At 58.0% G+C, this 56,006-nt stretch carries 56 protein-coding genes and 1 tRNA gene (2 of these 57 cut by a window edge); 29 read left to right on the forward strand and 28 right to left on the reverse strand.

From position 1 onward, the window contains the following. Window positions 1-457, forward strand: partial view of a 3,4-dihydroxy-2-butanone-4-phosphate synthase gene (gene ribB, locus ABLU73_RS01160; RefSeq protein ID WP_017899745.1) — the 3' portion only. It extends 197 nt beyond the left edge of the window; only the last 457 of its 654 coding nucleotides appear in the window; the start codon falls outside the window, past its left edge; the stop codon is at window positions 455-457. A 63-nt stretch (window positions 458-520) separates the two neighbouring features. Here ribB and zupT read toward each other — a convergent pair whose 3' ends face one another. Then, entirely contained in the window at window positions 521-1,291 is a 771-nt protein-coding gene (gene zupT, locus ABLU73_RS01165; RefSeq protein ID WP_017899746.1) for a zinc transporter ZupT, read from the reverse strand. A gap of 185 nt (window positions 1,292-1,476) precedes the next feature. On the opposite strand from zupT, the gene ygiD reads away from it, so the two are divergent. Then, window positions 1,477-2,268 (forward strand): 4,5-DOPA dioxygenase extradiol, encoded by a 792-nt coding sequence (gene ygiD / locus ABLU73_RS01170; RefSeq protein WP_004205244.1) that lies wholly within the window; start codon window positions 1,477-1,479, stop codon window positions 2,266-2,268. A gap of 44 nt (window positions 2,269-2,312) precedes the next feature. Here ygiD and ABLU73_RS01175 read toward each other — a convergent pair whose 3' ends face one another. The 3 genes from ABLU73_RS01175 to tolC all read right to left on the reverse strand — a co-directional run bounded on the left by ABLU73_RS01175 (window position 2,313) and on the right by tolC (window position 5,778). After that, window positions 2,313-3,473 carry a glutathionylspermidine synthase family protein gene (locus ABLU73_RS01175; RefSeq protein ID WP_004205243.1) on the reverse strand — a complete coding sequence of 387 codons (1,161 nt, stop codon included), beginning with the start codon at window positions 3,471-3,473 and terminating at the stop codon, window positions 2,313-2,315. A gap of 5 nt (window positions 3,474-3,478) precedes the next feature. Next, window positions 3,479-4,150: a DUF1190 family protein gene (locus ABLU73_RS01180; RefSeq protein ID WP_002916849.1), complete on the reverse strand. Its 672-nt coding sequence runs from the start codon at window positions 4,148-4,150 to the stop codon at window positions 3,479-3,481. A gap of 167 nt (window positions 4,151-4,317) precedes the next feature. Beyond that, window positions 4,318-5,778, reverse strand: coding sequence for an outer membrane channel protein TolC (gene tolC, locus ABLU73_RS01185; RefSeq protein ID WP_004205242.1), 1,461 nt, complete (start codon window positions 5,776-5,778; stop codon window positions 4,318-4,320). 196 nt (window positions 5,779-5,974) lie between these two features. Here tolC and nudF point away from each other — a divergent pair, with 196 nt between their 5' ends. The 5 genes from nudF to parE are packed head-to-tail and all read left to right on the forward strand — an operon-like array spanning window position 5,975 to window position 10,379. Then, window positions 5,975-6,607, forward strand: a complete 633-nt coding sequence (gene nudF / locus ABLU73_RS01190) for an ADP-ribose diphosphatase (RefSeq protein ID WP_004205241.1) — start codon at window positions 5,975-5,977, stop codon at window positions 6,605-6,607. Continuing rightward, entirely contained in the window at window positions 6,604-7,026 is a 423-nt protein-coding gene (locus tag ABLU73_RS01195) for a DUF1249 family protein (RefSeq protein WP_004205239.1), read from the forward strand. The genes nudF and ABLU73_RS01195 overlap by 4 nt, the downstream gene beginning before the upstream one ends. A 24-nt stretch (window positions 7,027-7,050) precedes the next feature. After that, complete coding sequence (gene cpdA, locus ABLU73_RS01200; protein ID WP_004205237.1) at window positions 7,051-7,878, forward strand: 3',5'-cyclic-AMP phosphodiesterase; 828 nt, start codon at window positions 7,051-7,053, stop codon at window positions 7,876-7,878. Then, complete coding sequence (yqiA, locus tag ABLU73_RS01205; RefSeq protein WP_004205236.1) at window positions 7,878-8,453, forward strand: esterase YqiA; 576 nt, start codon at window positions 7,878-7,880, stop codon at window positions 8,451-8,453. The genes cpdA and yqiA overlap by 1 nt, the downstream gene beginning before the upstream one ends. A gap of 30 nt (window positions 8,454-8,483) precedes the next feature. Next, the gene (gene parE, locus ABLU73_RS01210) at window positions 8,484-10,379 is read left to right on the forward strand and encodes a DNA topoisomerase IV subunit B (protein WP_004205235.1); all 1,896 of its coding nucleotides are present in this window, start codon (window positions 8,484-8,486) and stop codon (window positions 10,377-10,379) included. A gap of 73 nt (window positions 10,380-10,452) precedes the next feature. Here the strand turns inward: parE and ABLU73_RS01215 are convergent, their stop codons facing one another. From ABLU73_RS01215 to qseB, 4 genes are all read right to left on the reverse strand, one after another. Further along, window positions 10,453-10,767 carry a putative quinol monooxygenase gene (locus ABLU73_RS01215; RefSeq protein ID WP_004205233.1) on the reverse strand — a complete coding sequence of 105 codons (315 nt, stop codon included), beginning with the start codon at window positions 10,765-10,767 and terminating at the stop codon, window positions 10,453-10,455. An 81-nt stretch (window positions 10,768-10,848) separates the two neighbouring features. Further along, window positions 10,849-11,430, reverse strand: coding sequence for an NAD(P)H-dependent oxidoreductase (locus tag ABLU73_RS01220; protein ID WP_017899750.1), 582 nt, complete (start codon window positions 11,428-11,430; stop codon window positions 10,849-10,851). Window positions 11,431-11,536: 106 nt separating this feature from the next. After that, complete coding sequence (qseC, locus tag ABLU73_RS01225; RefSeq protein ID WP_264923582.1) at window positions 11,537-12,886, reverse strand: quorum sensing histidine kinase QseC; 1,350 nt, start codon at window positions 12,884-12,886, stop codon at window positions 11,537-11,539. Next, on the reverse strand, window positions 12,883-13,542 hold the full coding sequence (qseB, locus tag ABLU73_RS01230; RefSeq protein WP_004205227.1) for a quorum sensing response regulator transcription factor QseB: 660 nt from the start codon (window positions 13,540-13,542) through the stop codon (window positions 12,883-12,885). Before qseB ends, qseC begins: the two co-directional genes overlap by 4 nt. 149 nt (window positions 13,543-13,691) lie before the next feature. On the opposite strand from qseB, the gene ABLU73_RS01235 reads away from it, so the two are divergent. The 6 genes from ABLU73_RS01235 (at window position 13,692) to ABLU73_RS01260 (ending at window position 22,157) form a co-directional block, all read left to right on the forward strand. After that, a complete protein-coding gene (locus ABLU73_RS01235) occupies window positions 13,692-14,099 on the forward strand; it encodes a YgiW/YdeI family stress tolerance OB fold protein (protein ID WP_004205226.1) in 408 nt (135 codons plus the stop codon). A 77-nt stretch (window positions 14,100-14,176) separates the two neighbouring features. Next, the gene (locus ABLU73_RS01240; RefSeq protein ID WP_239605056.1) at window positions 14,177-15,046 is read left to right on the forward strand and encodes an AraC family transcriptional regulator; all 870 of its coding nucleotides are present in this window, start codon (window positions 14,177-14,179) and stop codon (window positions 15,044-15,046) included. Between the two features lie 120 nt (window positions 15,047-15,166). Next, window positions 15,167-17,425, forward strand: a complete 2,259-nt coding sequence (parC, locus tag ABLU73_RS01245) for a DNA topoisomerase IV subunit A (protein ID WP_004205224.1) — start codon at window positions 15,167-15,169, stop codon at window positions 17,423-17,425. Window positions 17,426-17,616: 191 nt separating this feature from the next. Then, window positions 17,617-18,354 (forward strand): 1-acylglycerol-3-phosphate O-acyltransferase, encoded by a 738-nt coding sequence (gene plsC / locus ABLU73_RS01250; RefSeq protein ID WP_004205223.1) that lies wholly within the window; start codon window positions 17,617-17,619, stop codon window positions 18,352-18,354. A gap of 83 nt (window positions 18,355-18,437) precedes the next feature. Then, a complete protein-coding gene (ftsP, locus tag ABLU73_RS01255) occupies window positions 18,438-19,850 on the forward strand; it encodes a cell division protein FtsP (protein WP_004205222.1) in 1,413 nt (470 codons plus the stop codon). Window positions 19,851-19,883: 33 nt separating this feature from the next. Beyond that, window positions 19,884-22,157, forward strand: coding sequence for a YgiQ family radical SAM protein (locus ABLU73_RS01260; RefSeq protein ID WP_072140373.1), 2,274 nt, complete (start codon window positions 19,884-19,886; stop codon window positions 22,155-22,157). Window positions 22,158-22,243: 86 nt separating this feature from the next. Here ABLU73_RS01260 and dkgA read toward each other — a convergent pair whose 3' ends face one another. Both dkgA and yqhD read right to left on the reverse strand, forming a co-directional pair. Beyond that, window positions 22,244-23,071 (reverse strand): 2,5-didehydrogluconate reductase DkgA, encoded by an 828-nt coding sequence (dkgA, locus tag ABLU73_RS01265; RefSeq protein ID WP_048325746.1) that lies wholly within the window; start codon window positions 23,069-23,071, stop codon window positions 22,244-22,246. A gap of 144 nt (window positions 23,072-23,215) precedes the next feature. Continuing rightward, a complete protein-coding gene (gene yqhD / locus ABLU73_RS01270) occupies window positions 23,216-24,379 on the reverse strand; it encodes an alcohol dehydrogenase (RefSeq protein ID WP_044524721.1) in 1,164 nt (387 codons plus the stop codon). 196 nt (window positions 24,380-24,575) lie between these two features. Here yqhD and ABLU73_RS01275 point away from each other — a divergent pair, with 196 nt between their 5' ends. After that, window positions 24,576-25,475, forward strand: a complete 900-nt coding sequence (locus ABLU73_RS01275) for an AraC family transcriptional regulator (RefSeq protein WP_023319156.1) — start codon at window positions 24,576-24,578, stop codon at window positions 25,473-25,475. Between the two features lie 51 nt (window positions 25,476-25,526). Here the strand turns inward: ABLU73_RS01275 and yghB are convergent, their stop codons facing one another. Both yghB and metC read right to left on the reverse strand, forming a co-directional pair. Next, on the reverse strand, window positions 25,527-26,186 hold the full coding sequence (gene yghB / locus ABLU73_RS01280; RefSeq protein WP_004205217.1) for a DedA family general envelope maintenance protein YghB: 660 nt from the start codon (window positions 26,184-26,186) through the stop codon (window positions 25,527-25,529). Between the two features lie 131 nt (window positions 26,187-26,317). Continuing rightward, a complete protein-coding gene (metC, locus tag ABLU73_RS01285; RefSeq protein WP_264923584.1) occupies window positions 26,318-27,505 on the reverse strand; it encodes a cystathionine beta-lyase in 1,188 nt (395 codons plus the stop codon). 250 nt (window positions 27,506-27,755) lie between these two features. Between metC and exbB the strand changes: the two genes are divergently transcribed. From exbB to ABLU73_RS01320, 7 genes are all read left to right on the forward strand, one after another. After that, complete coding sequence (gene exbB / locus ABLU73_RS01290; protein ID WP_004174395.1) at window positions 27,756-28,487, forward strand: tol-pal system-associated acyl-CoA thioesterase; 732 nt, start codon at window positions 27,756-27,758, stop codon at window positions 28,485-28,487. A 6-nt stretch (window positions 28,488-28,493) separates the two neighbouring features. Next, window positions 28,494-28,919, forward strand: coding sequence for a TonB system transport protein ExbD (gene exbD / locus ABLU73_RS01295; RefSeq protein ID WP_002916785.1), 426 nt, complete (start codon window positions 28,494-28,496; stop codon window positions 28,917-28,919). 204 nt (window positions 28,920-29,123) lie between these two features. Continuing rightward, on the forward strand, window positions 29,124-30,542 hold the full coding sequence (locus ABLU73_RS01300; protein WP_049092246.1) for an MFS transporter: 1,419 nt from the start codon (window positions 29,124-29,126) through the stop codon (window positions 30,540-30,542). Window positions 30,543-30,555: 13 nt separating this feature from the next. Next, on the forward strand, window positions 30,556-32,079 hold the full coding sequence (locus ABLU73_RS01305; protein ID WP_064189585.1) for a glycoside hydrolase 43 family protein: 1,524 nt from the start codon (window positions 30,556-30,558) through the stop codon (window positions 32,077-32,079). 106 nt (window positions 32,080-32,185) lie between these two features. After that, window positions 32,186-32,680 (forward strand): TIGR00645 family protein, encoded by a 495-nt coding sequence (locus ABLU73_RS01310; protein ID WP_004105804.1) that lies wholly within the window; start codon window positions 32,186-32,188, stop codon window positions 32,678-32,680. A 121-nt stretch (window positions 32,681-32,801) separates the two neighbouring features. After that, window positions 32,802-33,689, forward strand: coding sequence for a YghX family hydrolase (gene yghX / locus ABLU73_RS01315; RefSeq protein WP_264923586.1), 888 nt, complete (start codon window positions 32,802-32,804; stop codon window positions 33,687-33,689). A gap of 78 nt (window positions 33,690-33,767) precedes the next feature. Beyond that, window positions 33,768-34,055 (forward strand): DUF2623 family protein, encoded by a 288-nt coding sequence (locus ABLU73_RS01320; RefSeq protein ID WP_004205207.1) that lies wholly within the window; start codon window positions 33,768-33,770, stop codon window positions 34,053-34,055. A gap of 35 nt (window positions 34,056-34,090) precedes the next feature. Here ABLU73_RS01320 and yghU read toward each other — a convergent pair whose 3' ends face one another. Beyond that, window positions 34,091-34,957 carry a glutathione-dependent disulfide-bond oxidoreductase gene (gene yghU, locus ABLU73_RS01325; RefSeq protein WP_002916742.1) on the reverse strand — a complete coding sequence of 289 codons (867 nt, stop codon included), beginning with the start codon at window positions 34,955-34,957 and terminating at the stop codon, window positions 34,091-34,093. A gap of 47 nt (window positions 34,958-35,004) precedes the next feature. Next, the gene (locus ABLU73_RS01330) at window positions 35,005-35,565 is read right to left on the reverse strand and encodes a thioredoxin domain-containing protein (RefSeq protein ID WP_004150918.1); all 561 of its coding nucleotides are present in this window, start codon (window positions 35,563-35,565) and stop codon (window positions 35,005-35,007) included. Window positions 35,566-35,599: 34 nt separating this feature from the next. On the opposite strand from ABLU73_RS01330, the gene ABLU73_RS01335 reads away from it, so the two are divergent. The 3 genes from ABLU73_RS01335 to ABLU73_RS01345 all read left to right on the forward strand — a co-directional run bounded on the left by ABLU73_RS01335 (window position 35,600) and on the right by ABLU73_RS01345 (window position 38,981). Beyond that, on the forward strand, window positions 35,600-35,707 hold the full coding sequence (locus ABLU73_RS01335; protein ID WP_032426103.1) for a hypothetical protein: 108 nt from the start codon (window positions 35,600-35,602) through the stop codon (window positions 35,705-35,707). Between the two features lie 76 nt (window positions 35,708-35,783). Further along, window positions 35,784-37,649 carry a bifunctional glutathionylspermidine amidase/synthase gene (gene gss, locus ABLU73_RS01340; RefSeq protein ID WP_004205206.1) on the forward strand — a complete coding sequence of 622 codons (1,866 nt, stop codon included), beginning with the start codon at window positions 35,784-35,786 and terminating at the stop codon, window positions 37,647-37,649. 150 nt (window positions 37,650-37,799) lie between these two features. After that, window positions 37,800-38,981: a PLP-dependent aminotransferase family protein gene (locus ABLU73_RS01345; RefSeq protein WP_264923587.1), complete on the forward strand. Its 1,182-nt coding sequence runs from the start codon at window positions 37,800-37,802 to the stop codon at window positions 38,979-38,981. Window positions 38,982-39,176: 195 nt separating this feature from the next. Here ABLU73_RS01345 and ABLU73_RS01350 read toward each other — a convergent pair whose 3' ends face one another. The 3 genes from ABLU73_RS01350 to ABLU73_RS01360 form a co-directional block, all read right to left on the reverse strand. Continuing rightward, window positions 39,177-39,365, reverse strand: coding sequence for a hypothetical protein (locus tag ABLU73_RS01350; RefSeq protein WP_004205204.1), 189 nt, complete (start codon window positions 39,363-39,365; stop codon window positions 39,177-39,179). A 205-nt stretch (window positions 39,366-39,570) separates the two neighbouring features. Beyond that, window positions 39,571-39,909, reverse strand: a complete 339-nt coding sequence (locus tag ABLU73_RS01355) for a hypothetical protein (RefSeq protein WP_025999196.1) — start codon at window positions 39,907-39,909, stop codon at window positions 39,571-39,573. A gap of 86 nt (window positions 39,910-39,995) precedes the next feature. Further along, complete coding sequence (locus ABLU73_RS01360; protein ID WP_004205201.1) at window positions 39,996-40,598, reverse strand: short chain dehydrogenase; 603 nt, start codon at window positions 40,596-40,598, stop codon at window positions 39,996-39,998. Between the two features lie 97 nt (window positions 40,599-40,695). On the opposite strand from ABLU73_RS01360, the gene ABLU73_RS01365 reads away from it, so the two are divergent. After that, the gene (locus ABLU73_RS01365; protein WP_264923588.1) at window positions 40,696-41,607 is read left to right on the forward strand and encodes a LysR family transcriptional regulator; all 912 of its coding nucleotides are present in this window, start codon (window positions 40,696-40,698) and stop codon (window positions 41,605-41,607) included. On the opposite strand, the gene ABLU73_RS01370 is transcribed toward ABLU73_RS01365, so the two are convergent. From ABLU73_RS01370 to ABLU73_RS01385, 4 genes are all read right to left on the reverse strand, one after another. After that, on the reverse strand, window positions 41,608-42,756 hold the full coding sequence (locus ABLU73_RS01370; RefSeq protein ID WP_049092372.1) for a PLP-dependent aspartate aminotransferase family protein: 1,149 nt from the start codon (window positions 42,754-42,756) through the stop codon (window positions 41,608-41,610). A 10-nt stretch (window positions 42,757-42,766) separates the two neighbouring features. Further along, a complete protein-coding gene (locus tag ABLU73_RS01375; protein WP_017899761.1) occupies window positions 42,767-44,143 on the reverse strand; it encodes a cystathionine beta-synthase in 1,377 nt (458 codons plus the stop codon). Window positions 44,144-44,539: 396 nt separating this feature from the next. After that, window positions 44,540-44,615: transfer RNA gene (locus ABLU73_RS01380), tRNA-Phe, on the reverse strand. Window positions 44,616-44,720: 105 nt separating this feature from the next. Beyond that, window positions 44,721-45,434 (reverse strand): DUF554 domain-containing protein, encoded by a 714-nt coding sequence (locus ABLU73_RS01385; protein WP_004205197.1) that lies wholly within the window; start codon window positions 45,432-45,434, stop codon window positions 44,721-44,723. Window positions 45,435-45,853: 419 nt separating this feature from the next. Here ABLU73_RS01385 and ABLU73_RS01390 point away from each other — a divergent pair, with 419 nt between their 5' ends. Continuing rightward, window positions 45,854-47,992: an ornithine decarboxylase gene (locus ABLU73_RS01390; RefSeq protein WP_004900586.1), complete on the forward strand. Its 2,139-nt coding sequence runs from the start codon at window positions 45,854-45,856 to the stop codon at window positions 47,990-47,992. Window positions 47,993-48,034: 42 nt separating this feature from the next. On the opposite strand, the gene ABLU73_RS01395 is transcribed toward ABLU73_RS01390, so the two are convergent. The 4 genes from ABLU73_RS01395 to mutY form a co-directional block, all read right to left on the reverse strand. After that, complete coding sequence (locus ABLU73_RS01395) at window positions 48,035-49,288, reverse strand: nucleoside permease (RefSeq protein ID WP_023319141.1); 1,254 nt, start codon at window positions 49,286-49,288, stop codon at window positions 48,035-48,037. Window positions 49,289-49,478: 190 nt separating this feature from the next. Next, entirely contained in the window at window positions 49,479-50,561 is a 1,083-nt protein-coding gene (gene mltC, locus ABLU73_RS01400) for a membrane-bound lytic murein transglycosylase MltC (RefSeq protein ID WP_002916629.1), read from the reverse strand. Between the two features lie 48 nt (window positions 50,562-50,609). Next, window positions 50,610-50,885, reverse strand: coding sequence for an oxidative damage protection protein (locus tag ABLU73_RS01405; RefSeq protein WP_004105744.1), 276 nt, complete (start codon window positions 50,883-50,885; stop codon window positions 50,610-50,612). 27 nt (window positions 50,886-50,912) lie between these two features. Beyond that, window positions 50,913-51,971: an A/G-specific adenine glycosylase gene (gene mutY / locus ABLU73_RS01410; protein WP_017899765.1), complete on the reverse strand. Its 1,059-nt coding sequence runs from the start codon at window positions 51,969-51,971 to the stop codon at window positions 50,913-50,915. A gap of 136 nt (window positions 51,972-52,107) precedes the next feature. Between mutY and trmB the strand changes: the two genes are divergently transcribed. From trmB to ABLU73_RS01425, 3 genes are read left to right on the forward strand one after another with little or no spacing between them, the layout of a single operon-like run. After that, window positions 52,108-52,827, forward strand: coding sequence for a tRNA (guanosine(46)-N7)-methyltransferase TrmB (trmB, locus tag ABLU73_RS01415; RefSeq protein ID WP_004205192.1), 720 nt, complete (start codon window positions 52,108-52,110; stop codon window positions 52,825-52,827). Then, window positions 52,827-53,153 carry a YggL family protein gene (locus ABLU73_RS01420; RefSeq protein WP_002916620.1) on the forward strand — a complete coding sequence of 109 codons (327 nt, stop codon included), beginning with the start codon at window positions 52,827-52,829 and terminating at the stop codon, window positions 53,151-53,153. The genes trmB and ABLU73_RS01420 overlap by 1 nt, the downstream gene beginning before the upstream one ends. A gap of 50 nt (window positions 53,154-53,203) precedes the next feature. Beyond that, complete coding sequence (locus ABLU73_RS01425) at window positions 53,204-53,923, forward strand: DUF2884 domain-containing protein (RefSeq protein ID WP_004205190.1); 720 nt, start codon at window positions 53,204-53,206, stop codon at window positions 53,921-53,923. A 47-nt stretch (window positions 53,924-53,970) separates the two neighbouring features. Here ABLU73_RS01425 and ABLU73_RS01430 read toward each other — a convergent pair whose 3' ends face one another. The 3 genes in view from ABLU73_RS01430 to ABLU73_RS01440 are tightly spaced (at most 46 nt apart) and all read right to left on the reverse strand, a layout consistent with a single transcriptional unit that may run on beyond the window. After that, window positions 53,971-55,272 (reverse strand): TRAP transporter large permease subunit, encoded by a 1,302-nt coding sequence (locus ABLU73_RS01430; RefSeq protein ID WP_048295591.1) that lies wholly within the window; start codon window positions 55,270-55,272, stop codon window positions 53,971-53,973. Further along, window positions 55,265-55,774, reverse strand: a complete 510-nt coding sequence (locus tag ABLU73_RS01435) for a TRAP transporter small permease (protein ID WP_004205188.1) — start codon at window positions 55,772-55,774, stop codon at window positions 55,265-55,267. The genes ABLU73_RS01430 and ABLU73_RS01435 overlap by 8 nt, the downstream gene beginning before the upstream one ends. 46 nt (window positions 55,775-55,820) lie before the next feature. Continuing rightward, a protein-coding gene (locus tag ABLU73_RS01440; RefSeq protein ID WP_004205187.1) for a TRAP transporter substrate-binding protein crosses the window boundary here: on the reverse strand, window positions 55,821-56,006 show its 3' end. 801 nt of this gene lie beyond the right edge of the window; 186 of the gene's 987 nt are visible here — the last part of the coding sequence; the start codon falls outside the window, past its right edge; the stop codon is at window positions 55,821-55,823.

The following is a 56,006-nucleotide window of genomic DNA, read 5'->3' on the forward strand; positions in this document are numbered from 1 at the left end:
GTGCCTGTGCCTGACCGAAGATCGCCGCAAACAGCTGGATCTGCCGATGATGGTGGAGAACAACACCAGCGCCTACGGCACCGGATTTACCGTCACCATCGAAGCGGCGGAAGGCGTGACCACCGGCGTTTCCGCTGCTGACCGCGTGACCACCGTCCGCGCGGCGATTGCCGACGGCGCGAAACCTTCCGATCTCAACCGTCCTGGCCACGTTTTCCCGCTGCGGGCGCAGCCGGGCGGCGTACTGACCCGCGGCGGCCACACTGAAGCCACTATTGACCTCGTGACCCTCGCTGGCTTCAAACCGGCAGGCGTGCTGTGCGAGCTGACCAATGACGATGGCACCATGGCGCGCGCGCCGGAGTGCATCGCGTTCGCTCAGCAGCACAATATGGCGGTGGTCACGATTGAAGATCTGGTGGCCTATCGTCGCGAACATGAGCGTAAAGCCAGCTAATCAGCGGCTCACAACGCCAGTGAAAACAGCCCGCTTATTAGTGGGCTGTTTTGTTTCTGTGCCTTAACCGATGCCCATCGTCTGGAGCACCACCAGACTCAGCCCCATCACCGACATCCCGCACAGGACGCCATAGCTCGGGTTGCTTTGCGGATCGATCTCTTTCGCCAGCGGCATCAGTTCATCGACCGACAGCGCCACCATAATCCCGGCGACGGCGGCCATGATCGCGCCCATGACCATCGGCGAGACCAGGCTACCCAGAATCAGCCACGCCAGCACGCCGCCCAAAATCTCCGCCATGCCGGAAAGACCGGCCCAGAGCACCGCCTTACTGCGCGATCCGGTGGCGGCATATACCGGCCCGGCAACGGCCAGTCCTTCAGGAATATTGTGCAGGGCGACGGCAAGCGCCACTCCCATGCCAAGCTCGAGGTTGTTGCTGGCCGTGACATAGGTGGCGATCCCTTCCGGAAAGTTATGCAGGCTGATACCCAACGTCAGCAGAATGGCGGTGCGGCGTAAATTGCGCGGGCGCGGCGCGGCGGGGGTCATCAAATCCTGCGGGTGGGCATGCGGCAGCAGGCGATCGAGACCAAAGTAGCCCAGCAGGCCGAAAACAAACATTCCGTAGCCGAGCAGCGGCGACATGTCCTCGGCGGCCAGCGCGGCAGGCAGCATTTCCATCAACGAAATCAACAGCATGATCCCGGCGGCAAAGCCGAGGGAGAAGCCCAGCAGGCGGTTAGAGGGTTTCTGGCCAATCACGCCGAAAATGGCGCCTATAAAGGTTGCGCTACCGGCTAACAGCGTCAATATTAAGGGTGATGACATCGCTTCTCTCCCTGCGAAAAAAGTGCATAGGAGTATATTGCCTGAGGATGCGCGTACGGGACAGCTCCCTTTACCGCGAATTACATTCAAATTTTCTGACGATCATCATCATGGTTATCTGAGTTTATCCTGGCGCAAAAGCGCGTAATGTGAGCACATCACATTGACACCCTAAGGATATCATCATGTCCCGTACCCGAATGCCCGCGTTGTTTCTCGGCCATGGCAGCCCAATGAACGTGCTGGAAGACAACCGCTATACCCGCGCCTGGGCTCACCTGGGCGAAACCCTGCCGCGTCCGAAAGCGATCGTGGTGGTCTCTGCGCACTGGTTCACGCGCGGTACGGGCGTGACGGCGATGGAGGCCCCGAAGACCATTCACGACTTCGGCGGTTTCCCGCAGGCGCTGTATGACACCCATTACCCGGCGCCGGGCTCCCCGGCGCTGGCGCAACGGCTGGTGGAGCTGCTCTCGCCGGTGCCGGTCACTCTCGATAAAGAAGCCTGGGGATTTGACCATGGCTCGTGGGGCGTGCTGATCAAGATGTATCCGCAGGCGGATATCCCGATGGTTCAGCTGAGCATCGACAGCACCAAACCGCCGGCCTGGCATCTCGAAATGGGGCGAAAGCTGGCCTCGCTGCGTGATGAAGGGATTATGCTGGTGGCCAGCGGCAACGTGGTGCACAACCTGCGTACCGCCCGCTGGCATGGCGAGAACACGCCGTATCCGTGGGCGGAGTCCTTCAACAACTACGTGAAGGCGAATCTGCAGTGGCAGGGCCCGGACGATCAGCACCCGCTGGTTAACTACCTGGCACACGAAGGGGGCTCGCTCTCCAACCCCACGGCGGAGCATTTCCTGCCGCTGTTATACGTGCTGGGGGCATGGGATGGCGTTGAGGCGATTTCGACCCCGGTCGATGGCATCGAGATGGGTTCGCTGAGTATGCTGTCGGTGGTGGTTGGCGCCTGATAAAAATTGAGCTCCGGCGGCGGTATCGTCGCCGGAGCGCGACATTATTCGACGAAAATGTGCGGATAGAAACGCGACAGATCCTGGGTAATCAGCGCCCGGTCTTCACGAATGCCGATCCCGGCGGGCTGATCGTTGATGAGCCAGCTGCCAATCAGCGTGTAGCTGTCACCAAACTTCGGCAGCGGGTAAAATTCCTGCACGATAGTGCCTTCTTCCCCATACGGACCTTCCACCGACTCCACCACCTTGCCCTGTTCAACGATCGACACGTTGGCGCCTTCGCGGGAGAAGATCGGCTTAATGACGTACTTCTCCATCTCCGGATGGGCATCTTCGCTGAAGTAAGCCGCCAGCAGATTCGGGTGATTGGGGAACATTTCCCACAGCATCGGCAGCAGCGCTTTGTTGGAGATGATGCTCTTCCACGCCGGCTCCAGCCAGCGAACGCCGGCGTCTTCCAGCTTGGTGGAGAACATCTCCCGCAGCATAAACTCCCACGGATAGAGCTTGAACAGGTTGCCAATCACCTGATCCTGGAGATCGGTAAACTGGCCTTTTTCACCCAGCCCAATATCTTCGATGTAGAGGAATTCCGTCGCCAGCCCCGCCTCGGCGGCGCAATCCTGCAGATATTGCACGGTGCCGCGATCTTCAACGGTATCGCGGCAGCAGGCCATATGCAGCAGCTGGAAGCCAAACTGCTCGCGCAGCTCACCGAAGCGATCGATCAGCTTCTCCTGCAGGCTATTGAACTGGTCGCTGCCCGCCGGCAGCTTGCCGGCGTTGAGCTGGTCTTCCAGCCAGATCCACTGGAAGAAGGCCGCTTCATACAGCGAGGTCGGCGTGTCGGCATTGTTCTCCAGCAGCTTCGGCTCGCCGACGCCATCCCAGGCCAGGTCGAGACGTGAGTAGAGTGACGGCTGGTTGGTTTTCCACGACTGGCGCACAAAGCCCCAGGTGTGTTTAGGGATGCGGAATTTGGCCATCAGCTCATCGCTGGCGATCACTTTTTCCACCACCTTAAGACACATCTGATGCAGCTCGGCGGTGACCTCCTCCAGCTTTTCCACCTGGGCGAGGCTCAGCTTGTAATAAGCCTCTTCGCTCCAGTAGGGCTCGCCGTACATGGTGTGGAAGTTGAAGCCGTATTCGGTCGCTTTCTCGCGCCAGTCCGGGCGCTCGGTAATGCTGACTCTTTCCATGTTGCTTAGCCGCCCATTGAGCGAGAAGAAGAGGTTGAGCCTGCGGCGCTACGCTGCATAGTCGACTGCTTCGCCACCGACTCGCCGAAGCCCCCGCGGGTGACGGTCGTGGTGGTTGCCGGTTTCGGCGCCATCGCGGTTTTCGGCACGTTCATGGTGCGGCCCGGCTGGGCGGCGCCATAGCTCTTACCGCTGGCGTCAGTGTACTGACCGTAGGCCGGGCTGGCAGGGTTTTTGGAGCTGAACAGCGGCTGCTGTTGCGCCATGCCGCCGCCCATCAGGCGGCCCATCATGTAGCCGGCCATCAGCGGCATCCAGAAGCTGCCGCTGCTTTGCGCCTGGGCCTGGTTTTCCGGGGCGACGCCCGCCTGGGCAGGCGTTTGCTGGCACTGACCTTCGCCAAACTCGGCGACGCAGTCTTCGCGGGTGGCATATTTCGGCGCGGTGCGCTCTGCCTCTTTCACCGCGTTGGTGTAGGCCGTGGTGCATTCGGCTGCTTTGCCCGGGTTGGCGGCGGAGCAGTCATCGGCGTTCTGGTACAGCGAGACCGTTTCGTCGCTTTTTTCACAACCGGCAAGCATAAAGACCGCGGTGACGGCCAGGGCGACCGGCGTCAGGTGGCGTGCGCTCCAGCTTTTGCGGAACGACGAATGATTAATATTTTTTGTCCGTTTCATATTTGTCTTCCAGGACCCAGTGGTATGGCGTGTGTTAACGCTCAGGATAGAGGATGAGTGGTGGAAAATGAAGCGAAGAGGGGCGCTAAGCGGGGGATCTTTACGTTGCCTTACGTTTAACGCATCGCCTGTCCGACGGACAGGCGATGCGCGTCACAGTATGAAAATTACTGACGGAACGGATTGCTGCCGCTGCTATGGGTCGTCGTCCGTGCGGACGCCGGCTTCATAGCCGCAGTCGTGTTGCCGTAACCATCGGCAGTAGCATCCTGCTGCGGATTTTCCGGCGCGACGCTGTCGGCAGAGGTCGAGATCGGTTTGCCCAAGGTATTGTTCAGGGCGATCAGATCCTGCTCGTTCAGCGTACCTAACGCCGACTTGATGTTCAGCTCGTTGATCAGGTAGTTGTAGCGCGCATTAGAGAGCTGCTGTTTGGCGTTGTACAGCGTGGTGGTGGCGTCGAGGACGTCAACGATAGTACGGGTACCCACCGAGTAGCCAGCTTCCATCGCATCCAGGGAGCTTTGCGCAGAGACCACCGCCTGTTTGTAGGCGTTGATGCTGCTGATAGAGGCATTCACGTTGTTAAACGAAGAACGCACGGTCTGGACCACGCTGCGGTGAGCGCTTTCCAGCTGCTCGCTGGCGCCGACGAAATTGTACTGCGCCTGTTTGACCTGCGAGTTAACCATCCCGCCCTGGTACAGCGGCAGGGAGAAGCTCAGGCCGATTTTGTTCTGACCGATATCAGCATCTTGCGAGATGCTTTTTGAGCCGCTGTAGCGGTTGTTGGAAACGCCAGACGAGGCGTTTAAATCCAGGGTCGGCAAATGGCCGTCCTGCGCCTGGCGAATCTGCTCGCGGGCCAGGTCCTGATTCAGACGCGCCTGCAGCAGCGACAGGTTGCGGTTCTCCGCTTCCTTCAGCAGGGCGTTCACCGCCTGCGGTTTGCTGGTTTTGAAGCCGTCTACGTTCAGGGAGGCCAGCTCCGGGTAGTAGTTGCCGGTAACCTGGCGCAGCTCTTCCACGGCGTTGTCGAGATCGTTACGTGCGGTCACTTCGTTCGCCAGCACGGCGTCGTATTGTGAGCGGGCGTTCTGCACGTCGGTGATCGCCACCAGACCGACGTTAAAGCGCTGGGTGGTTTGATCCAACTGACGGTAAATAGCCTGTTTCTGCGCTTCGGTATAAGAGAGCGTGTCGATGGCGGCCAGCACTTTGAAATAGGCCGTCGCGGTATTCAGAATCAGCGTTTGCTGATCGGTCTGATACGTGACATCCTGAATGCCTGCCGCTTTTTCCTGCAGCGTCAGGGCGCGCCATTTCGACATATCAAACAGAACCTGCGTTAACTGCAGCGAGCCGCTGGTGACGTTAGAATTCTGGTCTTTATAATCACGGAAGCCGCTGGTATAGGTATAATCCGCTCCCAGCCCGAGCTGAGGCAGTAATGGACTGCGCGCTTCGTTGATCTTTTCGAATGCGGCGTCACGATCGGCTGCCGATTTACGCAGATCGGGGTTGCTGATGCGCGCCTGCTGGTAAACCTGAAGCAGGTTTTCCGCCTGGCTCATGGCGCTGAACCCGGTCAGGCTCAGGCCGATAAGAATGGGGAGCAATTTCTTCATTTGCATTCCTTGTTGTGAAGCATTTAGCGCTGGTCTAATTCTAAGAAAAATTCCGCTGATTGTATCGATTCTGCCGCCGTAAAAAGTTGGCGTTACGTGCCATCCGGCGGTAATTTGCACCAATCTAACATACGGACCGTAAAACGGTAGCCAAACGGTCTGGAAATCCCTCATTTCGGATTAGCAGGACATAACAATGAGCAAACCCATCCACCAGGGAATTACCTTCTCCAAAAATGATGTAGAAATTATTGCACGCGAAACGCTGTATCGTGGTTTTTTTTCACTCGATTTATACCGTTTTCGCCACCGCCTGTTTAACGGCGGCATGAGCGGCGAAGTCACCCGTGAAATTTTTGAGCGCGGGCATGCCGCCGTCTTGCTACCCTTTGACCCGGTGCGGGACGAAGTGGTGCTGGTCGAACAAATCCGTATCGCCGCCTATGATACCAGCGAGAGCCCGTGGCTGCTGGAAATGGTCGCCGGCATGATCGAGGCGGGTGAGACGGTGGAAGATGTCGCCCGTCGGGAAGCGCTGGAAGAGGCCGGGCTTGAAGTTGGGCGGACGAAACCAATATTAAGCTATCTGGCCAGTCCTGGCGGCACCAGTGAACGGTTATCGATCCTGGTGGGCGAAGTTGATGCATCGACGGCAAAAGGCATTCACGGCCTGGCCGAGGAAAATGAGGATATTCGGGTGCATGTGGTAAGCCGGGAGCAGGCTTACCAGTGGGTAGAAGAGGGGAAAATCGACAACGCAGCCTCTGTCATCGCCTTGCAATGGCTGCAATTGCATTATCACAATTTACGAAACGAGTGGACAAAATGAAGCGTTATACACCTGACTTCCCTGAGATGATGCGCCTGTGCGAGACCAATTTCGCCCAGTTGCGCCGCCTGTTGCCGCGAACGGATGCAGCGGGTGAGAAGGTGAGCTATCAGGTGGGAAGCGCGCAATATCGGTTAACGATAACGGAATCAACCCGCTACACTACTCTGGTGGCGATAGAGCAGACTCTGCCAGCGGTGAGCTACTGGAGTCTGCCATCCATGACCGTTCGCCTCTACCATGACGCCATGGTGGCCGAAGTGTGTTCGAGTCAGCAGATCTTTCGCTTCAAAGCGCGATATGATTATCCTAATAAAAAGTTGCATCAACGCGACGAAAAGCATCAAATTAACCAGTTTCTGGCCGACTGGCTGCGTTACTGTTTAGCACATGGAGCGATGGCGATTCCGGTTTGTTAGCGTCGTTAAACCTAAGGACACCATTTGGAAAGCCTGTTAAACCTACCTCTGGCTGGTGAGGCCAGAGTCAGGATCTTACAAATTACTGATACTCACCTGTTTGCTGAAAAACATGAAACGTTGTTAGGCATCAATACCTGGGAAAGCTATCAGGCCGTACTGTCGGCCATTCATGCCTCACAGCGTCCATGCGATTTGATTGTCGCAACAGGCGATCTGGCGCAGGATCACTCCTCCGCGGCCTACCAGCATTTTGCTGAGGGCATCGCGAGTTTTGCTGCACCCTGCGTCTGGCTACCGGGCAACCATGATTTCCAGCCGGCGATGTACAGCACCCTGCAGGAGTCGGGCATTTCCCCCGCCAAGCGCGTGTTTCTCGGCGACCACTGGCAGATCCTGCTGCTGGACAGCCAGGTGTTCGGCGTTCCCCATGGCGAGCTGAGCGACTTCCAGCTGGAATGGCTCGAACATAAGCTGGCGGAGGCGCCGGAGCGTTATACCTTACTTCTGCTGCATCATCATCCGCTGCCGGCCGGCTGCAGCTGGCTGGATCAACACAGTCTGCGCAACGCCGGCGCGCTGGACAGCGCGCTGAGCGCCTGGCCGCGGGTGAAGCATCTGCTGTGCGGCCATATTCATCAGGAACTGGATCTCGACTGGAATGGCCGACGTATGATGGCGACGCCGTCGACCTGCGTTCAGTTCAAGCCGCACTGCGCCAATTTCACCCTCGATACGGTGTCGCCGGGCTGGCGCTGGCTGGAGCTTCACCCTGACGGAACGCTGACCACCGAAGTGTGCCGCCTGGAAGGCGCGGCGTTTCATCCGGATATTGCTTCAGAAGGCTACTGATGGCGACGCTTCTTTATCTGCACGGCTTTAACAGTTCCCCGCGCTCGGCGAAGGCGACGGCGTTAAAGACCTGGCTGGCGCAGCACTATCCTGAGATCGCCATGGTGGTGCCTGAGCTGCCGCCTTACCCGGCGGAAACGGCGGAGCTGCTGGAGTCCATCGTGCTGGAGCACGGCGGCGAGCCGCTGGGGGTCGTAGGGTCGTCGCTGGGCGGCTACTACGCCACCTGGCTGTCGCAATGCTTTATGCTGCCAGCGGTCGTGGTTAACCCGGCGGTGCGGCCGTTTGAGCTGCTGAACAATTTTCTCGGCCACAATGAGAATCCGTACACCGGGCAACAATATGTGCTAGAGTCTCGCCATATTTACGATCTCAAAGTCATGCAAATCGACCCGCTCGAAGCGCCGGATTTACTCTGGCTGCTGCAGCAGACCGGGGATGAAGTGCTTGATTACCGCCAGGCCGTTCATTACTACGCCTCCTGCCGGCAGACGGTGGAGGAGGGCGGTAATCACGCATTTGTCGGCTTTGACGATCATTTCACTCAGATTATCGAATTTCTCGGCCTGCGCTAAACGGCCCTGAACGACCTACGAATACACACCATGACGCAATCTTCATATAACGCTGATGCCATTGAGGTACTCACCGGGCTAGAGCCGGTGCGCCGCCGTCCGGGCATGTATACCGACACCACCCGTCCTAACCATCTTGGTCAGGAAGTGATTGATAACAGTGTGGACGAAGCGCTGGCAGGCCACGCCAAACGCGTGGAAGTGATCCTTCACGCCGACCAGTCCCTCGAGGTGATTGACGACGGGCGCGGGATGCCGGTCGACATTCACCCGGAAGAGGGGGTGCCGGCGGTTGAGCTGATCCTCTGCCGACTGCACGCGGGCGGTAAGTTTTCCAACAAAAACTACCAGTTTTCCGGCGGCCTGCACGGGGTGGGGATTTCGGTGGTCAACGCCCTGTCTAAACGCGTGGAGGTCAACGTGCGTCGCGACGGTCAGGTCTACAGCATCGCCTTTGAGAATGGTGAGAAAGTAGAAGACCTGCACGTCACCGGCACCTGCGGTAAACGCAACACCGGGACCAGCGTCCATTTCTGGCCTGACGAAAGCTTCTTCGATAGCCCGCGCTTCTCCGTTTCGCGTTTGACCCACTTGTTAAAAGCGAAAGCGGTGCTGTGCCCGGGCGTGGAAATTGTTTTCCGCGATCAGGTCAACAACAGCGAGCAGAGCTGGTGCTATGCCGATGGCCTTAACGACTACCTTAGCGAAGCGGTGAACGGCCTGCCGCTGCTGCCGGAAAAACCCTTCGTCGGCACCTTCTCCGGTGAGACGGAGGCGGTGGACTGGGCGCTGCTGTGGCTGCCGGAAGGCGGCGAGCTGCTGACCGAGAGTTATGTCAACCTGATCCCGACCATGCAGGGCGGGACGCACGTCAACGGCCTGCGCCAGGGGCTGCTGGACGCGATGCGTGAGTTCTGCGAGTACCGTAATATTCTGCCGCGCGGGGTGAAACTGTCGGCGGAAGATATCTGGGATCGCTGCGCCTACGTGCTGTCGGTGAAGATGCAGGATCCGCAGTTCGCCGGGCAAACCAAAGAGCGCCTGTCGTCGCGTCAGTGCGCGGCGTTCGTCTCCGGCGTGGTGAAAGACGCCTTCAGCCTGTGGCTGAACCAGAACGTGCAGGCTGCGGAGCTGCTGGCGGAGATGGCCATCTCCAGCGCCCAGCGTCGTCTGCGCGCCGCCAAGAAAGTGGTGCGCAAAAAGCTGACCAGCGGTCCGGCGCTGCCGGGTAAGCTGGCCGACTGCACCGCCCAGGATCTGAACCGTACCGAACTGTTCCTCGTCGAAGGGGACTCGGCGGGCGGGTCAGCCAAGCAGGCGCGCGATCGTGAATATCAGGCGATCATGCCGCTGAAAGGCAAGATCCTTAATACCTGGGAAGTCTCTTCCGATGAAGTGTTAGCTTCGCAAGAAGTGCACGACATTTCGGTGGCGATTGGTATTGACCCGGATAGCGATGATTTAAGCCAGCTGCGCTACGGCAAAATTTGTATCCTGGCGGATGCGGACTCCGATGGCCTGCACATTGCCACGCTGCTGTGCGCGCTGTTCGTGAGACATTTCCGGACTCTGGTGAAAGAGGGGCACGTCTACGTGGCGCTGCCGCCGCTGTACCGTATCGACCTCGGCAAAGAGGTTTACTACGCGCTAACGGAAGAAGAAAAGACCGGCGTGCTGGAGCAGCTGAAGCGCAAGAAAGGCAAGCCAAACGTCCAGCGCTTTAAAGGTCTCGGCGAGATGAACCCGATGCAGCTGCGGGAAACTACCCTCGACCCAAATACCCGCCGCCTGGTGCAGCTGGTGATCAGCGATGAGGATGAGCAGCAGACCACGGCGATGATGGATATGCTGTTGGCCAAGAAGCGTTCTGAAGACCGTCGCAACTGGCTGCAGGAGAAGGGCGATATGGCGGACCTGGAAGTGTAAGACCGCGCGCTGCGCCAGACGTAAAAGGGAGCCTCAGGCTCCCTTTTCTTATTTCGTTTCTGCGTCAGCGGGCTTAGACGCCGGCCTGCAGGATACGGATGGTGGTCTCCAGCACATCGCCTTTGACCGCTTCCGACCAGGCTTTCATGTGCGGGGTCTGCAGGTGCGCTTCAAGATGCGCGACGCTTTCCCACTGCTCCACCATGACGATAGAGTCAGGAGCGGTTGTCTGGAAGCTGACGCCAGCGGCATGATCCACCATGGGCGCATAGCCGTGGCAGCCGGCTTCCTGCAAAACGGTCGGAATAATTTTCGCGAACTGATCGAGAACCGCCTGGCGGTGGTGCTGGCCCGGGCGGGTACGGATTTCTGCAATCACTGTTAACATGGTTAACTCAACTCCTTCTGTGTGGATCTTGTCATACTCCAGGTTCGAATAACTCGAAATATGTAGAGCATAGACCCCTAGTTAACCAAAAATTTCCGCCAGATGCTTGCGATATTCTGCGATATACCGCGGGACATCAGGCATTTTAATCACGTCGTTGGCGATAAAGGTTGGCAGCGCCTCCATACCCAGGAACTGGTTGGCTTTATGGAACGGCAGGTAAACGCCGTCAACGCCGACGCCGTGGAAGAACTGTTCTTCGTCGGTGAAGGCTTCCATCGGCGCGTTCCAGGTCAGGGAGAGCATATATTTTTTCCCTTGCACCAGGCCGCCGGAGCCATATTTTTTGCTGGCGTCGGAGCGGGTACGGCCGTCGCTGGCGTACAGTGAGCCGTGGCCTTCGGTAAAGACGTCATCCATATATTTTTTCACCGTCCACGGGGCGCCCATCCACCAGCCCGGCATCTGCCAGATCACCACATCGGCCCAGAGGAAATTCTGCACTTCGGCTTTTACGTCGTACTCGCTTTCGGCGCGAACGCTTTTAACATCGTGTCCGGCGTCGCGCAGATAACTCTCCGCGACCTCGGTCAGGGTGTCGTTCAGTTGGCCATTCGAGTGGGCGAATTTTTTTGCGCCATTGATAATCAGGATGTTGCTCATCATTTGTCCTCAATCTTGAAAATTTGCCGACGATCTTACCCCGCGAAGCGGGGCAGTAAAATGAGCAAAATGTGCAAAGTCTTTTGCTAAATGAGCAATAATATCGCTACCAGCCAACGCGGGCTTCGAAGCCGCCGTCGCGGGCATTGGCAAACTCGACGCGCATGCCGTGCAGCGAGGCGATGCGCCGGACGATCGACAAGCCCAGGCCGCTGCCCGTAGGATCCTGACCCGGCGGGCGGTAGAAACGCTCGCCGATGCGCGCCAGCGCCTGCGGGCTGATGCCGGGGCCGTTATCGCGTACCCGAAACTCGCGGGCGTTGAGGGTGATATCGACCTGACCGCCGCGCGGGCTGTAGCGCACCGCGTTATCCAGCAGATTGCGCACCAGCAGGCTAAGGAGCAGCGGCTGGCCGGTGCGGGAGATGCCAGAGACATTAAGATGCAGGCGCAGCTCAATCCCGGCCTGCTGCGCCGGGTGGTACATCTCCATTACCGCCGACTGCAGCAGATCGTCGATGGCGACCGGCTGCGCGTCGTCCAGCTGGGCGAGCGAGTCCAGCCGCGACAGCGTCAGCAGCTGATCCACCAGACGGGTGGCGCGATCGATCCCCTGATGGAGCTGAGCCAGGGCTTTCTCCCGCCCTTGTGGATCGTCCAGAGAGAGCTGGGCGACTTCAGTCTGCACCTTCAGCGCCGCCAGCGGGCTGCGCAGCTCGTGGGCGGCATCAGAGGTAAACCGACGCTCGCGCAGCATGACGTCGTGGGTGCGCTGGAACAGCTGATTCAGCGACTCGACCAGCGGGCGGACTTCAGGGGGGATCTTCTCCACGCTGAGCGATTCCGCCGAGTCCGGCGCGCGCAGGCGCAGCATGCGCGCCAGATGTTTCAACGGCGCCAGTTCGCGGCTTAACAGCACGATGAGCAGCACGAACATCAGCGGCAGGGCGACCATCCACGGAGTGAGCTGCGAGGTGACAATGTCCATCGCCATTTCGCGGCGATAATCCCACTCCTGGCCGACGGCGATGCGGTGGCGGCCATCGGCGGTGGTTAACCACAGGAAGCGCCACTCGTCATCATCGCCGCGCAGGTAGCCATCGCTAAAGCCCTCACGCTGCGAGTGCCACTGTATATCCTCTCCGTTCTCGCCGTCGTTAAGCACCATTTTGCCGTCGCGGGTGAAGATGGCGAACGCTAGCGCATCGTCGTCGATATGCCCGTGGCGCACCTTTTTCTTTTCCCCGAGCGATGCCGGCGGGGCGCGCAGTTCATCGAAATGCATGGCGCTCAGGCGGCGGGCGAACAGCAGCTGCTGGGTATCAAACAGCTTATCCAGCTTTTTACTGGTCTGCTGCCAGGCGATCACGCTGGCCACCCCCCAGGCGGCGGCGGTCAGCACGGCAAACAGCAGCGTCAGGCGCAGGCGCAGGCTCAGGCGGGCAAGTCGTTTCATGCGTCACCCAGGGTATAGCCGATGCCGTGGACGGTGCGGATAAATTCACTGCCGAGTTTGCGCCGCAGATGGTGGACGTGAACTTCCACGGCGTTGCTGGAGACCTCGTCGTCCCAGTTGTAGAGCTTTTCTTCAATAAGCTTACGCGGCAGCACGCGCCCGGCGTTACGCAGCAGCAGTTCCAGCAGGGCGAACTCCTTCGGCTTCAGCGTCAGGCTTTCGCCGTCGAGGCTGGCGGTTAAGCGGTTCGGGTCAAGGCGTACCTTGCCGTGGCGCAGCTCGCTGCTGCTCTGGCCGTGGGCACGGCGGATCAATGCTTCGAGGCGGGCCGCTACCTCAATCAGGGCGAAAGGTTTGCACAGATAATCATCGGCGCCCAGGCGCAGCCCCTCCACCCGCTGGCTGAGCGCATCGCGGGCGGTGAGGATCAGCACCGGTTCATGGCGGCCTTTGTCGCGCCACTCGCGCAGAATCTCGAGGCCATCAACGCCAGGAAGAGTGAGATCAAGAATTGCCGCGTCGTAGGGGGCGCTGTATAGGGCGTTTTTGCCCTCCAGCCCGGCGGTAAACCAGTCGATGCTGAAGCCCATTTTGCTTAGCCCGGCCTTAATGCCATCGCCGATTAACTTGTCATCTTCCACCAATAATATGCGCATTTTCCCTCCTGCCAACCCGGCTGCTCTGCGCAGTAAACCGCGTTGCGACCGGGGTTGTACAGCATTAAAATTTCTTTTTTCCCCTTAAGAAGTCGTTAAGTTTTGTCGGGCGTAATAGGAGCCATATCAACACGAAGGGAGAACACATCATGAAGAAAATTGCTGCGATGACCGCGATCGTTGCCCTGGTTTCCATGCCGGCGCTGGCTGCTGGACAGGGCGGGTATACCGGTCCTTCTGCGACCACGCCGGCAAGTTCAACCACCCAGGGCGGCGGCTTCACCGGCCCGAGCGGCGCGGTCACCACCGTCACCAATGTCAAATCGCTGCGGGACGATACCTGGGTGACCCTGCGCGGCAAAATTACCGAGCGCGTTTCCGACGATCTGTATAAGTTCCAGGATGCTACCGGAGTGATCAATGTCGATATCGACCACAAACGCTGGAACGGCGTCACCGTCGGCCCACAGGACACGGTAGAAATTCAGGGGGAAGTCGATAAGGACTGGAACTCGGTGGAAATCGACGTTAAACAGATCCGTAAAATCGCGCCATAAGTCTCCGTCAGATAAGCGCAAGATCGGTCAGGCATCGCTATCCTCGCTCTGTCAGAGTATGTCGCGAGGAGGAGACGATGAACGATATTAAGGCCAGCCCGGCGTATGTCGGGCGCTTCCAGCGCGTCTGTAGGTACATTGCGCACCATCTTGATGAGCCGCTGTCGCTGGAGATGCTGAGCGCGATAGCGCACAGTTCGCCTTACCATTTTCACCGGCAATTTAGCGCTTATACCGGCATTCCCTTGTACCGGTATATTCAGTGGTTGCGTCTGCGACGCGCCTGTTGGCGCCTGGCGTTCAACCCCCGCGATAAAGTCATCGATATTGCCCTTGATGCCGGATTTCAGAATGCGGAGTCGTTCAGTCGTGCCTTCCGTACCGCGTTTGACCAAAGCCCGACCCAGTTCCGTCAGCAACCGGACTGGGCCGAGTGGCATCGGCGCGTACCGAAACATACGCTACAGGAGCAAACGTCGATGGACGTCAACATTATTTCGTTCCCCACCACCCGGATAGCCGTACTGCAACATCGCGGCAGCCCGGACCTTGTCAACGCCACCGCCGCGCGTTTTATCGCCTGGCGTAAAACGAGCGGATTATCGCCCATCGCCACCTGCGATACCTGGGGGATCGCCTGGGACGATCCGCAGACCACCCCGCAGGGGGCATTTCGTTTTGACATCTGCGGTACGGTCGCACGGCCGGTCGGTGAAAACGCCTTTGGCGTGATTAACGGCGAAATCCCCGGCGGACGCTGCGCCGTCGTGCGCCATCACGGCTCGCTGGACACGCTGGCGAACAGCGTTTGGTTTCTCTATCGCGACTGGTTACCCGCTTCAGGCGAGACGTTACGGGATTTTCCGGTGTACTTCCGTTACCTCAATTTTGTCCATGAGGTGGCTGAGCATGAGCTGCAAACCGATATTTATCTGCCGCTGGCCTGATTAAGGTGACGGAATCCTCAACCGATCTCACGGCCTGTGACTCAGGGCGTGAGATCGGGTATTATCGCGGGTAGTTTTGCCGTCCGAACGGTCGGTACCCAGATTGAGGATCCACGATTAATGAGCGATATGGCAGAGCGCCTTGCGCTGCATGAATTTACGGAAAATGCTTACCTGAACTACTCCATGTACGTGATCATGGACAGGGCATTACCGTTTATTGGCGATGGCTTAAAACCGGTCCAGCGTCGCATCGTCTATGCGATGTCCGAACTGGGGCTGAACGCCAGCGCCAAATTCAAAAAGTCCGCCCGCACCGTCGGCGACGTGCTGGGTAAATATCACCCGCACGGCGACAGCGCCTGCTATGAAGCGATGGTGCTGATGGCGCAACCCTTCTCCTATCGCTATCCGCTGGTGGATGGCCAGGGGAACTGGGGGGCGCCGGACGATCCGAAATCCTTCGCCGCCATGCGTTACACCGAATCCCGCCTGTCGAAGTATGCCGAGCTGCTGCTCAGCGAGCTGGGGCAGGGGACGGTCGACTGGGTGCCAAACTTTGACGGCACGCTGCAGGAGCCGAAAATGCTGCCGGCGCGCCTGCCAAACATCCTGCTCAACGGCACCACCGGCATCGCGGTGGGCATGGCGACCGATATTCCGCCGCACAACCTGCGTGAAGTAGCGAAAGCGGCGATTACGCTGATTGAGCAGCCGAAAACGACCCTCGACGAACTGCTGGATATCGTCCAGGGGCCGGATTTCCCGACCGAGGCGGAGATCATCACTTCGCGGGCGGAAATTCGCAAAATCTACCAGAACGGACGCGGCTCTGTGCGCATGCGCGCGGTGTGGAGCAAAGAGGACGGCGCGGTAGTGATCAGCGCGCTGCCGCACCAGGTCTCCGGCGCCAAAGTTCTGGAGCAAATTGCGGCGCAGATGCGCAATAAAAAGCTGCCGATGGTGGATGACCTGCGCGACGAATCGGACCACGAAAATCCGACCCGTCTGGTGATCGTCCCGCGCTCCAACCGGGTGGATATGGAGCAGGTGATGAACCATCTGTTCGCCACCACCGATCTGGAGAAGAGCTACCGCATCAACCTCAATATGATCGGTCTCGACGGCCGCCCGGCGGTAAAAAACCTGCTGGAGATCCTCAGCGAATGGCTGGTGTTCCGTCGTGATACCGTACGTCGCCGTCTGAACCACCGGTTAGAGAAGGTCCTTAAGCGCCTGCATATCCTCGAAGGTTTGCTGGTAGCGTTCCTTAATATCGATGAAGTCATTGAGATCATCCGCACGGAAGATGAGCCGAAGCCAGCTCTGATGTCGCGCTTTGCCATCAGCGAAACCCAGGCGGAAGCGATTCTGGAACTGAAGCTGCGCCATCTCGCCAAACTGGAAGAGATGAAGATCCGCGGCGAGCAGAACGAGCTGGAAAAAGAGCGCGATCAGCTGCAGGCGATTCTGGCCTCTGAACGTAAGATGAACAATCTGCTGAAGAAAGAGCTGCAGGCCGATGCCGATGCTTTCGGCGACGATCGCCGCTCGCCGCTTCACGAGCGTGAAGAAGCGAAAGCGATGAGCGAGCATGACATGCTGCCGTCTGAGCCGGTGACTATCGTTCTGTCGCAGATGGGCTGGGTGCGCAGCGCCAAAGGGCACGACATTGACGCCCAGGGCTTAAGCTATAAGGCGGGCGACAGCTGGAAAGCCTCGGCGAAGGGCAAGAGCAACCAGCCGGTGGTGTTTATCGATACCACCGGGCGCAGCTATGCCATTGATCCGATTACTCTGCCCTCGGCGCGTGGCCAGGGTGAGCCGCTGACCGGTAAGCTCACGCTGCCGCCGGGCGCGACCGTGGAACATATGCTGATGGAAGGCGACGATCAGAAACTGCTGATGGCCTCCGACGCCGGCTACGGTTTTGTCTGCACCTTTAACGATCTGGTGGCGCGCAACCGCGCCGGTAAAGCGTTGATCACCCTGCCTGACAACGCGCATGTGATGCCGCCGCTGGTCATTGAGGACGAGTCCGATATGCTGCTGGCCATCACCGCCGCCGGGCGGATGCTGATGTTCCCGGTCAGCGATCTGCCGCAGCTGTCGAAAGGCAAGGGCAACAAAATCATCAACATTCCCGCGGCGGAAGCCGCCGCCGGCCAGGACGGCCTCGCACATCTGTTTGTCCTGCCGCCGCAGAGTACGCTGACCATTCACGTCGGCAAACGGAAGATCAAACTGCGTCCGGAAGAGCTGCAAAAAGTCACCGGCGAGCGCGGCCGCCGCGGTTCGCTGATGCGCGGGCTGCAGAAAATAGACCGTGTTGAAATTGACTCGCCGCGCCGCGCCGCGGCAGGCGATAGCGAAGAGTAAGCGCTTCTCCTCCCGTCTTTGACGGGAGGAGGCGAAAAAATGCCGCAAAATCGTTGTTTATTCAGGCGTTGCGATTAACAATGTCCATCATCAGGGACCCAGGAAGAACGGTCCCGGCCTGCGCAGAACTCGTGAGCCTGCCTTCTGCCAGCAGCGAATAATTCTAAGCGGTTTGGGTTTTAGAGGTAGCTATGCTATTCATTTTTCGAGTAATTTTCGTGGTCATTTATTGCATCGTGGTGTGCATACTTGGCTGTCTGTACTGCTTGTTCAGCCCGCGTAATCCAAAACACGTTGCCACTTTCGGCCATCTGTTTGGCCGCTTATCCCCGGTGTTTGGCCTGAAGGTGGAGCTGCGCAAACCTGCCGACGCGGAAAGCTATGGCAACGCGATCTACATCGCTAACCACCAGAACAACTATGATATGGTGACGGCGTCTAACATCGTGCAGGCCCCGACGGTTACCGTGGGGAAAAAGAGCCTGCTGTGGATCCCGTTCTTTGGCCAGCTGTACTGGCTGACCGGTAATCTGCTGATTGACCGTAATAATCGAACCAAAGCGCACGGCACCATTGCCGAGGTCGTTAACGCCTTTAAAAAGCGTAAAATTTCGTTCTGGATGTTCCCGGAAGGGACCCGCAGCCGCGGCCGCGGTCTGCTGCCGTTTAAAACCGGCGCCTTCCATGCGGCTATTGCCGCCGGAGTGCCGATTATTCCGGTGTGTGTCTCGAATACATCGAATAAAATAAAGCTCAATCGCTGGAACAACGGTCTGGTGATTGTGGAAATGCTGCCGCCGGTGGATACCAGCCAGTTCGGTAAAGACAACGTGCGCGCGCTGGCGACGCATTGCCGCGAGCTGATGGCCGCCAAAATCGCTGAGCTGGACAACGAAGTGGCCGAGCGCGAAGCGGCCGGCAAGCAATAAGACAGGAAACGCCGCCACCGCGCGCGTATTGCTGGCGGGAAACGAATTCCCTTTTTCATTTGTCAGTATGTCATGGAGTTAATATGTCACTCAGTCGGCGTCAGTTTATTAAGGCTTCCGGCGTAGCGCTGTGCGCTGGCGCCGCGCCGCTGAAGGCCCATGCCGCCGGCCAGCAGCCTGCGCTGCCGGTTCCGCCGCTGCTGGAATCCCGTCGCGGTCAGCCGCTGTTTCTGACGCTGCAGCGTTCGCACTGGTCGTTTACGCCAGGCACCCGCGCCCCCGTCTGGGGGATCAATGGCCGCTATATGGGGCCGACGATCCGCGTCTGGAGCGGAGACGACGTCAAGCTTATCTACAGCAACCGTCTGACAGAGAACGTCGCGATGACCATCCGCGGCCTGCAGGTGCCGGGCCCGCTGATCGGCGGCGCGGCGCGCATGATGTCGCCGAACGCCGACTGGGCGCCGGTGCTGCCGATCCGCCAGAGTGCGGCGACGCTGTGGTACCAGGCCAATACGCCGAACCGGATGGCGAAGCAGGTCTATAACGGTCTGGCCGGCATGTGGCTGGTGGAGGATGAGGTGAGCAAGAACCTGCCGATCCCTAACCACTATGGCGTCGATGACTTCCCGGTGATAATTCAGGATAAACGGCTGGATAACTTCGGCACGCCGGAATATAGCGAACCGGGCAGCGGCGGCTTCGTCGGCGACACGCTGCTGGTCAATGGCGTGCAGAGCCCCTATGTCGAAGTGTCGCGCGGCTGGGTGCGACTGCGCCTGCTGAACGCCTCCAACTCCCGGCGCTATCAGCTACAGATGAGCGATGGCCGACTGCTGCATGTCATTTCCGGCGACCAGGGGTTCCTGCCGGCGCCGGTTTCGCTCAAGCAGCTGTCGCTGGCGCCGGGGGAACGGCGTGAAATCCTGGTCGATATGACCAACGGCGATGAAGTGTCCATTACCTGCGGCGAAGCGGCGAGCATTGTCGACCGTATCCGCGGCTTTTTTGAACCGTCCAGCATTCTGGTCTCCACGCTGGTGCTGACCCTGCGCCCGACCGGGCTGCTGCCGCTGGTCACCGACAGTCTGCCGGTGCGTCTGCTGCCGACCGAGCTGCTCTCCGGTACGCCGATCCGCAGCCGGGATATCACCCTCGGCGACGATCCAGGGATTAACGGCCAGCTATGGGATCCGCAGCGTATTGATATTACGGCGCAGCAGGGGACCTGGGAGCGCTGGACAGTGCGCGCCGACCGCCCGCAGTCGTTCCATATTGAAGGGGTGATGTTCCAGATCCGTAACGTCAACGGTTCGACCCCTTTCCCGGAAGACCGCGGCTGGAAGGACACCGTGTGGGTCGACGGGCAGGTCGAACTGCTGGTCTACTACGCCCAGCCGTCGTGGCCGCACTTCCCGTTCCAGTATCTGAGCCAGACGCTGGAGCTGGCCGACCGCGGTTCGATTGGCCAGATGCTGGTGAATCCTGCGCCATAATCTCTTCGACCCTGGCCGGCATACGGTCAGGGTTTGAGAAAATCCTCCTTCATTTCCACTATCATTCCGGCTTATAATCCACGCCCTTTTGGTTATTTTTTTATCATTTTCCCCGGAAGCAATATGAGCGCAATATCCCTGATCCAACCGGATCGTGACCTTTTTTCCTGGCCGCAATACTGGGCTGCCTGTTTCGGCCCTGCGCCATTTTTACCGATGTCGCGTGAAGAGATGGATCAACTTGGCTGGGATAGCTGCGACATTATTCTGGTGACCGGCGACGCCTACGTCGACCACCCGAGCTTCGGGATGGCCATCTGCGGCCGTATGCTGGAAGCGCAGGGGTTCCGCGTGGGGATCATCTCCCAGCCGGACTGGAACACCAAAGACGACTTCATGCGTCTGGGCAAACCGAACCTGTTCTTCGGCGTGACCGCCGGCAACATGGACTCGATGATCAACCGCTACACCGCCGACCGTAAGCTGCGTCATGATGACGCTTACACCGCCGGCAACGTGGCGGGCAAGCGTCCGGACCGCGCCACCCTGGTCTACACCCAGCGCTGTAAAGAGGCGTGGAAAGATGTGCCCGTGATCCTCGGCGGCATCGAAGCCAGCCTGCGCCGTACCGCCCACTATGATTACTGGTCCGATACCGTGCGCCGCTCGGTGCTGGTGGACTCCAAGGCCGATATGCTGATGTTCGGCAACGGCGAGCGTCCGCTGGTGGAAGTGGCTCATCGCCTGGCGATGGGCGAAACCATCGATCAGATCCGCGATGTGCGCAATACCGCCATCATGGTGAAAGAGGCCCTCCCGGGCTGGAGCGGCGTTGACTCCACCCGTCTGGATACCCCGGGCAAAATCGACCCCATCCCGCACCCGTATGGTGAAGATCTGCCGTGTGCAGACAACAAACCGGTGGCCCCGAAAAAAGCCGAGGCTAAAGCCGTTGTCGTGCAGCCGCCGCGGCCAAAACCCTGGGAAAAGACCTATGTGCTGCTGCCCTCCTTCGAGAAGGTGAAAGGCGATAAGGTCCTGTACGCTCACGCCTCGCGCATTCTGCACCATGAAACCAACCCCGGCTGCGCCCGGGCGCTGATGCAAAAGCACGGCGAGCGCTACATCTGGATCAACCCGCCGGCAATCCCGCTCTCCACCGAAGAGATGGACAGCGTTTTCGCGCTGCCCTACAAGCGCGTGCCGCATCCTTCCTATGGCGATGCGCGCATCCCGGCGTATGAGATGATCCGCTTCTCTATCAACATCATGCGCGGCTGCTTCGGCGGCTGTTCGTTCTGCTCGATCACCGAGCACGAAGGACGCATTATCCAGAGCCGTTCTGAGGATTCGATCATCAATGAGATCGAAGCCATTCGCGACACGGTGCCGGGCTTTACCGGCGTGATCTCCGATCTCGGCGGACCCACCGCCAACATGTATATGCTGCGCTGCAAATCGCCACGCGCCGAGCAGACCTGTCGCCGTCTCTCCTGCGTCTACCCGGATATCTGCCCGCACATGGATACCAACCATGAGCCGACGATCAACCTTTACCGTCGCGCCCGCGAGCTGAAGGGCATCAAGAAGATCCTTATCGCCTCCGGGGTACGCTATGACATCGCGGTCGAAGATCCGCGCTATATTAAAGAGCTGGCGACCCACCACGTCGGCGGCTATCTGAAGATCGCGCCGGAGCATACCGAAGAGGGCCCGCTGTCGAAGATGATGAAGCCGGGAATGGGCAGCTACGACCGCTTTAAAGAGCTGTTCGACACCTATTCGAAGCAGGCGGGTAAAGAGCAGTATCTGATCCCGTACTTTATCTCCGCCCACCCGGGGACCCGTGATGAAGACATGGTGAACCTGGCGCTGTGGCTGAAGAAGCACCGCTTCCGTCTCGACCAGGTGCAGAACTTCTATCCGTCGCCGCTGGCGAACTCGACCACCATGTATTACACCGGCAAAAACCCGCTGGGCAAGATCGGCTATAAGAGTGAAGAGGTGGTGGTGCCGAAGGGCGATAAACAGCGCCGTCTGCACAAAGCGCTGCTGCGCTACCACGATCCGGCCAACTGGCCGCTGATCCGTCAGGCGCTGGAGGCGATGGGCAAGAAACACCTGATTGGCTCTCGTCGCGACTGCCTGGTGCCGGCGCCGACCCTGGATGAGATGCGCGAAGCGCGTCGCCAGAACCGTCATACCCGCCCGGCGCTGACCAAGCACACGCCGATTGCGCATCAGCGTTCTAACGGTGGCGCAACGGCGAAAAAGCCCGTCAAACGGGGTAAAGTCGCCGGGCGTTAAGCCTGACTTTGCGCCCGGCTGCGTTTCGCTGGCCGGGTGGTTTCTCAAGCCGGGCACGCATCAGCGCAGCCCGGCTTTTTTACCTGTTATCCGCCGAACTGATCCGGGTCAGGACCCAGACGCTTGCCCTGATCCAGCTTCGCAATCTCACCCAGCTCCTCTTTATCCAGGCGGAAATCCCAGACGTTAAAGTTTTCAGCGATGCGCGACGGCGTGACGGATTTCGGGATCACCACCAGACCGCTGTCGAGATGCCAGCGGATGACAATCTGCGCCGGCGTTTTACCATATTTATCAGCCAGCTGATGGATGACTTTCTGATCGAAGACGCCCTTACCGCCCTGGGCCAGCGGGCTCCAGGATTCGGTCTGGATCTTGTGGGTGGCGTTCCAGGCGTGCAGCTGCCGCTGCTGAAGCAGCGGATGCAGCTCTATCTGGTTGATCACCGGCGCGACGCCGGTTTCATCAATCAGCTTCTGCAGATGCGGCACCTGGAAATTACACACGCCGATGCTCTTCGCCAGCCCCTGCTGCTGCAGCTCAATCAGCGCCTGCCAGGCCTCGACGTAATGGCCGATAGCCGGCACCGGCCAGTGGATTAAATAGAGATCCACATAGTCCAGTTTCAGCTTGCTGAGACTCTCTTTCAGCGCCTCGTGCGGCCGTTTTTGATCGTCGTTCCATAGCTTGGTGGTGATGAACAGCTCATTGCGATTGACGCCAGCGCTTTGCAGCGCGTTACCGACGCCAGCCTCATTTTGGTACGCGGCGGCGGTGTCAAAAGAGCGATAACCGACTTCCAGCGCCTTATGAATGGCGGAGACGACTTCCTCGTTGCCAGCTTTCCACACGCCGAGACCCAGCTGCGGCATCAGGTTGCCGTCGTGTAGTTTTATAACGGTTGGATGTGTCATGCCTTCCTCCTGTTAATGAACTCGGCGAAGCAGGATCCGCCGAGGGGTAGCATTAAGTCTGGACGAAATAGCTAAAAACGGTAGTAAAAACACCCCTCCCCGACGTTTGTTTAACGTAAGGAGAGGTGAATCAGGCGGGGTAACTTAGCGGGCAGCCTCGTAGATACGGCGGCTGACGTCAAGGGTGATATCCTGATGCTCGCCCAGTTTGGTCATGCCGTGCTCTTCCAGTTTCGCCAGCAGCGCCGGGATGGAGCTCCCGTCGAGACCGTAATCGGAAAGGCGGGTCGGCACCCCCATCTGCTCGAAGAACTGGCGCGTCGCAGCGATGGCGGCATCGATGCGCTGGTCGTCGGAGCCCTCGGTGATATGCCACACGCGCTCAGCATATTGCAGCAGCTTCTCGCGCTTGGTATCGCGCTTCTCATTCCACAGCGCCGGCAGAACGATAGCCAGCGTCTGGGCGTGATCGAGACCATGCATCGCCGTCAGTTCGTGACCAAGCATATGCGTTGCCCAGTCCTGCGGCACGCCAGCGCCGATCAGGCCGTTCAGCGCCTGGGTCGCGGCCCACATAATGTTGGCGCGCACGTTATAATTTTCCGGCTCCTGCAGCGCTTTCGGGCCATCCTCGATCAGGGTCAGGAGAATGCCTTCGGCGAAGCGGTCCTGAATTTTGCCGTCAACCGGGTAGGTGACGTACTGTTCGACGGTATGGACGAAAGCGTCAACCACGCCGTTGGCGACCTGGCGCGGCGGCAGGGTATAGGTGTAGACCGGGTCGAGGATCGCGAACTGCGGCTGAACGTGCGAAGACATAAACGCGCGTTTGTCGCCGGTAGTTTTCCGCGAAATCACCGCCCCTTTGTTTGATTCAGAACCGGTCGCCGGCAGAGTGAGAACCGAGCCCATTGGAATGGCGCTGGCGATCTTACTGCCATAGGTTTCCAGAATTTCCCACGGATCAATGTTGGCGTCATAGTGGGCTGCTGCCGCGATAAATTTGGTGCCATCCAGCACCGAACCGCCGCCGACCGCCAGCAGGAAAGTGACCTTCTCTTCGCGGGCGAGCTTCACCGCATTCATTAGGGTTTCGTAAGACGGGTTCGGCTCGATGCCGCCAAATTCAAGGACGTCCAGGCCATTCAGGGCGGTCAGTACCTGATCCAGGACGCCCGTTTTTTTCACGCTGCCGCCGCCGTAGGTGATCAGTACGCGAGCTTCCGCCGGGATCTGTTCACGCAGCTTTTCAATCGCGCCTTTGCCAAACAGAATGCGGGTTGGGGTATGCAGGTCAAAATTATTCATTGCTTGGGTCCTCCAAAGAGTAAAACTGCCGACAGGGACGATACCGCTGCCCGATGACGGTTATTGTGGTCCTCACGCCGTTGCCCCTCAATGCACATTTCTGCCTATGTCTTGCCTATTTCTCCATATGGCTGGAGAATCCGTGGCGACCTGCGCACAATATATAGGTGAAGAAACATCGGGAGAGACGGTGGCAATGCAACACGCAGAGATATGTCGGACACTGACAGAGAAGGTTAACCAGCTGAAAGATAAGCACGAAATGTTAAGTTCGCTGCTACCTGACGTTCGCCTGCTGTACGGGACGCAGCCGGGACCGCGGATGCCGGTGATGTACCAGCCGGGGATCGTTTTTCTCTTTTCTGGCCATAAAATTGGTTATATCAATGAGCGGACGTTTCGCTACGATACAAACGAATATCTACTGCTGACCGTACCGCTGCCCTTCGAGTGCGAAACCTTTGCCACCCCGGAGGTGCCCCTGGCCGGGATGCGCCTGAACGTCGATATCCTGCAGCTGCAGGAGCTGCTGATGGACATTGGCGAGGATCCGCTGTTTCAGCCCGCCGTTGCCTCCAGCGGGATAAACTCCGCAGTGCTTTCGGAGGACATCTTGTGCGCTGCTGAACGGCTGCTCGACGTGATGGAACGGCCGTTGGACGCGCGGATCCTTGGCAAGCAGATCGTCCGTGAAATCCTCTACTATGTGCTGACGGGACCCTGCGGCGGCGCGCTGCTGGCGCTGGTCAGCCGGCAGACCCACTTCAGCCTGATTAGCCGCGTGCTCAAGCATATCGAGAGTCAGTACACCGAAAACCTCAGCGTCGATCGGCTGGCGGCCGAAGCGAATATGAGCGTGTCGGCGTTTCACCATAATTTTAAAGCGGTGACCAGCACTTCGCCGCTGCAGTATCTGAAAACCTACCGTTTGCACAAGGCGCGCATGCTGATGATCCATGACGGCATGAAGGCCAGCGCGGCGGCGATACAGGTGGGCTATGAAAGTCCTTCCCAGTTCAGCCGCGAGTTTAAGCGCTACTTCGGGATGACGCCCGGGGAAGACGCCGCGCGTATTCGTATGATGCAGGGGATGTAAGACCGGGGGAGGGAGCAGGCCGGGCGGGCGCAGCCCCCCCGGCAGTCAACGTCAGGCGCTGCAGTATTTCTTTTTGATCACCACGAACAGCGTGCCGAGCAGGCCAGCCAGCAGTAGGGCAATTGGCAGGATCATCAGGCAGGTCATCACCTGATCTTCATGACGTTTCACGAACGGGATCATGCTCAGCGCATAGCCGAGGCCCGTGACCACGCCGACCCACAGCAGGGCGCTCAGCCAGTTGAAGAACTGGAAGCGGCGGTTCGGCAGACCGGAAATCCCCGCCATGGTTGGCAGCAGGGTACGGACAAAGGCCAGAAAGCGGCCCGCGAGCAGCGCCAGCAGACCGTGGCGGTCAAACATGCAGGTGGCGCGCTGATGGTACTTATGCGGCAGGTGCGCCAGCCAGCCTTTCACCGTTTGCGTATTGCCCAGCCAGCGCCCCTGTACATAGCTCAGCCAGCAGCCGAGGCTGGCGGCGGCGGTCAGAATGGCGATAGTGGGCACAAAGTCCATGACGCCTTTAGCAATCAGCGCGCCGGCGAGCAGCAGCAGGCTGTCTCCAGGTAAAAAGGAGGCAGGCAGCAGCCCGTTTTCCAGAAACAGGGTCGCGAACATAACCAGATATACAACGCCCACAACATGAGGGTTCGCCAGTGCGGCAAAATCATGTTGCCACAGCGCGGCGACAATCTCTTGAATGACAACCATGGACTTTCCTAAGTGGTACCGTATTGTTGACTAGTGTACTCCTGAAGAGACCCGAGCACCTTGATCCCGGGCGCAACAAAAGCGGCCGCTCCGATAAAAAGCGTCCGCTATTGTTGCCACTGACTGTCACTTTACACGATACGCGCGAAGCCCGCTGCTAAATCCGCCTGCAGATCGTCAACATTTTCGAGACCAATGTGCAAACGGATCAGCGTGCCGCAGAAGTCGACTTCCGCATCCGGTCGGATGTGAGCGATTTGCTCCGGCTGATTGGCCAGTATCAGCGATTCAAAGCCGCCCCACGAGTAGGCCATGCTGAACAGGCTGAAGTTGTCGAGATACTCTGCCAGCTCAGCGTCGTTGAGACGCTTGTTGAGCACAAACGAGAACAGCCCGCTGCTGCCGGTAAAATCGCGTTTCCAGAACTCATGGCCTTTACTGCCGGGCAGGGCGGGGTGGTTGACCCGCGCCACCTGCGGATGCTGCGCCAGCCACTCGGCGATGCGCAGGCTGCTTTCATGATGCTGACGCAGGCGGACGCCCAGCGTGCGCAGGCCGCGGCTGGTCATATAGGCGGTATCGGCGTCCAGCATTTGCCCCATCAGATAGGCATTCTCACGCAGCTGCGGCCAGCAGCGCGCGTTCGCCACCGCGGTGCCGACCATGGCGTCGGAGTGGCCAATCAGGTATTTGGTGCCTGCCTGGATGGAAATATCAATGCCAAAATCCAGCGCTTTGAACAGGATCCCCGCCGCCCAGGTGTTATCGATCATGATAATCGCTTCCGGCGCGACCTGACGCACGGCGGCGACAATCGCTGGCACATCATGCACTTCCATGGTGATGGAGCCGGGCGATTCCAGGAACACCACGCGGGTCTCCGGCCGAATAAGTTGGGCAATATCAGCGCCGATTAAGGGATCGAACCAGCTGGTGGTGACGCCGAGTTTGGCGAGAATTTTGGTACAAAAGTCCTGGCTTGGCTCATAGGCGGTATTGGTCATCAGCACATGGTCGCCCTGCTCGACAAACGCCAGGATAGTGTTGGCTACCGCGGCGGCGCCGCAGGGGAAGAGGGCGCAGCCGGCGCCGCCTTCCAGCTCGCACATCGCTTCCTGCAGCGAGAAGTGGGTCAGGGTGCCGCGACGCCCGTAAAACAGCTCGCCGTTGGCCCGATTGCGAGTGGCGTGCTTTTTGGCCTCTACGGTGTCGAAAACCAGCGATGACGCGCGCTGGATCACGCTGTTCACTGAGCCCTGGGTGTACTTTTTGCTCCGCCCGGCGTTGACCAGCGCGGTATCAAGATGTTTATCAGCCATGTTGATGAACCTGTTTTTATACGTCTGGACGTCTAAACTAGCATGATTCTTCTTTTCTGTACCAGCGCGCTGCCGATACAGGCGAAAATTTTACCAGGCCCGCGGTTAGCCACTTTTTTACTGCGTAAGCGCAAGGAAAATAAACGTGATTTGCTGCACAGTGTAAATACTAATGAGAACCACTATCAATTCGATGTCGTTTTGATATTATTGAGGGCAGATTTTGTGATTATCGTCGTGGAGATAGAGCGTGGGTAATAATTTGATGCAGGCGGATCTCTCCGTTTGGGGTATGTATCATCATGCTGATATTGTCGTTAAGGTGGTGATGATTGGCCTGATTCTGGCGTCAGTCGTCACCTGGGCCATCTTCTTCGGCAAAGGGGCGGAAATCCTCGCCAGTAAGCGTCGCCTCAAACGCGAACAGCAGCAGCTGGCGGAAGCCCGCTCTCTCGATCAGGCCAGCGATATCGCCAGCGCCTTTGAGGCGAAAAGCCTCACCACCCAGCTTATCAATGAAGCGCAGAACGAACTCGAACTCTCCGCCGGCGCCGAAGACAATGAAGGCATCAAGGAAAGAACCGGTTTCCGCCTTGAGCGCCGCGTCGCGGCCGTCGGTCGCCATATGGGGCGCGGCAACGGCTACCTGGCCACCATCGGCGCCATTTCGCCGTTCGTTGGCCTGTTCGGGACCGTCTGGGGCATCATGAACAGCTTTATCGGCATCGCCCAGACCCAGACCACCAACCTTGCGGTGGTGGCGCCGGGCATCGCGGAAGCGCTGCTGGCGACAGCTATCGGTCTGTTCGCCGCCATCCCGGCGGTGGTCATCTATAACATCTTCGCCCGCATGATCGGCAGCTATAAGGCCTCGCTCGGCGACGTCGCCGCTCAGGTACTCCTGCTGCAAAGCCGCGACCTGGACCTCAGCGCCAGCGGCGTGAAGCCGGTGCGCAGCGCGCAGAAATTACGGGTAGGTTGATCGGCTATGGCGATGCGTCTTAATGAAAATCTGGACGATAACGGCGAAATGCATGAGATCAACGTGACGCCGTTTATCGACGTCATGCTGGTTCTGCTGATTATCTTTATGGTGGCCGCGCCGCTGGCGACGGTCGACGTGAAGGTGAATCTGCCGGCCTCCTCCAGCCAGCCGCAACCGCGACCGGAAAAACCTATCTACCTGTCGGTGAAGGCGGATAAGAGCATGTTCCTCGGCAACGACCCGGTGACCGAAGCGAATATGATTAACGCCCTGGATAGCCTGACCGCCGGCAAAAAAGATACCACCGTCTTCTTCCGCGCGGATAAAACCGTCGATTACGAGACGATGATGAAAGTGATGGATACCCTGCATCAGGCGGGATATCTCAAGATCGGGCTGGTGGGCGAAGAGACCGTCAAAGCGAAGTAACCTACCCCTTTTCACTTATCTCCTCAGGCTGGCCTTGCGCCAGCTTTTTAATAGGTGATGCAATAACTTGTAAGACCAATCTTATAGATGTGTGACAACTTTCTCAGTTAACAGAAAACATAAACCCGTTGCGAAAAATGACAATAGGATAGTTTTTATCCTGCCTCTACAGTGAATACCACTTCATCTGAGAGGGGTTATATTGTGAATCACGATAATAAACTGTCATTTGCGGAGAAGCTGGGATATGGCATGGGAGATGCAGCCTGCGGTATCGTTTACTCTTCGGTAACCATGTTTTTGACATGGTTTTATACGGATATTTACGGGCTCTCAGCTGCCGCAGTCGGAGTGATGTTCCTGGTGACGCGGGTTCTGGATGCGATTACCGATCCGCTAACCGGCATTGTTGCAGACCGTGTAAAGACCCGCTGGGGCCATTTTCGCCCGTGGCTTATCTGGTTTGCCGTACCTTATGCCGTGCTGGCGGTAATGACCTTCACGACCCCGGAATTTGGCGCATCGGGTAAACTGGTTTATGCCTACCTGACCTACACCTTACTCATGCTGTGTTACACCTTTATCAATATTCCTTACTGCGCATTGGGCGGAGTCATTACGCGTGATGAGAAGGATCGCCTTTCAGCCCAGTCATATCGTTTTACGATCTCTTCTCTGGCCGGTCTGATGGTTTCTGTCGCAACCCTGTTCCTGGTGGATTTTTTCGGTAAAGAAAATAAGCAGTTTGGTTTTCAGGCCACAATGGGAATCATGGGCGCGATCGCTATTGTAATGCTGGCTTTTTGCTTTTTCTCTACCAAAGAACGCGTGGCTCCAGCTGTTGAACAGCAGGGGAGCATACGCGAAGATCTCCGTCAGCTGCTGGCGAATGACCAGTGGCGTATTGTGGCGATAATTACTTTTTTCTCCAGTATGGCCGGGGTTATGCGCAGCGCCGCCACGCTCTATTATGCAACCTACCTGATGTTAGGCGGCGTGGAGTCAGCGGCAGGAACGGCCATGAAATCAGCATTTGTTTCCACCAGCGTCGTTGGCACGATTATCGGCAGCATCGCCGCCGGATGGCTGGCCAAGCGCTATCGTGCGGTATCGCTGTTTAAAAATATCAACCTCCTGCTGGTCCTGGTTGGCGTCGTAATGTTCTTTGTGCCGCCGACCTGGCTGCCGGTGGTGTTCCCTTTATACTTCCTGGTCGGCTTCTTCCATCAGATGTACCAGCCGTTTAAATGGAACATGATGGCCAACGCTGCCGATTATGGCGAATGGAAGTTTGGCCGTCGCATCACGGGATTATCCTATTCCGGTAATCTGTTTGCTTTGAAAATGGGCATGGCGGTTGCTGGTGCCGCCGTAGGTTTTTCGCTTGGGCTATTTGGCTATCAGGCGGGCGTAACGGCGCAGACTCCGCTGGCGACAATGGGAATTGTGGGGCTGTTAACGCTCGGTCCATCACTATCTTACCTGCTCCTGTGGTGGCTGGCGCGTTTCTATAAGCTGGATGACAAAATGATGCAGACAATTCAGCGCGAGCTGTCCATGCGTCAGCAGCAGGGGCATTCAGAGAGGCATTTGCCGCTAAACGCCGTTCCGGAAAAGGCCTGAGGAGATGCGAAACATGACCCCTTCTGAATACCAGAATCCTATCTTATGCGCCGATTATTCCGACCCGGATATCGTGCGCGTAGGCGATGATTTCTTTATGGTCTCTTCCAGTTTTAACCATATGCCCGCTTTACCGATCCTGCATTCAACGGACCTGGTTAATTGGACTATCATCAACCACGTTATGGATGAACTGCCGCTACCTGGTTATGACCGGTATCAGCCGGGTAAGGGCGTATGGGCGCCGTCGATTCGCTGGCATGATGGCAAGCTGTGGGTCTGCTTCAGCACGCCAGATGAAGGTATTTTTATCTGCCATACCGAGGATCCATGGGGGGAATGGAGCGCTCCGCACTGCCTGCGCGAGGCCAGAGGTTGGATAGATCCCTGCCCGTTCTGGGACGACAATGGTCAGGCCTGGTTGGTACATGCCTTCGCCCATAGCCGCAGCGGCATCAAGCATAAATTGCAGTTGTTTGCGATGGCGCCGGACGCCAGCGAATTGCTGGGCGAAGGGCAGATTATCTATGACGGCTGCTGCGATTTACCTACCCTTGAGGGGCCAAAGGTTTATCAACGCGCCGGTTGGTACTACATCTTTGCTCCTGCGGGCGGGGTTGAAAATGGCTGGCAGACGGTACTGCGCGCGCGCCAGATGACGGGGCCTTGGGAAGCCAAAAACGTGCTTTTCCAGGGAAACACGTCGATAAATGGACCACATCAGGGCGGCTGGGTGGAGGGAGAGAAGGGCGAATGCTGGTTTGTTCATTTCCAGGACTTACATCTCTATGGCCGCGTGGTTCACCTCCAGCCGATGTACTGGGGCAACGATGGCTGGCCGCGTATCGGTGAGCAGGTTGGCAACTGCGGCGTCGGACAGCCGGTTTTACGTTGGCCGCGTCCTAAAGGGTTAACGCCTTCACCGGCATTGGCGCCGCAAACCAGCGACTATTTTGCGCAAGGCCAACCGGGTATACAGTGGCAGTGGCAGGCTAACCCCAGCCCTGAGTGGCTGTTGCCGGCGGAAGGCGAACTTCGATTACGCTGCGTCCCATTATCCGAAGTCGATGGACAGAGAGCGTTATACTGGGCGCCGCAGCTGTTGCTGCAGAAATTTCCGGCGCTAACTTTTAGCGCGAAAACAAGCGTAACGTTATATGCCGCTCAGGACGGTGATGCCGGAGGCCTGATCGTATACGGCGAACGCTACGCCGCTTTGCTGGTGGAGTTTGGGCAAGGGAGTTACCGGCTCGTGTGGCGACACGGTTGGATGAGCGATGCGGGCGTAGTGCGCGAAACTCGTCAGGTTCTTGCTGAGCTTAAGTGCGGCAAGTGTCAGCTGCAGGTTGCCGTAGGCGAAGGCGGCCTGTGTCAATTTTCCTGGCGAGCCGAGGAGGAGTGGCGGAAGGTTCCTCTTTGTTTTGCTGCCGGGAAGGGAAAATGGGTCGGTGCGAAATTTGGCCTGCTGGCTGCTTCAATGGTTGGCCTACAAAGCGAGGGCTACTCCGCTTTGCAGGACTTTGAGGTCATACTTTAAAGAAACCGTTTCTGGCCGCCTGCAGATGACGCGGGCGGCTGATGTTGCATAAGCGTTACCCTGTTGCGATATAATGGCGGCCGTTTATGTTAACTGACAGGATCTTATGGAACGCTTTCTGGAAAATGCTATGTACGCCTCGCGCTGGCTGCTGGCGCCGGTTTATTTTGGCCTCTCGCTCGGTCTGATTGCGCTGACGATCAAATTTTTTCAGGAGATCTTCCACATACTGCCGCATATTTTTAGCGTCAGTGAGTCGGATATGATTCTGACCCTGCTGTCGTTGGTGGATATGACCCTGGTGGGCGGTTTGCTGGTGATGGTGATGTTCTCTGGGTATGAAAATTTTGTCTCGCAGCTGGATATTAACGAGGGTAAAGAAAAACTCAGTTGGCTGGGCAAAATGGACGCGACTTCGCTGAAAAATAAGGTTGCCGCCTCCATCGTGGCGATCTCCTCTATTCACCTGCTGAGGGTGTTTATGGATGCAAAAAACGTCCCGGACAATAAGCTGATGTGGTACGTGATTATCCACCTGACCTTCGTGCTGTCGGCCTTTGTGATGGGCTACCTCGATCGTCTGACCAAAGTGAAACACTAATCCCTTCTCTCCCGGCGGTGGCAGCTGCCGGGCTTTTTTCTCCCCGTTTCTGCTTTACTGCGCTGGCGTATGTCCGGGCTTCTGCTTTGCTTAAAAGGCGATAAACAACGGAGGCAGGGTGATGACGCGATTAACGGCCAAAGATTTCCCGCAGCAGCTGCTCGAGTATTATGACTACTATGCCCACGGTAAAATCAGCAAACGCGAGTTTCTCCAGCTGGCGGGGAAATATGCCGTCGGCGGGATGACCGCGCTGGCGCTGTTTAATCTGCTGAAGCCCGACTATGCCCTGGCAGAGCAGGTACCGTTCACCGACCCGGATATCCGCCCGGAGTATATTCATTATCCCTCTCCTGACGGCCACGGCGAAGTGCGGGCTTACCGGGTGACGCCGACGAAAATAGCCGATAAAGCGCCCGCCGTTGTGGTGGTACATGAGAACCGCGGCCTGAATCCCTATATTGAAGACGTCGCCCGGCGGGTAGCGAAAGCGGGGTATATCGCGCTGGCGCCGGATGGCCTGAGCTCCGTCGGCGGCTATCCGGGGAATGATGATGAAGGCCGCGCGCTCCAGCAGAAAGTCGATCCCGTGAAGCTGATGAATGATTTTTTTGCGGCGGTCGCGTTTATGGCGAAGCATCCGCAGGCGACGGGGAAGGTCGGTATCACCGGTTTTTGTTACGGCGGCGGCGTCAGCAACGCGGCGGCGGTCGCCATTCCGGAGCTGGCCTGCGCGGTGCCGTTTTACGGCCGCCAGCCGCCGCTGAAGGAGGTCGATAAAATTCAAGCGCCGCTGCTGCTGCACTATGCCGGCCTCGATAGCGGCATTAATGAAGGCTGGCCTGCCTATGAACAGGCGTTGAAGGAACACCATAAAGTCTACGAGGCCTATCTCTATCAGGGCGTGAATCACGGCTTTCATAATGATTCTACGCCGCGCTACGATCGGGCTGCGGCTGATCTGGCCTGGCAACGCACGCTGGCATGGTTTGATAAGTATTTACGCTAACGCAAACGTCATAAATAGCACTACCGCTCGCTCAAAAAAACGCTATATAATTTATTATATAACGATTGGGAGAGCTTGATGGAAAATCATTTTGGCAAAGGCTTAATGGCGGGGCTACAGGCATCCTATGCTGATACCGCCGCGCATGCGGCGAATTTTTGCGCCGACTATAAACGCGGGTTTGTGCTTGGTTACTCGCACCGCATGTTTGAAAAAACCGGCGACCGCCAGCTCAGCGCGTGGGAGGCGGGGATCCTGACCCGTCGCTATGGCCTTGACAGAGATATGGTGATGGACTTCTTCAAAGAGAGTGGTTCCTCGACCGCGATGCGCTACTTTATGGCGGGCTATCGGCTGGAAAGCTAACAACCGGAGGCGGGTGCCTCCGGTGGGTCAGAGCGTTACGCCTGGCGCTTATCTTCCGTTTGGGTGTCAAAGTCGCGGGCGTCGTGGCGCTCATGCAGCTGCTCATTGAGCGGGCCGTTGGTGCGGTTCACGATGCGTCCCCGCTTGACCGCCGGGCGGTTGCCCACATCCTGCGCCCAGCGCAGCACGTTTTTATAGCTCCCGGCGTCGAGAAACTCCGCTGCGTTATAGACATTGCCCAGCACGACGTTGCCGTACCACGGCCAGACAGCCATATCGGCGATGGTGTACTCCTCGCCGGCTACATAGCGACCGCGGGCGAGCTGTTTGTCCAGCACGTCGAGCTGGCGTTTGGCTTCCATCGTAAAGCGGTCGATCGCGTACTCGATCTTCACCGGCGCATAGTTATAGAAGTGGCCGAAGCCGCCGCCGAGGAACGGCGCCGCGCCCTGCAGCCAGAACAGCCAGTTGAGGGTTTCGGTGCGACCGGCAGGATCTTTCGGCAGGAAGAAACCAAATTTTTCCGCCAGATAGAGAAGAATGTTGCCGGACTCAAATACCCGGGTCGGCGGCGTGGTGGAATGGTCGCTGAGGGCCGGGATCTTCGAGTTCGGGTTGATCTCGACAAAGCCGCTGGAAAACTGATCCCCTTCGCCAATGCGTATCAGCCAGGCGTCGTACTCCGCGCCGCTGACGCCTAACGCCAGCAGCTCCTCCAGCATGATCGTCACCTTCTGGCCGTTGGGCGTGCCGAGTGAGTATAGCTGGAGCGGATGGGTTCCCACCGGCAGGACGCGTTCATGAGTCGCGCCGGAAACGGGACGGTTGATGTTGGCGAACGCGCCGCCGCTGTTTTGCTTCCATTCCCACACTTTTGGTGGCTGGTAGTTTTGCTCTGACATGCTGGTTTGCCTTTTTCGTGGATGTACAAAAAGTGTAGCAGGTGACCTCAGGCCATAATCCGCGCGGCCCACACGCTGACATCATCGCCGCTGCCCAGATCCGGCTGCACCAGGCCATTGACCATAAAGGTCGGCGAGACATGGATGCCGTTCTGGCGGGCATATTTACTGTGCCATTTGATCACGTCCTGCAGCTCCGGGCGGGCAAAGGCGGCCCCCAGCAGCACGTGACTGTAGCGCTCAATGCGTTCAATGATTTGCTGCGGGGTGGCATTCATGTTCGGCCCGCTGCAGTGATCGGTAAACTCAAACTCTTCCCGATGGTCTGCCACGGCCTGCATCACCTTATGCGCCTGCTCTCTGCCATGCGGCAGGGTGGACGCGGCGAGGATGCAGCGGACAATCACCCCAGAGAACAGATGCCACGGCTGCGATTGCAGCCGTATCTTGATGGTGACGTTATCGGCGCCGACCTCATCGAGCAGATCGTCGAGTTTATTAAACGCGCGGACAGAGTAGGGGCAGGTGGGCTCAAGGAACACCTCAAACGTCCGCGGGCCGTGTCCCCAGACCAGCGGTTGGGCATTCAGATGCGAGGGTGTGCTCATTGTCGACTCCTGATGTTGCGTTGTTTTTTGTTATATCACCGATAACGATATCACTTCTGCTTCCGGCTGCAGGGTTATTTTCCTTAACGGCACGATTAGCGAAACGAATGAGTGGTATCATCGTTACACCTCTGTCTGGTAAGTGCCTGCGGCAGGATAAGAAGAGGGAGTTTTGTTTCGCCAACTGCCCGGGCTGCATTAATTTGAGGTCAGGCTAAATGAGCAAAGGATCGACAAGCAGTGACGCCCCGTTTGGGACATTGTTAGGCTACGCGCCCGGCGGCGTAGCGATTTATTCATCGAATTACAGTAGCTTAAATCCACAGGATTATCCGGATGACGCGACGTTTCGCAGCTACATCGGCAATGAGTATATGGGGCATAAATGGCAGTGCGTGGAGTTTGCGCGCCGCTTTCTGTTCCTGACCTACGGGTTTGTCTTTACCGATGTGGGGATGGCCTATGAAATCTTCTCCCTGCGCTTTCTGCGCGAAGTGGTCAATGACAACATTCTCCCGCTTCAGGCCTTCGCCAACGGCTCCCGTCGTCCGCCGATCGCTGGTTCGCTGCTGATCTGGCAGAAGGGCGGCGAGTTCAAGCACACCGGCCATGTCGCGGTGATCACCCAGCTTGTCGGCAATAAGGTGCGTATCGCCGAGCAGAACGTCATTCACTCGCCGCTGCCGCAGGGCCAGCAGTGGACCCGCGAGCTGACCCTCGAGGTCAACGCCGGCCGGTACACCATCAAAGATACCTTTGCCGATACCGAAATTTTAGGCTGGATGATCCAGACCGCCGATACCGAACACAGCTTGCCGCAGCCGGTACTGCCGGGTGAGGCGATGGCGATCAAGGGCGCGCGGCTGCCGAACAACGGCCAGTTCCGCGGCAAATGGCTGAACGAGAAAGATCCGCTGCAGAAAGCCTACGTGGCGGCCAACGGCCATTTTATCAATCAGGATCCTTATCAGTATTTCACTATCAGCGAAAGCGCCGAACAGGAGCTGATTAAAGCCACCAACGAGCTGCACCTGATGTATCTGCACGCCACCGATAAGGTGATGAAGGATGATAACCTGCTGGCGCTGTTCGATATCCCGAAAATCCTCTGGCCGCGTTTGCGTCTCTCCTGGCAGCGCCGTCGTCATCATATGATCACCGGGCGCATGGATTTTTGTATGGACGAGCGCGGGCTGAAGGTATACGAGTACAATGCCGACTCCGCCTCCTGCCATACCGAAGGCGGGCTGATCCTCGAGCAGTGGTTGAAGCAGGGCTACTATGGCACTGGTCACAATCCGGCGGAAGGTCTGCTCGATGAGCTGGCGGGAGCGTGGAAACACAGCCGGGCGCGGCCTTTCGTGCACATCATGCAGGACAAGGATCTGGAAGAGAATTACCACGCGAAGTTTATCCAGCGTTCGCTGACCCAGGCCGGTTTCGAGAGCAAAATTCTCTTTGGCCTCGATGAACTGCGCTGGGATGCGGCCGGCCAGCTGATTGATGCCGACGGGCGGCTGGTCAACTGCGTCTGGAAAACCTGGGCATGGGAAACCGCCATTGAGCAGGTGCGCGAAGTCAGCGCCGATGAGTACGCGGCGGTGCCGATTCGTACCGGGCATCCGCAGAATGAGGTGCGACTGATTGACGTCCTGCTGCGTCCTGAAGTATTGGTATTCGAACCCCTGTGGACGGTGATCCCGGGCAACAAAGCGATCCTGCCGGTGCTGTGGTCGCTGTTCCCGCATCATCGCTATCTGCTGGATACCGATTTTGTGGTTAACGACGAGCTGGCGAAAACCGGCTATGCCGTGAAGCCCATTTCCGGGCGCTGCGGGAACAATATCGACCTGATCGGCCCTCAGGATGAGGTTCTGGATAAGACCAGCGGCCAGTTTGTCGATCGCAAGAATATCTACCAGCAGCTGTGGTGCCTGCCGAAAGTGGATGGCAAGTATATCCAGGTGTGCACCTTTACCGTCGGCGGTAACTACGGCGGTACCTGCCTGCGCGGCGATTCGTCGCTGGTGGTGAAAAAAGAGAGCGACATAGAGCCGCTGATCGTATTGAAAGACAAAGCGTGACGTGCTGACCCCGGATAGCGGCTCCTGCCCTGTCCGGGGAGAGCGCAGAGACACGAACAAGGATAGCCCGGACTGGTAAGCGCCGCCGGGGAACACCTGCAACAAAGCCAAGATAATTAACACAACAACAAGACAGAAAAGGAAAATAGTATGCACGATCGGCGTCTCGCCGCCCGCGCGGGTGAACTCAAGCCCTCCGCCGTCCGCGAACTTCTCAAGCACAGTAAACTGCCGGGCGTGATCTCGCTTGGCGGCGGCATTCCGGCCCCGGAACTGTTTGATACCGAAGGCCTGGAGCTGGCGGTGCAGAAGGTGATGAGCGAGCGTTTTCATGACGCATTTCAGTACGGTCTGACGGAAGGCTACCCGCCGCTGCGTCAGGCGGTGAGTGAAATCTGCCACTCCCGTGGCGTGACCTGTTCAGCCGCTCAGGTCTATATCACCTCCGGCTCCCAGCAATCGCTGGATATCGTTGCCCGCACGCTGCTCGATCCAGGCGATACTATCGTCGTTGAGCGACCCACCTATCTGGCGGCGCTGCAGGTGTTTCAGCTGGCGCAGGCCAATATTCTCAGCGTCGATACCGATGATGATGGGATGCTGGTGGAGCAGTTGGCCGACCTGCTGGAGACCACCCGCGTCAAAGCCGTCTACCTGGTGCCGACGTTCGGCAACCCCGGCGGTAAAACGCTGAGTGAGGCGCGTCGTCGCCGGCTGGTCGAGCTAGCGAAAAAATATGACTTCGTCATTCTGGAAGACGATCCCTACGGTGAAATTAGCTTTACTGACGCCGTGCGACGTCCGCTCTATCAGCACGCTGTTGAGCTGGGCTGTGAAGATCAAGTGGTTTACACCTCGACGTTTTCAAAGATCCTCGCGCCGGGGATGCGTATCGGCTGGATCGTCATGCCGGACTGGCTGGCGCAGCAGACGGTGATCGTGAAGCAGGCGGCGGATCTGCATACCAATATGCTGTCGCAGGTGATCACCGCGGAATACCTCAGTCTGAACCGGCTGGATAACCAGATTGCGTTGATTCGCGAAGACTATCGCAAGAAGTGCGTGGCGCTGGCCGATGCGCTGGAAAGCCGCCTTTGCGAGCACCTGGAATTCAGCCGCCCGCAGGGGGGGATGTTCCTGTGGGCGCGTTTCCGCTATCCGTTCGATACCATGGAATGGATGAAGAAAACGCTGGAAAACGGCGTGGTGTACGTTCCGGGAGAAGCGTTTTATCACGATAATCCGGATACCCGTACCCTGCGTCTTTCCTACTCAACGGTGTCGGAAGCCGGGCTGCTGACCGCCGTTGAGCGGCTGGCGGCCTCCCTGTAACGGCCCTGCTGTGCGCCGCTTACCGGCGGCGCATCCTCTTCGCTTCAATAGCGAGAGGGAGTGACGCTAGCGTTCAGCGCTGGAATCACTCCGTATCGACGATGCGATCATCCAGCCAGACCAACATCAGCGCTGCGAGAAAAGCTACCGCAAAGGTACCAATAAACAACCACATAGATGTCCCTCACGGGTTAATTATTTTGCTGATTTTACCGGAGAACGATCGTTTCGGTCGGAGATGGAGATTTTTGTCCCAGCCGAATGGCTGGCGAGAGAGAAAAAGTCATCGGCATCAATATCGAAGTTAAGAATAATTTCCCTGTATTCCCCACCGTTAATTAACGCTTTGGCTTCTTTAACACTACTGGCAATAATGACAGGCATCAGTTTTATCTCATTTTGAAAACTGAGAAGCAAAATAAGAGTTAGTTCGTACCAGATCAACTACTTTTTATCGTATACGACTGCAGAAAAAAACGTCCTCCTGTGGCTCGGTGATAGAGGAGGATTTTGTGACAGCGATCGGCTCGTCAACAGCGGGATCTTATCGGGCGCTGTGACGGGCTGCGGTTTCGCCAGCCCGCCGGGATTATTTACCCTGCTGTTTTGCTCGTAATATCTCGCCACAGCGCTGCTGGTCCTGACGCAGCGCCTGCTGTTCCTGCGGGCTGAGCTGATGCCAGGTGTCCAGCATCCGCTGCCCCAGCGCCGGCAGGTAATGTGCTTTATGCAGCGCGTAGTCAGAATTCCCCCCCTCGACGATGTTTTGCATATCGTGGAGGAACTGGCGGCTGTCGTCATGATCGATCACGCAAAATACCGCCCGGTAGTAAGCTTCGTCTTCCTCGGTGTAATGCGGAGTGAACCACCAGACCAGCAGCACGGTAAGCGCCAGCAGCGGGATAATAAAGAGTAATTTTTTCAACATCAGTTTTTCGGCCGGAGACAATCAGCCGTCAGTGTACCTGCAACAACGTCAGGATGTAAGCGCCGGCCCCGGCGGGCCGGAACTGGCTAGTAGCCGACCGGGTAGATGCGGCCGGTTTGCACCCCTTCAATGCTGCGGCGATAGGCCTGTGCTACGGCGGCGGCGGGAACGCTGGCAAAGCCAGGGAAAAAGTCGCCGTAGGCCGCCAGCGACTCGCTGAGCACGGTGGGGCTGATGAGATTGATGCGGATCCCGCGCGGCAGTTCGCAGGCGGCGGCCCGCACAAAGCCTTCCAGACCGGCGTTGACCGTCGTGGCATTGACGCCCTGAGCAATCGGCTCCTGCGCGACAATGCCGCTGACCAGGGTAATCGACCCGCCGTCGCCCAGGAAATGCTGGCCGACCAGCGCCAGGCGAATTTGCCCCAGCAGTTTGTCCTGCAGACCGAGGTTGAACTGGCTGTCGGTCATGGTGCTTAACGGCCCAAAGTGTAGATTACCGGTGGTGGAGACGATGGCGTCTACTTCGCCGGTCTGCGCAAACAGCGCCTCGACGCTCTCCTGCGAGGTGATATCCACCTGATAATCCCCCCGGGTGCGGCCGACGCGGATAACGTCATGTCTCTGACTCAGTTCTTCGCTGACCGCGCGACCGATGGTGCCGCTGGCACCGATAACGATAATTTTCATGGCAGACTCCTGATGAGGTGAGAGGCTATTTTTTAATAAAACGGATATCGGATAAACTGGCTAAAAGTTAGAACATTACTAACCAGAGGTTAGCAATATGGATAAGCTGCGAGGGATGGAGACGTTTATTGCCGTGGTGGAGTGCGGCAGCTTTACCGGGGCGGCGTCGCGCCTGGGGCTGTCGGCGGTGATGGTCGGGAAATATATCGCCCAGCTGGAAACCCAGCTGGCGACGCGCCTGCTGGAGCGTAACACCCGACGCCAGAGCCTCACCGACGCCGGGCGGGTCTATTTTGACGAAGCGAAACGGGTGATGGAGCAGGTCTCCATCGCCGAAAGCGCCGTTGAGCGGCTGCGGCTGGCGCCCGCCGGCACCCTGCGGGTGAGCGCGCCCACCTCGTTCGGCGCCAGCGTGATTGCGCCCCTGACCGCCACCTTCCTGCAGGCCTGGCCAGCGGTCCGGGTGGAACTGGATCTGACCAACCGGATGGTCGATCTGGTAGATGAAGGTTTCGACCTGGCGATCCGCATTGGCGAGATCCATCAGGAGGATCTGGTGGCCCGCTATCTGGCGCCCTATCGGATGGTGATCTGCGCCGCGCCGGCTTATCTGGCGCGTTACGGAACGCCCGGGAGGCCGGAAGATCTCGCCGATCATCTCTGCCTGTCCCATACGGTCTGGACCGCCCGCAACGAGTGGCGGCTGCCGGGCGTAGAGGGAGAAGTGCGCTGGAAGCGCGATGCGGTTATGCGCTGTAACGATGGCTATGCGCTGCGCCAGGCGGCGATCGCCGGGGCTGGGCTGCTGATGCAGCCGGAGGTACTGCTGGCCGATGCGCTGGCCAGCGGCAGCCTGGTGCGGGTGCTGGAGGCGTGGACCCCACAGCCGAGGCCCGTGCATCTGCTCTGGCGCCAGGATCGCCGGCCCCTGCCGAAGCTGACGCAGTTTATCGCCCACCTTCAGCAGGGAATGCCTGACGCGCTGGCGACGACCCGCGCGTCGGAATAATCACTCCTCCCGAAGCGCCTGCTGCCAGTCGGCAATCAGATCGTGAGGATCTTCGATCCCGACCGACAGGCGGATCAGCTGCGGCGTGATGCCGTTCGCCAGGCGCTTCTCCAGCGGGATCGAGGCATGGGTCATGCTGAAGGGCTGGCTCACCAGGCTCTCGACGCCGCCCAGACTCTCCGCAAGGGTGAACCAGCGCAGCTTGCTGATGATGCGTTCGGCGTAACCGTCATCGCCTTTCACCACTACCGAAATCATGCCGCCGGGCAGGGCCATTTGCCGGCGCGCCAGCTGATGGTGCGGGTGCGAGGCCAGCCAGGGGAACCAGACTCGCTCTACCTCCGGCTGCTGTTCCAGCCATTCGGCGAGCTGCAGCGCGTTCGCGCTGTGGCGCTCCATCCGCAGCGCCAGGGTGCGGATGCCGCGTAGCGTCAGGAAGCTGCTGAACGGGTCGAGTACGCCGCCTACCGCATTCTGCAGGTAGCCAAGCTTCTCCGCGAGCGCGGCGTTATCGCCGACCACCGCCAGGCCGGCGACGACATCGGAATGGCCATTGAGGTACTTAGTCGCGGAGTGGACCACAATATCAAACCCGTGCTCCAGCGGGCGATGGATCGCCGGCGAGGCGAAAGTGTTATCGGCGACGCTGATCAGGTTATGGCGGCGCGCGATAGCGGCGATAGCGCTGAGATCCGCCAGCTTCAGCAGCGGGTTGGTGGGCGTTTCCACCCAGATCATGCGCGTATTGGGGCGGATCGCCGCTTCAATTCCCGACAGGTCGTCGGGTTTCACCCAGCTCACCTGCAGACCAGCGCTACGGCGGCGAACGTTTTCCAGCAGACGGTAAGTGCCGCCATACACATCATCGACCGCCACCAGGTGACTGTCCTTATCCAGCAGCTCCAGCACGGTGGCGATGGCGGCCAGCCCGGAGGCGAACGCGTAGCCGCGCGTACCGTTTTCCAGGTCGGCGATCGCCGTCTCCAGCGCATGGCGGGTAGGATTCCCGCTGCGGGAATATTCATAGCCGGTATGCTGCCCCGGCGCCGGCTGAGCGAAAGTGGAGGTGGCATAAATAGGCGGCATCACTGCGCCGTGGCTGTCGGTGAAGGTTCCGCTATGTACGCTCAGGGTGTGGATAGATGACATAAAAAATTCCTTATTGTGCTACTCGGTTACGCCAGGCGGTCAGTACATCGCTGCGGGTGACCAGGCCAAGAAAACGCGCGTTGTCAGCGATCACCGCCACCAGACCGCGATCGAGAATGGCCTGCAGTTCGCTCTCTGGCGCACGCTTATCGAGAGTTTCAACATGGCGGCTCATCGCTTCGCTGACCGGCAGGGAGAAGCGTTGGCGATCGCCCTGTACGTGGCGGATCAAATCCCACTCATCGACGATGCCGACCACGCGGCCATCCTCCAGAACCGGCAGCTGGGAGATGTCATACAGCCGCATGCGGGTAAAGACCGCGGCCAGGGTGTCGTCCGGCGCGGCCGTGACGGTAGCGCCTTCGTCATGGCGCAGGGCGATAAAATCACTGAGATCGCCCTGTTCGGGGCGGGCGATCAGCCCTTGCTGGCGCATCCAGTCGTCGTTGAACATTTTTGACAGGTATTTATTGCCGCTGTCGCAGGCGAAGGTCACCACCCGCTTCGGACGGCTTTGCGCCCGGCAGTAGCGCAGCGCGGCGCTGAGCAGGGTGCCGGTGGAGGATCCGGCCAGCACACCCTCGACCTGCAGCAGCTGGCGCGCGGTGTGGAACGCTTCGCGGTCGCTGACGCGATAGGCGGTATGCACCCCCTCCAGCCTGGCCAGCGGCGGGATGAAATCTTCTCCAATCCCTTCGACCAGCCAGGATCCCGTTTCGCCGTAGCGTCCGGTATCAACCTGATCGGCAAGGATCGAGCCCGCCGGATCGGCGAGGATAAATTCCGTTTTCGGCGAGTGTTCTGCAAACCAGGCCTGAAGCCCGCCCAGCGTGCCGCCAGAGCCAACGCCGACGACGATGGCGTCGATGTCGCCCTCCAGCTGCTGGAAAAGTTCTGGCGCGGTGGAGGTCGCGTGCGCCAGCGGATTAGCGTCGTTGTTAAACTGGTCGATATAAAAAGCCCCCGGCGTTTCATCGGCAAGGCGGCGGGCATAATCCTGGTAATAGGCCGGGTGACCTTTATTGACGTCGGAACGGGTGAGCAGCACCGTCGCGCCCAGCGCCCGCAGGTGAAAGATTTTCTCGCGGCTCATTTTGTCCGGCACCACCAGGATCAGGCGGTAATTTTTCTGCGCCGCGATCAGCGCCAGGCCGAGGCCGGTATTGCCGGCAGTGGCTTCGATAATTGTCCCGCCGGGCGCCAGTTTGCCCTGACGCTCGGCTTCGTTAATCATCGACAGCGCAACCCGATCTTTAATTGATCCGCCCGGGTTCTGATTTTCCAGTTTTAAAAACAGACTGCAGGGCCCGGTATCCAGTTTGTGCAACTGGAGCAGGGGAGTATGACCGATCAGGTCGCTCACGGAATGAAACAGTGACATAACCATTTACCCACTCGTTTAAGATATTTTTGCATGGTAGGTCTGTGAAATCGGTAATTTAAAGAACATTTATCTGTCATTTAGCGCAAAATGGAATATAAGATGCTGTTCAGCCATCCGGAGGGAAAGCAGGGTAGCCGCCTGGGCGGATCGATTGCCAGAAAAGGGCGTTTTTAGCCGCTTTTAACGACAGAATGGCGATTTGAATCAGCGGGTTATCTGATATTTGAAAATGTATTTGCGAAAAGATTCTATGGGGAGAGGCGGTCTGCGCTGGCCGTTAAGTGGCAGCTGGCTCACCAGGAGAAAAGTGCAGCAGAGAATCACGTGTTAGCGTTGTTCGATGAAGAGTCCGGCTACAGAAAAGCAAGAACCCGCCTTGTAGGCGGGTTCTTTAAATAGTGGTGCCCGGACTCGGAATCGAACCAAGGACACGGGGATTTTCAATCCCCTGCTCTACCGACTGAGCTATCCGGGCAACGGGGCGCATTAAACCGTAATCGCCGCGCCTCGTCAACGAAATTTATCTGTTTTGCAGCAGACTGAACAATCTATCACCACATTGCGCTAAAAGCACGCGTCTTCAGGCAAAAAACAGCGTCCAGGCCGCTGAGATCGGCATCGCCAGCACCAGCGCAGGCAGCATATTCACCACGGCAAACATTTTTATTCCGCAGATGCGCAGCCCGGTGGCCACCAGCAGCATACCGCCGACGGCGCTGAAATCCGCCAGCATCATCGGCGTGGTGAGCGGCATAATGATCGCCGCGCAGGCCGCGAGAGTCAGCTGGATAAGTAGCATCGGTACGCTGATGGCGGCGACGGCAATGCCCAGGGTACAAGCGAAAATGGTGGCGGTGAAAAAATCGAGAAACGCTTTGGCAATCAGAATGCTGGCGTCGCCGGTCATCCCTTCGCGCATGGCGCCGAAGACGCCGGTGCCGCTGGCGCAGAACAGGACGATAATCGCCACATAGCTCTGAATATAGGAGTCATGAGCCGAGGCTTTTTTCTTACCCTTCGGCGTCAGCAACTGCTGGAGCTGACTGACCAGCGTATTAATCCCTTTTTCCATATTACAAATTTCGCCGAGCAGCGTTCCCACCAGGGTCGACAGCACCATCACCGGCAAATTGGCGCATTTGATCACCAGTAAAATGCCGATGCCTAATGACGCCAGACCAAAAATTGAGGTCATGGATGTGCGGATCCGTTCCGGCAACCGCTGGCTGAGTAAGGCGCCTAACACGCCGCCGACCAGCACCGCGCTGGCATTAATAAAAGGTCCTGTAACCACGCTGACTCCTGTTAAATATCCCTGATAACCGAATGATTATGACGTTAACCCGCCGTGAAAGCTTGTGTATCCGTGATATAAGTGCATACGGTTTTCATCTTGCGCCTGTCGGGGAAAGGTGCCATGATTGCGCGAATTTTCTCCTCCCTGATATGAGGCCGCCGATGACGACACTGCCATTACCTCGCCAGCGACGCCGCGCACAGATGCGTGGGCTGCCTCATCTTGCTACGCTTACCCCTCTGTTCACCATGCGGTGAAGGACACGTATGCTCACTGTAGGGCAACAGTAAGATCGGACGCGTCTGCTTTTACTGATGTCCGGCGGTCGGAGCTGAATCCGTCAGACCCGGACACATCGTTGGGCAAGGTTTCCCTTGCCTGAGATTTTTACACTCCCGATACGGGCATTTGCGCTTATGAAATCCATGCACATTGCCGCCAGCTGCGAGCTGGTCACCCGCTTGTCCACCCACCGTCGCGTTGTGGCGCTGGACAGTACCGATTTTACCGATGTGGCGGCAGTCGTCATCACCGCGGCGGACAGTCGCAGCGGCATCCTCGCCCTCCTCAGGCGTAGCGGATTTAACCTGCCGGTCTACCTGCTGAGCGAGACGGCGGTCGATAAGCCGGAGGGGGTACAGGCGGTGATCGCCGGTAAAGATCAGGAGTGGCTGGAGCTGGAAGCGGCGGCCTGCGATTATGAAGCGCGTCTGCTGCCGCCGTTTTTCAATACGCTGACCCAGTACGTCGAAATGGATAACAGCACCTTTGCCTGTCCGGGACACCAGCACGGGGCCTTTTTCAAAAAGCATCCCGCAGGCCGCCAGTTCTATGACTTTTTTGGCGAAAACGTCTTTCGCGCCGATATGTGTAACGCCGACGTAAAATTAGGCGATCTGCTGATCCACGAAGGGTCGGCCAAGCACGCGCAGAAGTTCGCCGCGAAGGTCTTTAATGCGGATAAAACCTACTTCGTCCTTAACGGCACCTCGGCGGCCAACAAAGTCGTGACCAACGCGCTGTTGACCCGCGGCGATCTGGTGCTGTTCGATCGCAACAACCACAAGTCAAACCATCACGGGGCGCTGATTCAGGCTGGAGCGACGCCTGTCTATCTTGAAGCCGCGCGCAATCCGTTCGGCTTTATTGGCGGTATTGACGAGCGCTGCTTTGATGAGCGCTACCTGCGGGATCTCATCCGTGAAGCGGCGCCAGAGAAAGCCACGGCCTCTCGCCCGTTTCGTCTGGCGGTGATCCAGCTCGGAACCTATGACGGCACGGTCTATAACGCCCGCCAGGTGGTCGATAAAATCGGCCACCTCTGCGATTACATCCTGTTCGACTCGGCGTGGGTGGGCTATGAGCAGTTTATCCCGATGATGGCCGACTGTTCGCCGCTGCTGCTGGAGCTGACCCCGGACGATCCGGGCATTTTTGTCACCCAGTCCGTTCACAAGCAGCAGGCCGGTTTCTCGCAGACGTCGCAGATCCATAAAAAGGATAACCATCTGCGCGGCCAGGCGCGCTTCTGTCCGCACAAGCGGCTGAATAACGCCTTTATGCTGCATGCCTCTACCAGCCCGTTTTATCCGCTGTTCGCCGCACTGGACGTCAACGCCAAAATCCACGAAGGCGAGAGCGGCCGCCGCCTGTGGGCCGAATGCGTGGCGCTGGGCATCGAGGCGCGCAAAGCGATCATCGCCAATTGCAAGATGATCCAGCCTTTTATTCCGCCGATAGTGGCGGGGCGCCCGTGGCAGGATCACCCGACTGAGGCGATCGCCCGGGAGCGCCGTTTCTTCAGCTTCGAACCGGGCGCGCGCTGGCATGGCTTCGAGGGCTATGCCGACGACCAGTATTTTGTCGACCCGTGCAAGCTGTTGTTGACCACCCCGGGCATCGACGCGGAGAGCGGAGAGTACAGTGAGTTCGGCATCCCGGCGACCATTCTGGCGCATTACCTGCGGGAAAACGGCATCGTGCCTGAGAAGTGCGATCTCAACTCGATTCTGTTCCTGCTGACGCCGGCGGAAAGCGCCGAAAAAATGGCGCAGCTGGTGGCGATGCTGGGGCAGTTTGAACAGCATATTGAAGCGGATACGCCGCTGGCCGATGTGTTGCCGACCATCTATAACAAATACCCGGTGCGTTATCGCGACTATACCCTGCGCGAACTGTGCCAGGAGATGCACGATCTGTACGTCAGCTTTGACGTGAAGAGCCTGCAAAAAGAGATGTTCCGTAAACGGAGCTTCCCGCGGGTGGTGATGAATCCCCAGGATGCCAACCGCGAATTTATCCGCGGCGACGTGGAGCTGGTGCGTCTGAGCGAGGCGGAGGGCCGCGTCGCGGCGGAAGGGGCGCTGCCGTATCCGCCGGGGGTATTATGCGTGGTGCCCGGTGAGGTCTGGGGGGGCGCTGTACTGCGCTATTTCCTCGCGCTGGAGGAGGGGGTTAATATGCTGCCGGGCTTCTCGCCGGAGCTGCAGGGGGTATATAGCGAGACGGATCCGGACGGTATTAAGCGGCTGTATGGCTACGTGCTGAAGGGATAAAAAACGCCCCGCTGAACCGGCGGGGCGTTTTGCTTTTGACGATCACGCGCTCTGCTGCGCGGCGGTCGGTTGTCTGACGTGTTTGTATTTGAACAGCGCCACGAAGGCAAAAGCCAGCACCAGCGAATAGCCGGCGAAAATCAGCCACACGCTCTGCCAGTTAGTGATCCCTTCGACGGTAAAGTGCTCCACCACTTTGCCGCTCACCATGCCACCGAGGATACAGCCGAAGCCGTTGGTCATCATCAGGAACATGCCCTGGGCGCTGGCGCGGATTTCCGGACGCACCTCTTTCTCCACGAACACTGAACCAGAGATGTTGAAGAAGTCGAAAGCGCAGCCGTAGACGATCATCGACAGCACCAGCAGCACGGTGCCGAACGGTGTCGGATCGCCGAAGGCGAACAGGCCGAAGCGCAGCATCCACGCCACGATACTGATAAGCATCACGTTCTTAATGCCGTAGCGGCTGAGGAAGAACGGAATGGTCAGGATAAACAGCGTCTCGGAGATCTGCGAGATCGACATCAGCACCGAGGCGTGTTCGACGATAAAGCTGCCGGCAAACAGCGGATCTTTATCGAAGCTGTGCAGGAAGGTATTACCGAACATGTTGGTGATTTGCAGCTCGGCGCCTAGCATCATCGAGAAGATAAAGAAGATTGCCATGCGCTTGTTTTTAAACAGCGCAAAAGCGTTAAGCCCCAGCATCTCCGTCCAGCTTTGATTACGCTGGGCGTTAGCCACCGGGATCGTCGGCAGCGTCAGGGTGAACAGCGTCAGCAGGACCGACAGCGTCGCGCCAATGTACAGCTGCATATGGCTCAGTTCGAAGCCGGAGAAGCTTACGCCCCACATGGCGAAGATAAAGCCGATGGTGCCCCAGATCCGGATCGGCGGGAAATCGGTGACGATATCCAGCCCCGCCGACTGCAGGCGGTAGTAAGAGATGGTGTTAATCAGCCCCAGCGTCGGCATATAGGCCAGCGAGTTGAGGAGGATCACAAGGAACATCTCGCCCGGCGTGGTGACCTGCGCCGCCAGATACAGCGTCAGCGCGCCCACCAGGTGGCAAGCGGCATACACCCATTTGGCGCTGATCCACTTATCGGCGACGATGCCGAGCAGCGTCGGCATCAACACCGCGGCGATACCGAGCGAGCTATATACTGCGCCGATAGCCGCGCCATCAAACTTCAGCGTGACAAACATGTATGAGCCAAGCGTGGTGAGCCAGCTCCCCCAAAGGCAGAACTGCAGGAACGACAGTATTTTGAGCTGCAGCTTAAGATTCATGTAGTTATCCTCACGAATGTGGGCTTGTTATGTTTTTAAAATAACATTAATCCCGTTATTTTGATGCGATTCTATCATTCACCAGCTGAAGGCTTCTGTTAACTGCCGCAGAAAACCGAAAGATATTCCACAGTATGGCGCAGAAAAAAAGCGGCCTCAGCGCGTGGCTGAGGCCGGTGTCAGGAGGGGGTTATTTACGGCGGTAGCTTTTCTGCGCCGTGTTAACTTTATACAGATAGCGGCGCGATTCCGCCGACGGATGACGGGTGGTCAGCGTCTGGTAGACGTCACCTGGCGCCATGCTGTTGATGATATTGGCCGCCTGGACTTTATCGCTGGAGAAGACCCGCAGCACGCTGCCGGCGCCGCCGTTATAGGCGGTGATCACCGCGTAGCGACGCGAGGTGGGGTTATCGATGCCAGCAAGGTAGACATTGTTCAGCATCGCCAGGTAGGCAGTACCGGTGTCAATGTTATTCGCCGGGTCGAACAGATAGCTGCGGCTTGGCAGGCCCGATTTACCCTGGGAACGGAAGACGTCTCTGCCGGCGCTGTGCTGGACTACCTGCATCAGCCCCATGGCGTCGGCATGGCTGACCGCATAAGGGTTAAAGGAGGATTCGGTCTGCATAATCGCGAGGATCAGCGACTCATCAACCCCATACTTACGCGAGGCCTGACGCACCATGCCGAGGTATTTATGCGCACGTTTGTCGAGGTGGTTCGGCACCAGGTTGATGGTGATGCTGTAGACCACGCGCAGGCCGTTGTTGCGGCTCTTCAGGCGGGTTTGCAGCAGATAGTCGGCAAAGCGCGCGGCGCGCCACTCCCAACGAATTGATGCCCCGGTGTTATCCACCACCTGGCCATAGAGGAACGGCTCTTTGGAGATCTGAATGTCATCGACATCGGAATAGAGGTCGATGGAGTTGGGGTCATCGCCCATCAGCAGGGTTTTGACGATCGCCTGGCGCAGTCGTCCGCGCGGATCGGTGCCGGCGATGGTCTCGACGGTGATCGTCCCTTCATCAAAGTTGATGTGGCTGCGGGTTTGATACTGGTCGGTGTATTTGACGTAGTCCTTCGGCCCGGCGAGCAGGACTTCGTTGTACCCCCAAATGTTCTCGATGTTGTGGGCAAACTGGCCCATCAGGATATCAAAACCGTTGGTATCCTTGACCCAGGCCTCGTTGTATTCGGCGCCTTTTTTATTGGAGCTGGAACACGAAACGAGCAACGGCGCAATCAGCGCGAGCGCTAAGTATTTTTTCATCATTCCGGGCGTGCGTGTTGTGTTTGTTTTTAAAAGGCCGCAGGGCCCTTACTGTTTTTCCGGCGGCGTATAGCCTTCGATGTGCACGTCTTTCCCTTCAAACAGGAACTGCACCATTTCCTGCTCCAGCAGCTTGCGGTGCTCCGGGTTCATCATGCTGAGCTTTTTCTCGTTGATCAGCATGGTCTGCTTGTGCTGCCACTGCGCCCAGGCTTCTTTGGAGATTTCGTTGTAAATGCGCTTCCCGAGTTCGCCCGGATACAGCTGAAAATCCTGGCCGTCCGCTTCACGCTGCAGGAAGGTACAAAAAATGGTTCTGCTCATAATCAATCCTCTTTGATAGCCGAAAATTTATACCGGCGTTCCGGCTTTTAACTGTTGCAACAAGCGCTCCACGGGGGCCGCCAGACCGACCGACGGCGGCTGCGCTAAGTTATACCAGAGTGCGTTGCCTTCATCCATGCATGCGCCAGATGAGTGCACTGTAAGCCACATCGGCACAATATCCAGGTGGAAATGGCTGAAAGTGTGGCGAAAAGCGGTGAGCTGCGTCAGATTATCGGCCTTAATCTGGCGCTGTGCCAGCCACTCGCGCAGGCCCGCTTCGTCGGCAAACTGCGGAAAACAGAACAATCCGCCCCACAGACCCACCGGCGGACGTTGGGCGAGAAACACCTCGTCACCGTGCTGCATCAGCAGAAAATAGCCGGTGCGTTCCGGAATGGTCTGCTTCGGTTTTTTGCCCGGATATTCTGCCCATGAATGATTGGCGTAGGCCACGCAGCCGTTGCTCAGCGGGCACAGTTCGCACTTCGGCTTCGAGCGGGTGCAAACCATCGCCCCGAGATCCATCATCGCCTGGTTAAAGCGCTCCACGCCCTTCGCCGGCGTGACCGCTTCGCTGATCTCCCACAGCCGTTTTTCCACCTCTTTTTTCCCCGGCCAGCCGCTGACAGCATAGCAGCGGGCGAGCACGCGCTTCACGTTGCCGTCGAGAATCGGATAATGCTGACCGAGCGAAAGCGATAAGATGGCCCCCGCCGTTGAGCGCCCGACGCCGGGAAGCGCCGCCACTTCGTCAAAGGTCTGCGGGAATTCGCCGCCGTGCTGCGTCGCCACCTGCTGCGCCGCTTTGTGTAAGTTGCGCGCTCGCGCGTAATAACCCAGTCCGGTCCACAGATGCAGCACTTCATCCAGCGGCGCGTTGGCGAGATCGACCACCGTAGGGAAACGCGCCATAAAGCGTTCAAAATAGGGGATAACCGTGGTCACCTGGGTTTGTTGCAACATCACTTCGGAGAGCCATACTTTGTAGGGCGTCTTGGCGATTTGCCAGGGCAGGGTTTTACGCCCGTATTTGTCGTACCAGTCCAGGACCTGGGCTGAAAATTGCGTGGCGAGAAAAGTCAAAGCTACGGCTCCGGGATCGCGATTACAGGGGGGCAGATTGCAGCATAAGGGCGAGTGGCTGTAAACCCTTGCATCCGCCGGGTAACTTTGGATAATGCCCGTTTTCCGAACACATTCACAAGCAGACCAAACTTTTATGAAAAACGACGTCATTTCTCCGGAATTCGATGAAAACGGTCGCCCGCTGCGCCGTATTCGTAGCTTCGTCCGTCGCCAGGGCCGCCTGACGAAAGGGCAGCAGCATGCGCTGGATAACATTTGGCCGGTGATGGGCGTTGAATTCAACGATGCGCCGCTCGATTTCGCCGCCCTGTTTGGCCGCGAAGCGCCGGTCACCCTCGAAATTGGCTTCGGGATGGGCGCATCGCTGGTGGCGATGGCAAAAGCCAAACCGGAACAGAATTTCCTCGGCATCGAAGTGCACTCCCCGGGCGTTGGCGCCTGTCTGGCCTCGGCCGAAGAAGAAGGTGTGCAAAACCTGCGCGTGATGTGTCACGATGCGGTGGAAGTGCTGCACACTATGATTCCGGATAACTCGCTGAATATGGTGCAGCTGTTTTTCCCTGACCCGTGGCATAAAGCGCGCCATAATAAACGTCGTATCGTACAGCCGCCTTTCGCCGAGCTGGTGAAAAGTAAACTGAAGCTCGGCGGCGTCTTCCATATGGCGACCGACTGGGAAGCCTATGCCGTCCATATGCTGGAAGTGATGTCCTCGCTGGAAGGATATCGTAACCAGTCGGCAAGCAACGATTACGTACCGCGCCCGGAATCGCGCCCGGTAACCAAATTTGAACAGCGTGGCCATCGTCTCGGCCACGGCGTATGGGACTTAATGTTCGAGAGGGTGAAATAATGGCCAAGAATCGTAGCCGTCGTCTGCGTAAAAAAATGCATATCGACGAGTTTCAGGAGTTAGGCTTCTCCGTCGCCTGGCGTTTCCCGGAAGGGACCAGTGAAGAGCAGATCGACCAGACGGTCAACGATCTGATCGAAGAGGTGATTGAGCCGAACAAGCTGGCCTTTGACGGCAGCGGCTATCTCTCCTGGGAGGGGCTGATCTGCATGCAGGAGATCGGTAAATGCACCGAAGAGCATCAGGCCATCGTGCGCAAATGGCTGGAAGCGCGTAAGTTAGAGGATGTGCGCACCAGCGAACTTTTTGACGTCTGGTGGGACTAAGTTTGACAAGGGTCGGCAACTGCCGGCCCGTTTTGTCTTAAGGGAGTTTTATGATGCGTAAAACGCTGCTGGCGGTGGCGCTCTCCGTCACCGCTTTGTCTGCCCATGCGGACTACCAGTGTAGCGTCACGCCGCGTGACGATGTGATCCTCACCCCTCAGCAGGTACAGGTGAAAGGGGAAAACGGCAATCTGGTGATCAAACCGGACGGCAACCTGACCTTTAACGGCAAGGCTTATGCGCTCAGCGCCGCCCAGCGCGAACAGGCGCAGGATTACCAGGCCAGTCTGCGTAGCAGCCTGCCGTGGATTGACGAAGGCGCGCGTTCGCGAGTCGAAAAAGGCCGCAAGGCGCTGGATAAAATCATTACCGAACAGGTCGGCGCCAATAGCAGTATGCACGGTCGTCTGACCAAGCTGGACGCGCAGCTGAAAGAACAGATGAACCGCATCATTGAGCGCCGCAGCGATGGCCTGACCTTCCACTATAAAGCCATCGACCAGGTGCGCGCCGACGGCCAGCAGCTGGTAAATCAGGCGATGGGCGGCATTTTGCAGGACAGCATTAACGAGATGGGGGCGAAAGCGGTGCTCAAAGGCGGCGGCAACCCGCTGCAGGGCATTCTCGGCAGCCTCGGCGGTCTGCAAACCGCTATCCAGGATGAGTGGAAAAACCAGGAGGCCGATTTCCAGCAGTTTGGTAAAGACGTCTGCAGCCGGGTGGTCTCCCTTGAGGACAGCCGCAAAGCGCTGGTTGGCTCGTTAAAATAGCTTGATTTCGCTACCTGCGCCCGCAGGTAGCGACGACGCTCAGGCGATCACATCAGCCCCAGCAGCTGTGGAATAAACAGCGAGATCGGCGGGATATAAACAATCATCATCAGCGCGATCAGCAGGGCGGCGTAGAACGGCAGCAACGGTTTGATGAGCTGCTGAATTTTCACCCCTGAAATGGAGCAGCCGACAAACAGCGCGCTGCCAACCGGCGGGGTCAGCAGGCCGATGCACAGGTTAGCGACCATCATGATGCCGAAATGAACCGGGTTCATGCCCAAATCCTCAGCAATGGGCAGAAATATCGGCGTGAAAATCAGCACCGCTGGGGTCATATCCATAAAAATGCCGACGATTAGCAGCACAATGTTAATCAGCAGCAGGATCACCACCGGGTTTTCCGACACCCCCATTAGCGCATCGCTTATCATGTAGGGAATATCGGCATTGGTCATCGCCCACGACATGCCGACCGAAAAGCCGATCAGCAGCAGAACGATAGAGGTCATCACCACCGACTCCAGAATCAGCTGCGGCAGATCGCGCCATTTGACTTCACGATAGATCAGCACCGAGAGAATAAAGGTGTAGACCACGGCGATGGCGGACGCCTCAGTGGCGGTGAAAATACCGCCGAGGATCCCGCCCATCACAATAATGACCAGCAGCAGGCTGGGTAGGGCGTCGAAAAAAGCCTTTGCCGCCTGGGCACAGGTCGGCCGTTCGGAAACCGGATAGCCGCGGCGTTTAGCGATGCAGCCGCAGACCAGCATGATGGACAGACCCATCAGAATGCCCGGCAGATAACCGGCCATAAACAGCGAGGCGACCGAGACGCCGCCGGCTGTCAGGGAAAAGACGATCAGCACGTTTGACGGCGGAATAAGCAGACCCGTGATGCAGGATGAGACGTTTACCGCTGTGGAAAAGGTCGGATCGTAGCCTTTTTGCCTCTGAATGGGATTCAGCGTCCCGCCTACCGCCGCGGCGGCCGCGACGGCTGAACCGGAAATCGAGCCGAACATCATATTGGCCAGCACGTTAACGTGCCCCAGCGATCCGGGCACTCGCCCAACCATCACCTGCGCCAGATTGATTAAGCGTATTGCAATCCCGCCGCTGTTCATCAGGGTTCCGGCAAAGATAAAAAAGGGGATGGCCAGCAGCGCGAAGTTATCAAGCCCGTTCGCCAGGCGTTGAGACACGGTTATCACCGCGATATCCCAGGGAAACATCAGCAGCATCGAGCCAACGGTAGCGATACCGATGGCGAAGGAGATGGGAACGCCGATAAAAACCAGAATAAAGAAAACGCCAAACAGCGTCAGTGCAATAGCGCTATCCATGAGTTGCTCCTTCTTCTGCATGTTTCATGTTTTTCAGGCCGTTATTGATAAAACACAATGCGTAAAACATCATCATGATGCCGGTGAGCGGCAGGATCAGATACACGTAGCCCATGGGGATCTGCATCGCGGCTGAGACCTGGGCGGTCGACAGCGTTTTTGCAATCAGTTTTACGCCGCCGGTCACAATCACTGCGCCGGCAAACAGCAGGATCAGCAGGTTAATAATGACGCTGAACAGCGCCTGCCTGCGGGGAGAGAGCGTCATGGTGAGTAAATCAATCGCCAGGTGACGCTGGGCGCCGACGGTGTAGGCCGCGCCCAGTAACCCGACCCAGATCATTAAGAAGCGCGCCAGCTCATCGGTCAGGGTGCTTGGCTGGTTAAGCACGTAGCGGCTGAATACCTGCCAGACGACGCAGACAACCAGCGCAATCATAACAGCGACAGAGAAGGCGGCGATGGTGCGGTCCACTGCCAGCTTGATGCGGTTAAGTATCATCGTTGATTTCCTGGTGAAGACGGGCCAGCGGCTGGCCCGTTAATGGTTATTCCGCGGCAGCTTCAAATTTGGCCAGCAGGGCGGCCTGTACAGGATCTTTTTTAAAGTCATCGAATAGCGGCTGCACGGCGGCGCGGAACGGCGCTTTATCCACTTTGATAATTTCGCCCCCCATAGCTTTGGCCTGCGCGCGGGTATCGGCGTCGATTTTCCGCCACAGCTGTTGCTGATA

The organism is Klebsiella sp. GG_Kp175 (genome assembly GCF_040062325.1).
GTDB lineage: Bacteria > Pseudomonadota > Gammaproteobacteria > Enterobacterales > Enterobacteriaceae > Klebsiella > Klebsiella quasipneumoniae.

Excerpts from the sequence above, each read along its gene's own strand:
- zupT (WP_017899746.1), bottom strand. The coding sequence starts at position 1,291 with ATGTCATCACCCTTAATATTGACGCTGTTAGCCGGTAGCGCAACCTTT.
- ygiD (WP_004205244.1), top strand. The coding sequence starts at position 1,477 with ATGTCCCGTACCCGAATGCCCGCGTTGTTTCTCGGCCATGGCAGCCCA.
- ABLU73_RS01175 (WP_004205243.1), bottom strand. The coding sequence starts at position 3,473 with ATGGAAAGAGTCAGCATTACCGAGCGCCCGGACTGGCGCGAGAAAGCG.
- ABLU73_RS01180 (WP_002916849.1), bottom strand. The coding sequence starts at position 4,150 with ATGAAACGGACAAAAAATATTAATCATTCGTCGTTCCGCAAAAGCTGG.
- tolC (WP_004205242.1), bottom strand. The coding sequence starts at position 5,778 with ATGAAGAAATTGCTCCCCATTCTTATCGGCCTGAGCCTGACCGGGTTC.
- nudF (WP_004205241.1), top strand. The coding sequence starts at position 5,975 with ATGAGCAAACCCATCCACCAGGGAATTACCTTCTCCAAAAATGATGTA.
- ABLU73_RS01195 (WP_004205239.1), top strand. The coding sequence starts at position 6,604 with ATGAAGCGTTATACACCTGACTTCCCTGAGATGATGCGCCTGTGCGAG.
- yqiA (WP_004205236.1), top strand. The coding sequence starts at position 7,878 with ATGGCGACGCTTCTTTATCTGCACGGCTTTAACAGTTCCCCGCGCTCG.
- parE (WP_004205235.1), top strand. The coding sequence starts at position 8,484 with ATGACGCAATCTTCATATAACGCTGATGCCATTGAGGTACTCACCGGG.
- ABLU73_RS01215 (WP_004205233.1), bottom strand. The coding sequence starts at position 10,767 with ATGTTAACAGTGATTGCAGAAATCCGTACCCGCCCGGGCCAGCACCAC.
- ABLU73_RS01220 (WP_017899750.1), bottom strand. The coding sequence starts at position 11,430 with ATGAGCAACATCCTGATTATCAATGGCGCAAAAAAATTCGCCCACTCG.
- qseC (WP_264923582.1), bottom strand. The coding sequence starts at position 12,886 with ATGAAACGACTTGCCCGCCTGAGCCTGCGCCTGCGCCTGACGCTGCTG.
- qseB (WP_004205227.1), bottom strand. The coding sequence starts at position 13,542 with ATGCGCATATTATTGGTGGAAGATGACAAGTTAATCGGCGATGGCATT.
- ABLU73_RS01235 (WP_004205226.1), top strand. The coding sequence starts at position 13,692 with ATGAAGAAAATTGCTGCGATGACCGCGATCGTTGCCCTGGTTTCCATG.
- ABLU73_RS01240 (WP_239605056.1), top strand. The coding sequence starts at position 14,177 with ATGAACGATATTAAGGCCAGCCCGGCGTATGTCGGGCGCTTCCAGCGC.
- parC (WP_004205224.1), top strand. The coding sequence starts at position 15,167 with ATGAGCGATATGGCAGAGCGCCTTGCGCTGCATGAATTTACGGAAAAT.
- plsC (WP_004205223.1), top strand. The coding sequence starts at position 17,617 with ATGCTATTCATTTTTCGAGTAATTTTCGTGGTCATTTATTGCATCGTG.
- ftsP (WP_004205222.1), top strand. The coding sequence starts at position 18,438 with ATGTCACTCAGTCGGCGTCAGTTTATTAAGGCTTCCGGCGTAGCGCTG.
- dkgA (WP_048325746.1), bottom strand. The coding sequence starts at position 23,071 with ATGACACATCCAACCGTTATAAAACTACACGACGGCAACCTGATGCCG.
- yqhD (WP_044524721.1), bottom strand. The coding sequence starts at position 24,379 with ATGAATAATTTTGACCTGCATACCCCAACCCGCATTCTGTTTGGCAAA.
- ABLU73_RS01275 (WP_023319156.1), top strand. The coding sequence starts at position 24,576 with ATGCAACACGCAGAGATATGTCGGACACTGACAGAGAAGGTTAACCAG.
- yghB (WP_004205217.1), bottom strand. The coding sequence starts at position 26,186 with ATGGTTGTCATTCAAGAGATTGTCGCCGCGCTGTGGCAACATGATTTT.
- metC (WP_264923584.1), bottom strand. The coding sequence starts at position 27,505 with ATGGCTGATAAACATCTTGATACCGCGCTGGTCAACGCCGGGCGGAGC.
- exbD (WP_002916785.1), top strand. The coding sequence starts at position 28,494 with ATGGCGATGCGTCTTAATGAAAATCTGGACGATAACGGCGAAATGCAT.
- ABLU73_RS01305 (WP_064189585.1), top strand. The coding sequence starts at position 30,556 with ATGACCCCTTCTGAATACCAGAATCCTATCTTATGCGCCGATTATTCC.
- ABLU73_RS01310 (WP_004105804.1), top strand. The coding sequence starts at position 32,186 with ATGGAACGCTTTCTGGAAAATGCTATGTACGCCTCGCGCTGGCTGCTG.
- yghX (WP_264923586.1), top strand. The coding sequence starts at position 32,802 with ATGACGCGATTAACGGCCAAAGATTTCCCGCAGCAGCTGCTCGAGTAT.
- ABLU73_RS01320 (WP_004205207.1), top strand. The coding sequence starts at position 33,768 with ATGGAAAATCATTTTGGCAAAGGCTTAATGGCGGGGCTACAGGCATCC.
- yghU (WP_002916742.1), bottom strand. The coding sequence starts at position 34,957 with ATGTCAGAGCAAAACTACCAGCCACCAAAAGTGTGGGAATGGAAGCAA.
- ABLU73_RS01330 (WP_004150918.1), bottom strand. The coding sequence starts at position 35,565 with ATGAGCACACCCTCGCATCTGAATGCCCAACCGCTGGTCTGGGGACAC.
- gss (WP_004205206.1), top strand. The coding sequence starts at position 35,784 with ATGAGCAAAGGATCGACAAGCAGTGACGCCCCGTTTGGGACATTGTTA.
- ABLU73_RS01345 (WP_264923587.1), top strand. The coding sequence starts at position 37,800 with ATGCACGATCGGCGTCTCGCCGCCCGCGCGGGTGAACTCAAGCCCTCC.
- ABLU73_RS01350 (WP_004205204.1), bottom strand. The coding sequence starts at position 39,365 with ATGCCTGTCATTATTGCCAGTAGTGTTAAAGAAGCCAAAGCGTTAATT.
- ABLU73_RS01355 (WP_025999196.1), bottom strand. The coding sequence starts at position 39,909 with ATGTTGAAAAAATTACTCTTTATTATCCCGCTGCTGGCGCTTACCGTG.
- ABLU73_RS01360 (WP_004205201.1), bottom strand. The coding sequence starts at position 40,598 with ATGAAAATTATCGTTATCGGTGCCAGCGGCACCATCGGTCGCGCGGTC.
- ABLU73_RS01365 (WP_264923588.1), top strand. The coding sequence starts at position 40,696 with ATGGATAAGCTGCGAGGGATGGAGACGTTTATTGCCGTGGTGGAGTGC.
- ABLU73_RS01370 (WP_049092372.1), bottom strand. The coding sequence starts at position 42,756 with ATGTCATCTATCCACACCCTGAGCGTACATAGCGGAACCTTCACCGAC.
- ABLU73_RS01375 (WP_017899761.1), bottom strand. The coding sequence starts at position 44,143 with ATGGTTATGTCACTGTTTCATTCCGTGAGCGACCTGATCGGTCATACT.
- ABLU73_RS01390 (WP_004900586.1), top strand. The coding sequence starts at position 45,854 with ATGAAATCCATGCACATTGCCGCCAGCTGCGAGCTGGTCACCCGCTTG.
- ABLU73_RS01395 (WP_023319141.1), bottom strand. The coding sequence starts at position 49,288 with ATGAATCTTAAGCTGCAGCTCAAAATACTGTCGTTCCTGCAGTTCTGC.
- mltC (WP_002916629.1), bottom strand. The coding sequence starts at position 50,561 with ATGAAAAAATACTTAGCGCTCGCGCTGATTGCGCCGTTGCTCGTTTCG.
- ABLU73_RS01405 (WP_004105744.1), bottom strand. The coding sequence starts at position 50,885 with ATGAGCAGAACCATTTTTTGTACCTTCCTGCAGCGTGAAGCGGACGGC.
- trmB (WP_004205192.1), top strand. The coding sequence starts at position 52,108 with ATGAAAAACGACGTCATTTCTCCGGAATTCGATGAAAACGGTCGCCCG.
- ABLU73_RS01420 (WP_002916620.1), top strand. The coding sequence starts at position 52,827 with ATGGCCAAGAATCGTAGCCGTCGTCTGCGTAAAAAAATGCATATCGAC.
- ABLU73_RS01425 (WP_004205190.1), top strand. The coding sequence starts at position 53,204 with ATGATGCGTAAAACGCTGCTGGCGGTGGCGCTCTCCGTCACCGCTTTG.
- ABLU73_RS01430 (WP_048295591.1), bottom strand. The coding sequence starts at position 55,272 with ATGGATAGCGCTATTGCACTGACGCTGTTTGGCGTTTTCTTTATTCTG.
- ABLU73_RS01435 (WP_004205188.1), bottom strand. The coding sequence starts at position 55,774 with ATGATACTTAACCGCATCAAGCTGGCAGTGGACCGCACCATCGCCGCC.